We start from the raw sequence: 56,314 nt of genomic DNA on the forward strand, positions 1-56,314 counted from the left end.
CTTTGCTTACTTTCTTTGCAGCAGCAAAGAAAGTGAGTGCCGCCCCGCACAGGGGCAGTGCTAATAGACCGACACGATCACGGGATCCGGCGAAAAAAAAGAAAAAACCCTAATTTACGCACAGCAAGCCAACACACCAAACTCCGCAGAACCCGATCAAAACTCCGGAAAGAAGGAAAAAACCCGCATATGACCCAAACCGCATTGAACAAAGCGCTCGCCGGCAAGACGGCATTGGTCACCGGCTCGACGAGCGGCATCGGCCTCGGCATCGCGACGGCACTCGCACAGGCAGGCGCGAATCTCGTGCTCAACGGTTTCGGCGATATCGAAGGCGCGCTGAAGCAGATCGAAGCCACCGGCGTGAAAGCGGTCCACCATCCCGCCGACATGACGAAGCCCGAAGAAATCGAAGCGATGATCGCCTTCGCAAACGAGCAATTCGGCGCCGTCGATGTCCTCGTCAACAACGCCGGCATCCAGCACGTCGCGACCATCGACGAATTCCCGGTCGATCGCTGGGACGCGATCATCGCGATTAACCTCAGCTCGGCGTTCCACACGATGCGCGTCGCGCTGCCGCAAATGCGCGCGCGCAACTGGGGCCGCGTCATCAATATCGCGTCGGTGCACGGGCTCGTCGGCTCGGCGGGCAAATCGGCGTACGTCGCCGCGAAACACGGCATTCTCGGCCTGACCAAAGTCGCCGCGCTCGAAAACGCCCGCACCGGCGTGACCGTCAACGCAATCTGCCCAGGCTTCGTGCTCACGCCGCTCGTGCAGAAACAGATCGACGATCTCGCCGCCCGCGACTCGCTCACGCCGGACGCGGCCCGCGCCAAGCTGCTCGGCGACAAACAGCCGTCCGCGCAATTCGTGACGGCGCAGCAGATCGGCGATATGGCCGTGTTCCTCTGCTCCGATGCCGCCAGCGAAATGCGCGGCTCGGCGCTGCAAATCGACGGCGGATGGAGCGCGCAGTAACTAACGCGCCCCTATCGGCGACAAATCGCCACACTTGAGCGTTTCAGTCGGATTCCCCTAAAGATTGTGGGGCCAATCGCCGTTATGTCCTTGTAATAAGACGCGCGCCGCCTTCGAAAAGCGGCGCGCGACGCGAAGAAGAATCAAGGACACCATGCGCAATAATCAGCCCGTAACCCAGCAAGAGTTCGAATTCCCCGCCTCGGCGATGCTCGTCTCCGCCACCGACCTTTCCGGCAACATCCAGTACTGCAATCCGGCTTTCGTGTCGGTGTCGGGCTTCTCGCGCGACGAGCTGATCGGCCAGCCGCACAACCTCATCCGCCATCCCGACATGCCGCGCGAAGCGTTCGCCGATCTCTGGTCGACCGTGCGCGCCGGCCGCTCGTGGACCGCGCTCGTCAAGAATCGCCGCAAGAACGGCGATCACTACTGGGTGCGCGCGAACGTCACGCCGGTGATGGACCACGGCAAGGTCGTCGGCTATCTCTCCGTGCGCGTGAAGCCGACGCGCGATGAAGTCCGCGACGCCACCGCGCTCTACGCGCAGATCAAGGCCGGCAACGCGTCGCGACGCCTCGTGCGCGGCGCGCTCGTGAAGAACGGCATCGCGGGCAAGCTCGCGGCGCTCGCGAACCTGCCGGTGAGTTCGCGTCTCGCCACGGCTTTCGCCGCCGTGCCCGTCAGCATGCTGGTCGCGGCGCTGGCAGGATGGCGCGGCGCGCCGCCGCTGCCCTTCTGGATCGCGCTCGGCGTGAGTTCCGTTGCGAGCTTCGTGGGCTGGCTCGCGCTTTCGCGTCAGGTCGATGCGCCCGTCCGCACGATGTCCGGTTTCGCGGCGCGCATGGCCGCGGGCGATCTGACCGCCGACATGCCCGATGCGCGTCACGACGATCTCGGCGACGTGCAGCGCGCGCTCGGGCAGTTGAAGGCGAATCTCGCGGCGATCGTCTTCGACGTGCGCGGCCAGATCGGCGGCATGCTCGAGGCCGCCAACGAGATTTCGAGCGGCAACACGGACTTGTCGCGCCGCACGGAGATGCAGGCGGCATCGCTCGAACAGACGGCCGCGACGATGGATCAGCTCACGACGACCGTGCAAGGCAACGCCGACGCCACCGTGCGCGCGCTGGAAGTCGTCAAGGAAGCGCAGGCCGCGGCGGACGACGGCGGGCGCATCGCGAGCCAGGTCGAGCAGACGATGGCAGGCATCACGGCGGCGTCGCGGCGCATCGCGGACATCACCGATGTCATCGACGGCATCGCGTTCCAGACCAACATCCTCGCGCTCAACGCGGCCGTCGAGGCGGCGCGCGCGGGCGAAGCGGGCCGCTCGTTCGCGGTCGTCGCGACCGAAGTGCGCAATCTGGCGCAGCGCTGCGCGGCATCGGCGAAGGAAATCGAAGGCGTCGTCGCGACGAGCGTCGCGCAGATCGCGGAAGGCACGAGCCTCGTCGCGCGCACGACGAGCCAGATGCGCGCCATCGACGAAGCGGTGAACCGCGTATCGGCGATCATCATGGAAGTCGCGAAGGCGAGCGGCGAGCAGGCCGAGGGCATCGCGCAGGTGAATCAGGCGGTCGCGCATCTCGACGATTCGACCCAGCAGAACGCCGCGCTCGTCGAGCAGGCGGCGGCCACCGCGCAGCGCCTCGCGGAACGCGCGGTCGTGCTCGACGAAGCCGTGCGCCTCTTTACCGTGGCGAAGGCTTAGGATCGCTTGGTACTATCGGACATTGCCCACGAGGAGTGTCTCCGATGACCGCTGAGAACAATCGCACGGAAGAAGCGCGAGCGATGGAACGTATCGTCAACGCGACGCGCCAGGTTCAGTCCGCTTTCCTGGCGCTGCAAAAGCAGTTTCCGCCCGAAGGCGACGGCCGGCCTTCGCAGATGGCGCTGCAGACCTTCGACGCCGCGCTTCAGGAACTCGAAGACGCGCAAGCCGCCTTCGACACCATGCTCAACGATCTGTTCGACGGCAACCGCTAAATCGCCACGTTCTCGCGCGGGCCGTTCAGCGCGGTTTCATCGCCGGCGTCGTTGAGGCCCGCCCACGGCACGCCGTCGGCGGACTGGCGGCGCGCGGCGGCCACGCACGCTTCGACCAGCTCCCTGAACGACACCGCCGCCGAACTCGTACGCACGAGCACTTCGCCTTGCAGCGAACTTTCGGGGAAGATCAAGCCGACGATCAGTTCCGCCGACGGCGCGCGCTGATGCAGACGCCGCAGCAGGTTGCGCAGATACGGCGGCGACTCGGCGGCATCGAACGACACGACGCAGATGATCGTCACGCCGGCGAGATCGACCTCGCCGAAGCGTCCGCGCGAAAAGCGCTCGTAGCCCGCGAGGTCCGCGTACAGGCCGTGCTTGCGAAACAGCTGCACGGCGATGGTCGCCGCGAGATCGTCGAGCTCGTTTCTCCCCGCGATGCAGAGCACCGACGCCGTGTGGCCTTCCTTCTGCGCATCGAAGCGCGCGGGCGGCGTCTCGGGCGCGATGCGCGGCCCGTCGTCGGGCGATTCGAAACTCGCGGGCAAGTCCTCTTTCGGCGCGACGGTGACGGCCGTGTCCTCCGCATCCTCCAGCCCTTCGATGATGTCGAGCGCCGACTCGTTGATGCGCCGCAACTGATCCGCCGTGACGACGCCGCGCAGCACGTCGTTATGCGCGTAGCGCAAGCCTTCGAGCGCGACATCGTCGTAATACGCGATCAGAGAGCGTTCCTTGAGCAACGTCTCGGCCTGCACGAGCGCCTCGTCGGGATCGTTCGCGAGCAGGCGCTGATAGAAGTTCTCGGCGGGCGTGAGCGCGGGCCGGTCGCCGAACAGCACGTCGAGAAATTCGAGGCGATCGACATGGCGGCCGAGAATCACGAGGCAGAGCGTGAGCGGCGTCGAGAGCACGAGGCCGATCGGCCCCCAGATCCAGCTCCAGAAAATCGCCGCGACGATCACCGCGAACGGCGACAGGCCCGTGCTATGCCCGTACAGCAGCGGCTCGACGACTTGACCCGCGACGATGTCCGTCACGCCGAAGAGCACGATGGTCCACACGAGCATCGCCCAGCCGGGACCGACGGCCGCCGCGAACACGACCGCGACGATCGCCGCGATCCACGTTCCGACATACGGCACGAAGCGCAGAAGCGCGGTCATCACGCCGAAGAGCAGCGCGCCCGGCACGCCGATGATCGCGAGCCCGATCGAAATGACGATGCCCACGCCCACGTTGATGCCGAGCTGCGCGAGGAAGTAGCGCGACAGGCGCCGCGCGGCTTCGTCCATCGCGGTGGTCGCCCGATGCAGGTCGCGCGAGCCGAAAAGCCGTATCAGCCGGTCGCGCAGATCTTCGCGCTGAAGCAGGATGAACACCGCGACCACGAGCACGATGCCGGTGGTTTCCAGCGGACTGATGATCGGCGACAGAAAGCGCTGCGCGAGTTCCAGCGGCGTCGGCGTGGGCTCGTGCACTTCGACGGGCATCGGCTGGTCGATCGGCGAAGCGGCCGGATTGTCCTCGTTCTTCGGCTCCTGCTCGCGCGCGGGCGAAATCCGCTTCAGCGCGCGCGATGCGCGGCCGAGAAACTCATCGGCGCGGCCGACAGTCATCTTCTGCACGGAATCGATTTTGCGCTCGACGGCGACCTGATACTTCGGCAGGTCGCCCGCGAGCTGCGCGACCTGAGCGCCGATCAGCGCGCCGACCGCCGTCAGCACCGACAGCGCGACCACTACGGCGACGATCACGGAAGGCACTTGCCCGAAGCGCAGCCGCCGCAGGAAATCGACGAACGGCGCGAGCAGAAAGCTCAGCAGAATCGCGAGGATGATCGGGATCATCACCGCGCGGCCGAAGTACAGCGCGCAAATGACGATGACGCCTGTCACGAGCGACGCCAGCGCGCGCACGCCGGGCGCTTCCGGCGGCAGGATCTTCGCGGGTGGCCGGCGCGGCCCGGGTGCTTGCGGCATGGAAACGGCTCGCTTTTAGTGTGTGGTCGGCGTGGAACGGCCAGTGCGCAGGCCGGAGCAACGTTGCATTATGCAAGACGCGTGCCGTCGATAAGCCGTTCGCCGCGAATAAGGTGAGCGCCTCCGGGATTCAAATTCGGCTGCGATCGGTTCAATGGTGAGGCAATACGGGAGCGAGCGCGCCGGAACAAACGCTGGTCTGGTTGTAAGAAGGGTGATCGGCCAATGCACCGGCGCGCGGACTACACTGAATCACGCTCTGCATTGGAGTCCGCCATGAACGCGATCCGCGCTTCAGTCGTAGTCATATCGGCATTCGCCGTCACATCGGCGTTCGCGCAGCTTCATCCGAGCGCCGAAACCGACATGTACGCGCCGCAAAACAGCACCAAGCTCATGCCGAACGCGCCGCTCGGCAGTCAATACCCGACGCACGGCAACGCGCAGGCCGGCGAGCTCAATCTCAATCCGAGCGATCCGCGCGCGCAGCTCGTCAACGGCCTGCCGAACAACGCCAACAGCGGCGGATACGGTTCGCCGCTCGCCGGCAACAAGGCGAACGTGCCGCGCGGCGAATAAATGACGTGGGTCCGCGCACCGAAAGCGCGCTCACCATTCTCGTTTCGAGAATGGTGATTTGAAAATCGACGGGATTCTCCTCATCGCGGCAAGAACCGATACTCGATTCACAGGACGGGACGTCTCCCGGCCATCAACCGAATCAGGGAATCTGCCGTGAAGATCTATCACCATCCGCTGTCCGGGCACTCGCACCGCGCGCGTCTCTTCCTGAATCTGCTGGGCGTCGAACACGAAGAAGCGTTCGTCGATCTCGCCGCCGCCGCGCACAAGACGCCCGACTATCTGAAGCTGAACCGCTTCGGCCAGATTCCCGTGCTCGTCGATGGCGACACGGTCATCGCCGATTCGAACGCGATCCTCGTCTATCTCGCGAAAAAAGCCGGCAACACGAAGTGGCTGCCCGAAACGCCCGCCGAAGCCGCCGCCGTGCAGCGCTGGCTCTCCGTCGCGGCCGGGCAGATCGCGTTCGGTCCCGCCGCCGCGCGTCTCATCACCGTGTTCGGCGCGAAGTTCGACGCGAACGAAGTCATCGCCCGCGCGTACAACGTCCTCAAGGTGCTCGACGCGGAACTGGCGAATCGCGACTGGATCGCCGATATCGACGAGACCGCCGCCGCGCACCCGACCATCGCGGATGTCGCGCTCTACAGCTATATCTCGAGCGCGCCCGAAGGCAACGTCGACCTTTCCGCCTACGCGAACGTGAACGCGTGGCTGAAGCGCGTCGAAGCGCTGAAGGGTTTCGTTCCGTTCCAAAAGACGGCCGCGGGTCTCGCGGCGTAAAGGGAGCGCGGCGGCCGGCTCGCGCCGTGCCGCCGCGCCCGAATCGAAGAGGCATACGATCATGTCCGCTTCCGCGCTTGGCAATGTCAAACAGGTCGCCACGCCCTCGCCGTGGCATCGCGGCGAACTCGCCATTCAGAAGGCTTTCGGCGTCGACGAGCGCATGGACGGCGTCGGCCGGCGCGTCGTGCGCGATTACATGCCGGATCAGCATCGCCAGTTCTTCGGGCAACTGCCGTTCATCGTGGCCGGTTCCGTCGATGAACGCGGCGATCCGTGGGCGACGCTGCTCGCCGGGCATCCCGGCTTCATGCACGCGACCGATGCCAAAACGCTGTCGATGAGCCCCGCCCGCGATCCGCTCGATCCCGCCGACGCCGGCATGCACGATGGCGCGTCGATCGGCCTGCTTGGCATCGAAATGCACACGCGCCGCCGCAATCGGATGAACGGCGTGATTCATCGCGATGGCGCGAACCTCGCGTTCGACGTGGCCGTCGAACAGAGCTTCGGCAATTGCCCGCAGTACATCCAGTTGCGCGATTTCGAGTTCGTGCGCGATCCTTCCTTGCCGTCGCCGGTCGAGCCGCTCGAATCCGACGCCCTTTCGCCGCGCGCAAAAGCGATGATCGCGGGCGCGGATACGTTCTTCGTCGCGTCGTATTTCGATCGCGAGGACGGGCATCGGCAAGTGGACGTGTCGCATCGCGGCGGCAAACCGGGTTTCGTGCGTCTGTCGGACGACGGCTCGCTCACGATTCCCGATTTCGCCGGCAATCTCTTCTTCAACACGCTCGGCAACATTCTCGTGAACGCTCGCGCGGGACTCGTGTTCGCGGACTTCGAAACCGGCGACATGCTGCAGCTCGCGGGCGACGCGGAAGTGCTGCTCGACTCGCCCGAAACCGCCGCATTTCAGGGCGCGGAACGGCTGTGGCGCTTCACGCCGCGCCGCATCGTGTATCGCGCCGAGGCGCTGCCCTTGCGATGGAAAGCGCGCAGCGACGGCGCATCGCCCAATTCGCTGATGACCGGCGACTGGACGCAAGTGGCCGAGCGCCTGAAGGCGTCCACGCTCGCGAACGTGTGGCGCGCGTTTCGCGTGAGCAGAATCGTCGATGAAAGCGATGCGATCCGCTCGTTCCATCTCGAACCCGCCGATGGCGCGGGCATCGTTCCGCACAAGGCCGGTCAGCATCTGCCGATGCGCGTGACGCTGCCGGGCGAGGCGAAACCGCAGATTCGCACGTACACGCTGTCGGTCGCGCCGTCGGACGGCGTGTATCGCATCAGCGTGAAGCGCGACGGGCGCGTGTCGGCACATCTGCACGACACGCTGAAAGCGGGCGACGTCATCGAGGCGCGCGCGCCCGCCGGAGACTTCACGATCGATCCGTTCGAGCAGCGTCCCGCCGTGCTGATGGCGGCGGGCGTCGGCATCACGCCGATGCTCGCGATGTTGCGGCACATCGTCTACGAAGGCTTGAGGAAGCGCCGCGTGCGGCCGGTGTGGATGATCGTGTCGGCGCATTCGCTCGCGAGCCGCGCGTTCTCGCGCGAAATCGATGCGCTCGCGCAGAGCGCGGGCGGCGCGGTGACCGTGATCCGCGTGCTCAGCGACACGAACGGCGCGCAAATGGACCGCGATTACGACGTGTCCGGGCGCATCGACATCGATCTGCTGACGAGCCGTCTGCCCTTCAACGACTACGACTTCTATCTGTGCGGGCCGGGCGCGTTCATGCAGTCGATCTACGATGGCCTGCGCGCGCTCAATGTCGCCGATGCGCGCGTGCATGCGGAAGCGTTCGGTCCATCGGCGCTAAAGCGCACGGCGGATCGCGGCGCCGACGTCAAGCCGATGCGTCCCGCCGCGACCGAGCCCGTGAAGATCGAATTCCTGAAGTCGGGCGCGAGCGCGCAATGGCAGCCGGGCAGCGGCACCTTGCTGGAACTCGCCGAAGCGAGCGGTCTGTCGCCCGAGTTCAACTGCCGCGGCGGCACTTGCGGCACATGCCGGACGCGCATCGCGAAAGGCGCGGTGTCGTATGAAAGCGAGCCGGCGTTTCATGTCGGCGATGACGAAGCGCTGATCTGCTGCGCGATGCCCGCCGCCGATGGAGACACGCTCGAACTCGATCTGTAACGATTGTGCCCCGCGCGCATATCCGTGAGAATGCACGGCATCTCAAGCCTGCATGTCTCGTGCTTTCCCATGGACCGTTTACAGGCAATGACGACCTTCGTCACGGTGGTCGAAACCGGCGGCTTCGCATCGGCGGCGCGCAAGCTCGACGTGTCGCCGTCGGTCGTGAGCCGCGTCGTGACGGAACTCGAAGAACATCTCGGCGTGCGCCTGCTCACGCGCACCACACGCGTCGTGCGTCTCACCGACGCCGGCAGCGGCTATTTCGAGGACTGCCGCCGCATTCTCGGCGAAATCGATAACGCCGAACTTTCCGCGACCGGCACGCATTCCTCGCCGCGCGGACTGCTTTCGATCACCGCGCCGGTGATGTTCGGCCGCCTGCACGTCACGCCGATCGTCCTCGATTATCTGGGCCGTTATCCCGAAGCGGACGCAAGCTGCTGGTTCGTCGATCGCGTGGTGAATCTCGTCGATGAAGGCATCGACGTGGCGGTGCGGATCGCGCAATTGCCGGACTCGTCGTTGCAGGCGATCAACGTCGGGCGCGTGCGGCGCGTGCTGTGCGCCTCGCCCGCTTATCTCGCGAAGCACGGCACGCCACGTCATCCGGACGATCTCGCGGAGCATGTCGTGATTGCGTCGACGGGTTCGTCGACGCCCCCGGAATGGCGTCTCTCCGACGGCGAGCGGCAGTTTCTCGTGCGCTCGCATCCTCGCCTGACGACGACCACCAACGACTCGGCCATCGCCGCCGCGCTCGCGGATTTCGGCATCGCGCGGCTCCTGTCGTATCAGATCGCGCAACACGTTGCCGACGGGCGTCTCGCAATCGTGCTGCCGGAGTTCGAGACGCCGCCCCTGCCGATCCATCTCGTGCATCGCGAAGGGCGTCACGTCACGCAGAAGGTCCGCGCATTTCTCGACCTCGCCGTGACGACGCTGCGCGCGAACGAATCGTTGCGCTGAGCGCGTTAAACAAACACGTCTTCGGTGACAAATCGTCCATCGCTCGCCGAATCGAACGGCCGTTAGCACGACTGCCGTGCAAAATGCCGGCAAAACATGCAACATAGCTGTCTCGAACGATCGCTTCGATCGCCGCGCTTTCGGCTTATCTGAACCCTTACCGGCTCACGCACCATGACGAATCCAACTTCTCCCGTGAATGAACGCCCGCTCGACATGATCATCTTCGGCGGCGGCGGAGACCTGGCGGCGCGCAAGCTGCTGCCGGCGCTCTACATGGCGCACACGCACTGCAACCTGCCCGCGGACACGCGCATTCTCGCCATCGGCCGCAAGGACTGGACGCGCGAGGATTACCTCAAGAATTTCATGGAAGAGCAGGCGCGCCCTTTCATCGATTCCAAGGTTTTCGATGCCCAGTCGTGGGACAAATTTCTCGCGCTCTTCGATTACGTGCGCATCGACGTCGAGAATCCCGGCGATTTCGAGCGTCTCGCACAGGCCGTGCGTCCTGGCTCGCAGCGCGTGCTGTATCTGTCGACGTCGCCGGAACTGTTCGTGACGATCTGCACCAACCTCGATAACGCCGGCATTCTCGACGAAAACGCCCGCGTCGTGCTTGAAAAGCCGCTCGGCCACGATCTCGCATCGGCGCGCGCCATCAACGATGCGGTCGGCAAGCACTTCAAGGAAGAGCAGATCTATCGCATCGACCATTATCTCGGCAAGGAAACCGTGCAGAACCTGATGGTGCTGCGCTTCGGCAACGCGATCTTCGGCCCGCTGTGGCAGGCGCCGTACATCAAGAGCGTGCAGATCACGGTGTCGGAGACGGTGGGCGTCGGCAGCCGCGCGGGCTTCTACGATCACACCGGCGCATTGCGCGACATGGTGCAGAACCACTTGCTGCAACTGCTTTGCATTGTCGCGATGGAGCCGCCCGTCTCGCTCGATCCGGACGCCGTGCGCGACGAAAAGCTGAAGGTGCTGAAGTCGCTGCGGCCGATGACCGTCGCCGATATCGCACGCGACACCGTGCGCGGCCAGTACACGGCGGGCGCGGTCGGCGGCGAGGCGGTGAAGGGCTATCTCGAAGAGCAGAACGTGCCCGCCGACAGCCGCGCGGAAACCTTCGTGGCGCTGCGCGCGCATATCAACAACTGGCGCTGGGCCAACGTGCCGTTCTTCCTGCGCACGGGCAAGCGCATGCAGAATCGCCGCTCGGAGATCGTCATCGACTTCGCGGACCTGCCGTTCTCGATCATCCCCGAAGGCCCGCGCCATTACGGCAACCGCCTGACGATCACGCTGCAGCCGGAAGAATCGATCCAACTCCAGATGATGGCGAAGGAACCCGGCAGCGGCATGCACATGCAGCCCGTCACGCTCAATCTCGACCTGCAGCAGGCCATGACGCAGCGGCGCGCGGAAGCGTACGAGCGCTTGCTCATCGACGTGATTCGCGGCCGCCTCACGCACTTCATGCGGCGCGACGAACTGGAAGCGGCATGGACGTGGGTGGAGCCGATTCTCAACGGCTGGAAGGAACTCGGCGACCGTCCGCGCGGTTATACGGCGGGAACGTTCGGCCCGGCCGCTTCGAGCGCGTTGATGGCGCGCGAGAATCTCGCCTGGGCGGAAGAAGCCTGATTCACCGCATCGCGGCGTGCGGCCCCCGTTTCGAGGCCCACGCCGCGCCCGCGGCCATCACCGCGGACAACACCACGATGCCCGCGAGAATGCCTTCGAGCCGCATCAGCGCGGGCATCGGGTCCGACGACCAATGGTGGTCCTGCACGAACACCATGATGAACGCGATGCTGAACTGCCGTCCGACATAGCTCGCGCCCTGCGTGCCCGTCTGCACATGACAGCCGATCCACACGCCCACGCATAGCGCGATCATGCAGGCGAACGCGTTGTCGCCGAGTAGCGGCAACAGCGCGAGACTCGCCGCGCCCGCCAGCAGACAGCCGATGAAACGCTGAATCATGCGCTCGGCGATCGGCTTTCGCGTCGGCTTGCCGAGCGCCGATGTCGGCAAGATCAGCACGGCAACCGCCGTCACCATCGCCTGCGCGAAGCCCGGCAGATTCCACGCATACGCGATCGCCGCGAGGATCATCACCGACCATGCGCCTTGCCACGCGAGCCGCTTGCGCATCGCGAGCGCGGTCTGCTCGGCGCGCGCGAGGTGCGTCGCGTCGAGCGCCTGCACGGCGCGGGCGGCATCGGAAGGAATGACGGTGACGGTTTGCGCGTTGACGCCATCGACGCGATCCACGGTGGATGCCGCCTGCGCGCGCGGCACCGGCGGCGCGCCGCGCGACTTGCGATAGTGCTGCACGCCCGCATGCACAAGCGCCGACACGGCCACGCACGCGGCCGTCCCGACCATCACTTCGGCGACGCGCAAGAGCGCAAACGACGCCGTCGCCGCCGCGGATTCGAGCCGATGCGCCTCGAACGTGACCATGAGCGAGGTCACGCCGCCGAGCACCCACGCGTAGCCCGCATCGGAAACGAGCGCCCGATACACCGACATCCCGACGATCGCCCCGAGCAGCGGCACGAAGAGCCACGGCACGTCGCCGATGATCGGCCCGGCGACCGCGCCGATCAGCGCGCCGGCGATCGTCCCGACCACGCGATGCACGCCGCGTTGCGCGCACGCCGAGAATTTCGACTGCATCACCGCGAAGCCGCTGATCGCGGCCCACCAGATGTTGCTCAAATGGAAAGCGTAGGCGAGCGCGACGGCAAGTCCGACGGAAAGCATCGCCTGCGTGGCGAAGAGCGCACGGGCGGGCGTCGGCCTGATCGCGACGAGTTCGCGCCCGAGCGCGGCGAAGGCGTCGCGGACGATGTGGACGAACGCGGCTGCGGCGGTTTCGTGCGGGATCGGGCGGGCGCTTCGGGAAGAATCGTCGGTCGGCATCGTTCTCGCGATTGTTCGGACGTCTGGCTTGAGCGTAGCCGCCGATCGTCCGGATGCAAAGCCGAACCGCGAAAGTGCGGCAAATCCGCTACACGCGCGAAGTGAGCAGACGCAGGCCCGCCGCGCCGAACACGAGCGCGAGACATGCATCGAGGCCGCGCTGGATGCGTTTGTACATGCGCCGCGCGGAGGCCATCGAGAAGAGCGCGGCATAGCCGCCGAACACGCATACGCCGATGCAGAGGCACCCCGCGACGACGACGAGCATGTGTCCCGGCCCTTCCCCCGCCGACGATCCGAGCGCCGCCACGGACATCCACACGAGAATCGCTTTCGGATTCGTGAGATGCAGAAGTGCGCCGCGCGCGTAGAGCCTGCGCGCGCTCTGCCCTTGCGCATCCGCCGACGAAGCGCGCAGCGGCGGCTTCAACGCCGCGCGTCCCGACTTGAACGCGAGCCACAACAGATACAGCCCGCCGCAGATCTTCACGCCGACGAGAAAGCCCGAGTACGCCGTCAGCGCGGCGGAGAGGCCGAGCGCGGCGAGCATCGCCCAGAAGAAGGAGCCGGACATCACGCCCGCCGCGAACGCGAAGGCCGCGCGCCGCCCGGACGTGCTCGCGATCGACATGATCGCGAGATTGCTCGGCCCGGGACTCGCGGTGCCGACGAAATACGCCGAATAAGCGATGAGCAGATTCGCGCTGAGCAAGGCGTGGCCGTTCATGGCGTGTGCGTCTCCGGTTCGGGTTTCGGGCAGTGTCGTCGAAGGCAGACGCGCGCGTCCATGAACGCTTCGCATTTTTGCGGGCAGGCCAGTTCCTTGCGCACGCACTCGCCGGTGCTATCTTTGAATGCGCACAAGCCCCTCTCACAAGGACACATCATGGCGAAAGTACTGGTTCTCTATTATTCGATGTACGGCCACGTGGAAACGATGGCGCAAGCGATAGCCGAAGGCGCGCGCGGCGTCGCGGGCACGGAAGTCACGCTCAAACGCGTGCCCGAAACGATTCCCGCCGATCAGGCCGCGAAGATCGGCGTGAAGCTCGATCAGCAGGCGCCGGTCGCGACCGTCGACGAACTCGCCGACTACGACGCGATCATCTTCGGCACGCCGACGCGCTTCGGCAACATGGCCGGCCAGATGCGCACGTTTCTCGATCAGACGGGCGGGCTCTGGGTGAAAGGCGCGCTCGTCGGAAAGATCGGCAGCGTGTTTTCATCGACGGCTTCGCAACACGGCGGACAGGAAACCACGATCACATCGTTCCATACGACGCTGCTGCATCACGGCATGGTGATCGTCGGCGTGCCGTATGCGTGCGCGGGACTCACGAACATGAGCGAGGTGTCCGGCGGCACGCCCTACGGCGCGACGACGCTCGCTTCGTCCGACGGCAGCCGTCAGCCATCGCAGAACGAACTCGATATCGCGCGTTATCAGGGCAAGCACGTCGCCGAGCTGGCCGCGAAGCTCGCCGCTTAAGCGACGCTCACGCCTCGACGTCGAGCTTCACTTCGTACAGCGACTTGCCGTTGAGGTCGTGCAGCGAGACCGTCAGCGCGCGGCTCGCGGGATCGATCTTCGCGCGGCCATAGAACTGCTGCATGGCCGCCGGCGAACGGTTCTGCGGATTGTCCTTCGGCACGCTGACATAGCGCAGTTCGGGACCGAACGTCATGTCGAGATCGTTCGGGCCGAACGTGCCCGCGTTGATCGGCCCGCCGACGAATTCCCAGAACGGCTTGAACTCCGTGAACTTCGCACGCGACGGATCGTAGTGCGTCGCCTGCGCGTAGTGCACGTCCGCCGTAATCCACACGACGTTCTTGATGTCTTCCTGCTTGATGAAGCGCAGGATGTCGGCAAGCTCCAGTTCGCGGCCGGACGGCGCGCCGTTGTCCGCGTTGGCCCATGCCTCGAAGGTGCCTTTGGGCACATCGGGGTTCGCATCGGGCACGACGAGCGAGATCGGCATGTCGCTCGCAATCACCTTCCACGTCGCGCGCGATGCCTTGAGCGATGCCTTCAGCCACGCGGTCTGCTGCGAGCCGAGAAATGCCGAATCCGCGTCGAGACGCGTTTGCGTGTTCGGCGAGTTCGCGCCGCGATACGAACGCTCGTCGAGCATGAACACATCGAGCAGCGGCCCGAACTGAAAGCCGCGATACACCTGTTCCGGATCGAGCTGATTGATGCGATACGGGTTGTACTCGAACATCGCCTGCTTCGCGCGCGCTTCGAGCAGGTTGATCGAACGCGTCTGATAACGCTTCTCCGCTTCGCCGATCAGTTGTCCCGGATACCAGTTGTTGCGCACTTCGTGATCGTCCCATTGCACGAGGAACGGCACTTCGGCTGCGAAGCGGCGCTTGTTTTTATCGAGCTGGTTATAGGCGAACGCCGCGCGATAGTCGTCGAGCGTCTGCGCGACATGCGACTTCCCTTCGGTCACGATGTTCGTCCACATCGTGCCGTCGGGCAACTTCACTTCCGGTTCGATCACGCTGTCCGCATAGATCTGATCGCCCTGATGGATGAAGAAATCCGGCGCTTCGCGACGCATCGCTTCATAGATGCGATAGCCGCCGAAGCGCTCGTTGATGCCCCAGCCCTGCCCCGCTTCATCGCCGGAAAATACGAAGCAGATCGGCTTCTCCGCTTCGATCGATGCCGTGCGCAGACGTCCAGTCACCGGCTCGCTGTAGGCTTTGCCATCGACGAGATCGGCGAAGCGCACGCGATAGAACACATCGGCGCCGGGCGGCAGGCCGGTCAGATCGACGCGCGCCGTGAAACCGCTGCTTTCGAGCGCGGCCGGTCCGATGCGCCGTTGAATCGTCCTGAAGCTTTCGCTCGCCGCATACTCGACGATCATGCGCGCGGGCCGGTCCGTGCGGCTCCAGACGATGCCGCTCGTCGCGGTGACGTCGCCGCTCATCACGCCGCTGGGTAGTTGCGGACGCAACTTGTCGGCGGTGACGACGGCGGGCGCGACGCCTTGCGCGAGGGCATCGGCGAGACCCGCGCCTGTCAGGGCGAGGCCCGTGCCGGAAACGAGGCCCTTCAGCAAGGTGCGTCGGGACGGTTTGATGATGCGATCCGGCATGGCGAGCTTCCTCTCGAACTGAATGATGGGGTTGTGCGCTGCGTCGAATCGACGATGGTAAAGCGTAACGGTGTCGCTTTTGTTTCAACGCTCGCTTCATTACCCGCGCGGTTCGATGCGATCAGCACGCGGCGATTGCTGTGGCGGCTCACGGCATCGGCCACGCGTTCTTCCCAGAAACGCCAGTGCGTGGCTTTCGTGCGGCCTATCACGATGAGATCCGCGTCGAACTCGCGCGCCGCCTGCGCGATCGTGCGCGCGAGCGTCGTGCCGCCCGGCAGGTCCATCGTCACGCACATGCCGTTGATGCTCGATGCGCGTATCGCCTGAAGCGTGCGCTTCTCGACTTCGCGCGCGAGGTCGTCGACCTGCGCGAGCGCCACGCCGAAGTCGTATTGCGCGGACGATATCGCCCAGAACGGCGCGCGGTCCACGACATGAAGCGCCGTGAGGCGCGCGTTGCATTCGCGGGCCCGCGCGATGCCGAGCGCAAGCGCTGCATGGCTGCCATCCGGTCCCACTGCGACGAGAACGTGTTGTTGCATGATGTCGTCTCCGGTTGAGTTTCGCGCGGTTCAGTGCATGCGCCACGCGCGCTTCACGGCATCGATCACGGCGGCTTCCGTGCAACTCATGACGCCATCCGCGACCACCGCCGATTCGCACAGCGTGAGCACATCGCGTCGCACGCGCTCGTCGGATACGTCCTGCGCGAGCTGATGCACGACATGCGGGTCGACGCGGCACACGTCGTCCCATGTCAGATACGAGCATCGCGTGAGATCCTCGCAAACCTCGCGCACGACGTCGTGCAACTCGCCCGCATGAAGCCCGAGCCGCGCATAGAAGCCGCGCCGTTCGAGCGCTTCGATTTCCGCACTGCCGATATGCCCGTCCGCGATCAGCGACATCACGACGATGCGCGCGGCCGCGCGAGGACTGTCCGATGGATAGTGGCGCATGGCATTACTCCTTCGATGAAACGTCGTCAATGAAAGGCAGTGCGATGGTTTCGATCAGGACCGCGCCGCCCGGATGCCTTGCATCGTAGGCGCGGACAATGAGCGTCGAATGAGCGTGCGATGTCTGCGCGAGCCGCACAGCGGCGCCGAAAAAGCGTTGGCCTTGGCACGACAGTTCGCATCTCCGCGCGCCTGCTACTCCCGTTCTGTGCGCCTTGCCACACAAGGCTTTCGCGCGCGCGATGCACCGACTGGCATGGCGGATGCATAAGGCCTGCCGTCGCGTCATGACTGCCTGCCACTGTTTGACGCGACCGGGCCGACGCCTCGCGCGCCGGCCCGTTTCTTCCGGCGCCGCGACGATGGTTCCGGCGGCACGCGCAGGCGCCAAGGAGATCGACATGAACAGCTTCGACGACGCCTTCGAAGCGCTGATCGGCAGCGAAGGCGGCTACTCATTCCATCCGGCGGACCCGGGCGGCGAAACGATGTGGGGCGTGACGGCGCGCGTCGCACTCGGCTATGGCTATGCGGGCGCGATGAAGGACTTGCCGCTCGATCTCGCGAAGCGCATCGCGAAGCAGAAGTACTGGGACCCGCTGCATCTCGACGAATTCGATCCGCGCGTCGCGTTCCAGATCTTCGATGCCAACTACAACGGCGGGCTCGTCGTGCTGTGGATGCAGAAGGCATCGGGCGCAAAGGAAGACGGCAAGTTCGGCCCCGATACCGTCGATGCCGTGAAAGCCGCCGATCCGATGCGCTTCGTCCTGCGCTTCATTGCGTATCGATTGCGCTATCTGAAGGGCCTGCACGCATGGCCGACGTTCAGCCGCGGCTGGACCGAGCGCATGGCGACGAATCTTCTTTTGGGAGCAGCATGATGGACTGGTCGAAAGTGGCGGCAACCATCGGCGCGAAGGCGCCTCTTCTCGCGGGTCTCATCGGCGGGCCCGTCGGGCTTGGCGTCAGCACGGCGGCCGCGATCATCTCCCATGCGCTCGGGACGCCTAACGATCCGGATATCGTCGCGACCGCGCTCAACGATCCCGCCGCGCTCGACAAGATCAGCCAGGCCGAAAACGCGAACTCGTTGCAGTTGCAACAACTCGTGGTGGCGGCGGCGCAGGCGCGTCTGTCGTTCGAAGCGGACATGGCGCGCATCTCGGCGGGCGACCGCGCCGATGCGCGCGCAATGGGCATCGCGAACAGGGACTGGGTGCCCAAGTTCCTCGCGATGGCCGTGACCGGCGGCTTCTTCGGCATTCTGCTGCTGATGGCGTTGCGCGCGTTGCCCGAGGCGAATCGCGATCTCGTGAACGTCGTGGTCGGCGCGCTCGGGACCGCGTGGATCAGCATCATCGGGTATTACTTCGGGACGTCGGCGGGCTCGATGCGCAAGACCGAACTGCTCGCGCAACCGAGCGTGCCGATCACGCCCGAAACGGCGGTGACGTTGCGCGATCCGGCGCCCGCGTCGGGCGCGAACGGCGATAGCGCGCATCGCGCATTCGTGCCGGGCGGGCAAGGCCCGATCTTCACGGGCGCGTCGTGAGCGTCATCGTGTCAGAGCTCAGTTGGTCGTGCAACGCGCATGTTGATCGGCGATGTCTGCGCATAAACCGGCGCTGAGCCGACTCCGAGTGAAAGCGCGGTGGCGACCGTTGCTGCCGACAGACTGAGAAGCCGTTTCGCGTCGAACTGAGTCATGTCGATTCCCCTTTCCTTGTGTCGATATCCGCTTGGCGTTGCGAACGCTGGTCGCTGCAACCGTGGGGGGAATGTGGAGCTGGGGAATTAGGTAAAAGTGAGGATGATGCGGTCTGATCCCGAAAACGCTCACCTTTGCGTCATAGGCGATTCAGAAATTACCTTTAAACAAGGGCTGCGAGCGCCATTCGACACGCATTCCCGAAAACCCTCACCTTTGCGCGATCTCGCCGCGGTCAGATCACGTTCAACATCGACAACGCCGTCTCCTGCAACGGCGGCAGCACGCGGGCAAGCGCTGCCTCGGCGGTTTCCTTTCCGATCGGCATGTTCGCCGACAACGCCGCGACCACTTCGCCGTGCCGGTTCTTCATCGGCACCGCGATGCCGCGCACGCCCATCTGCAATTGCTGCTCGATCGCGACGTAGCCATCCACGCGCGCCTGCCTGATCTTCTCGTATAGCTTTTCCTTGTTCGTGATCGTGAGCGGCGTGAAGGGCTTGAACTCGGTCGCTTCGAGCCAGCCGCGCACCGATGCCTCGTCCATATACGCGAGCATTGCGATGCCGCCCGACATCAGCGCGGCCGGCACGCGCGCGCCGAGCACGAAGCCGGTCGTCATCACGCGCGTCGAACCATTGCGCGCGATGATCACGAGGTCCCAGTCATCGAGCACGCTGACATACACCGACTCGTGAATCAGCGCGCTCAATTGCTGCAGATAAGGCTGCACAATCCGCGGCAGCCGCGCCGACTCGAAATACGACCAGCCCATGCGCAGCACGCGCGGCGTGAGATTGAAGAGCTTGCCGTCGGTCTGCACGTAACCGAGATGCGCAAGCGTCAGCAGATAACGCCGCGCCGCCGTGCGCGTGAGGCCGGTGCGCGCCGCGGCTTGCGTCGGCGTCATGCGCGCGTGCTGATCGTCGAAGGCTTCGAGAATCGCCAGTCCCTTCTCCAGTCCGGCGATCCAGTCGCGCTTGTCGAGTTCCGGTTTAGTCATGCTTGCATGCTTGTTTAGTTATGGATGGGCCGATGTTTCGGCGCTCCATCAAAGTCAATTGCTAGTGCTAACCCCCAAAGTGATCGATTATCGGACACGCGCGTGCGATAATCGCGCAAAATTTATCATAAATCGTTGATCGAAAGGGGTTGCGCTTTTATTCTCCAATCACTTTCAGAGCGCGCGTATTGCGACAAACCAAAACGCTCCGCCGCTCGGCCAGATTCCAGGCTCAACTCCATAAACCCATTGTTCGGAGACATCTCTATGGCTAGCCCTAAGGAAGACGCGCACGGCGGCCGCCAGGCGAAAAAAGCGACCGCGAGCGGCTGGATCGGCTCGGCGCTGGAGTATTACGACTTCTTCATTTACGCCCAGGCTGCTGCACTCATTTTCCCGCAGTTGTTCTTCCCGTCGGGCAATCCGAAGGTGGCGATCATCGCGTCGCTCGCGACCTACGGCGTCGGCTACGTGGCGCGTCCCATCGGCGCATTCGTGCTCGGTCATCTGGGCGATACGCACGGCCGCAAGAACGTGCTGCTCGTCTGCATGTTCCTGATGGGTATCTCGACGATGGCTGTCGGCCTGCTGCCGACGTATCACCAGATCGGCATGGCCGCGCCCGCGCTGCTCGTCGTGTTGCGCCTGCTTCAAGGCTTCGCGGTGGCCGGTGAAATCTCCGGTGCAAGCTCGATGATTCTCGAGCACGCGCCGTTCGGCCGACGCGGCTACTACGCGAGCTTCACGCTGCAAGGCGTGCAGGCCGGCCAGATTCTCGCGGCCGCCGTTTTCCTGCCGCTCGCCACGTTCATGCCGGAAGACATGTTCAACTCGTGGGGCTGGCGTGTGCCGTTCCTGCTGTCGGCCTTCGTGCTGGTCGCGGGCTACATCATCCGTAAGGAAGTGCATGAAACGCCCGCGTTCACGTCCGAGGAATCGCATGGCGGTGTGCCGAAGTCGCCGATCAAGGAAGCGTTCGCCAACAGCACGCCCGACATGATCCGCGTCGTCTGCATGGCGCTGATGAACGTGATTCCCGTGGTCGCGACGATCTTCGGTGCGGCGTATGCGGTGCAGTCTTCCTACGGCATCGGCTTCCACAAGAGCGTGTATCTGTGGATTCCGGTCGTCGGCAACATCGTCGCGGTGCTGGTGATTCCGTTCGTCGGCAATCTGTCGGACAAGATCGGCCGTCGCCCGATGATGATCGGCGGCTCGCTCATCTCCGGTCTGCTGGCCTTCGCGTATCTCTACGCGATCAGCATCCATAGCGTGCCGCTCGCGTTCCTGATGTCGCTGCTGATGTGGGGTGTCGTGTATCAAGGCTATAACGCGATCTTCCCGAGCTTCTATCCGGAACTCTTCCCGACCCGTTCGCGCGTTTCGGCGATGGCGATCTCGCAGAACATCGGCACGACGATCACCGCGCTGTTGCCCGCACTCTTCGCGGCCGTTGCGCCGCCGGGGTCGGACAACATTCCGCTGACGGTCGGCGCCATTGCCTTCGGCGTGACGATCATCGCGGCGATCGCGGCTTACTCGGCGCGTGAGACGTATCGCATCCGCCTGAGCGATCTCGGCAAGAAGGACGCCGTGCCGATGAGCCAGCAAGAATACGAGCGCCTGCGCGCCGATTCGATCTCCGTGGACAAGGTCGCGAAAGCGCACCACGCATGAGTTGACCGTGTTGGAGTGATCTTCCGGGCCCTTCGGGGCCCGTTTTTTTGCGTGACGCGATAACATGAATGCCTTCTCATCCATGACGCGGAGGCATGAATGGCCGGCTTCAACGAACGCATCCTCAACGGCATCAGCGTGTTCGCGGCGATCGTCGATGCAGGCACGTTCGCCGCGGCGAGCGATCGGCTCGGCATGTCGCAGCCCGGCGTGAGCCGCGCGATCGCGCGCCTCGAAGCGCGTCTGAAGATTCGTCTTTTCGATCGCACGACGCGCAGCGTTTCGCTCACCGACGATGGCCGGCGCTTCTTCGAGCACGTCATGCCGCATCTCGCGGGACTGGAGGAAGCGGCGGCCACGGCATCCGAAGGCGCGACGGCGGTGCGCGGCCGCTTGCGCGTGAACGTCGATCCGATCTTCTCGCGGCTTCTGCTCGGCCCGAAGCTCGACGCGTTTCTGAAGGCGCATCCCGATCTGCAACTCGAACTCATCACGAGCGACCGTCTCGGCGACATGATCGCGGATGGTTTCGATCTCGCCGTGCGCTTCGGCGAGCCGCGCGATTCGAGTCTCGTCGCGCGCAAGCTGCTCGATACGCCGGTGCGGACCGTCGCCGCGCCGTCGTATATCAAGCGATGCGGCACGCCCGCTACCCCGCAGGCGCTCGCAGACGGCACGCATACGTGCATCGAGTTTCGCGATCCCGAAACGGGACGGCCGTTCGCGTGGGAGTTTCATCGCAAGAAGAAGCGCATCACGGTGGAAACGCACGGCCGTCTCACGCTCAACGATCCCGGCACGATGCTGAGCACGCTGCTCTCAGGCTATGGCGTCGCGCAGATTCTGCTGCTGGGTCACGAACATCTGATCGCCGATGCCAAGCTCATCGACCTCTTCCCCGACTGGCCCGACGAGCGCTTTCCGCTGTATGCGTTTTATCCGTCGCGGCATCATCCGCCGGCGAAGACGCGCGCGTTTCTCGATCTCGTCATCGCGCTGACGGGAGGCGTCAACGCAAACTCTTCTCGAACCAGTGATGCGCGTAAGCCTCGTCGCTGAACGGCGCGACCTCGACATAGCCGGATCGCCGATACAGGCCGATCGCTTCCCCGAGCGCCTTGTTCGTCTCCAGACGCACGGCTTTCGCTCCGTTCTTCGACGCGAGCCGTTCGGCCTCTTCGAGCAGCCGACGTCCGACGCCGAGTCCGCGCGCGCCGGCGCTCACCCACATGCGCTTCAACTCGGCCGGCGACGCGCCGTGGAACTTGAGCGCGACGCAGCCTATCGCCGCGCCGCGCAGCCTCGCAACGATCAGCGCGCCCTGCGGCGCCGTCAATTCGCGCGCATCGGCGGACAGGCTGACGGACGGATCGAAGCCCGCTTCGAAGCGCGCGTTCAACTCCGCGAAGTATTGGTCGATGCACCATTGCGCATCCTCGCTCGTCGGGTCTTCGATCGCGAAGCGCATCAGCGAAGGTTGCAGCAAGCGCTCGACTTCGGCCATCGCCGCGATCAGCCGCTTGCGCTGCGCATCGTTCAACGGCGCGAGCATGCCCCCCGCGACCGCGTCCGATAACCTTTCGAGTTCTTCACGTTCGGCGCAGCCCGCATCGGTGAGGCTCGCGCGGCGCACGCGGCGGTCGTCGGGACGAGACTCGACCGCGACGAGACCTTGTCGCTGCAGCGCGGCGAGCGTGCGGCTCACGTAACCCGAATCGAGACCGAGACGCTCGCGCAACACGCGAAGATCGACGCCCTGCGCACCGATTTCCCAGATGAGCCGTGATTCGCCCATCGGACGGCCGCGCCCGAGAAAATGCTCGTTGAGCGCACCGATGCCCTCGGCAACGGTGCGATTGAAGCTGCGAATCTGGCTGATGTCGGTCGGGTTCATATCTCTGACTCTAGTCAGAGAATCGCCCGGCGTCAATCAATGTGCTTGGGTCTCGGCTTCCACGCGCGTTTTCTCCCGGCGCCACGTCGCGGGCGGCTTGCCGACGAGGCGCTTGAACGCACGAATGAACGCCGCTTCGGATGCATAGCCGACGTCCTGCGCGACCGCTGCGATCGTCGCGTTCGTGTTGCGCAGCAGTCCGGCCGCGACCTGCATGCGCCAGTTGACGAGGTACTGCATCGGCGGCAAGCCGATGATCTCGCTGAAGCGCTCGTGCAACGCCGAACGCGAGAGGCCCACGCGCTCGCCCAGTTCTTCGACGGTCCACTCGTGCGCGGGCGCATCGTGCATGACGGCGAGCGCGCGCCCGACGAATCGGTCGCGCAGGCCCGCGAGCCAGCCGCGGCTTTCATCGGGCAGTACATCGACGTAACGGCGCACGGCATCGACGAACATCATCTCGCTCATGCGTTCGAGCATCGCTTCGCCGCCCGGCCGCTTGTGACGCGATTCGACGACGGCCTGCTGCATGAAGTGATTAATCCAGCCCTGCGCGCCCGATTCCTTCAGATGCAAGAGGCGCGGCAACGTCGCGATCAGCGGATTGAACGGACGCAGATCGCAGCCGAGAAAGCCGCATACGAGCATCGTTTCATACGCGTCGTCGGGGCGTCGATTGTTGCGCGCCTCGACCGCGTCGTAGGTCAGCGTGAAGGGCAGCTGATCGATCTTCATCGAGAACGGATCGATATCCGCTTCGGCGCGAATGCCCGGCGCGCTCGAAATCACATGCGCGTCGCCGTGCGGAAACACGATGATGTCGCCGCTCGCAAGACGCACCGGCGCTTCGCCGACGAGCGCGCCCCAGCAGTTGCCGTGCGTCACGACGTGATACTCCATCACATGCTCGCAATCCGGCATGACGATGCTCGCGATGTCGCGCGCGGGCGGCGCCTCGGCCGCCCAGCTTCGATTGCCGCTCACGTGAAAGAACAGCGCGCCGCGCAAGCGCACGGTGCGCAGCACGTCGGACAGGATGTCGAGACTCATGGCGTCTCCCGGTGATCGTAAGCATCGCAAAGCGGACGAACGGACAATTCGCGGCGACTTGCGGACAGGCGTCGAAGCGATGGTAACGGGATACTGCATCTGCCCGCTATCAGGGCGACGCTCGACACATCATCCGGAACTGGAGAACGAACCATGCATGCGTTGAATACATCCGCGGTCTGCGACGAGCCGGCCAAATCACAGCAACCCGATTTCGCCGCGATCAAGGCCCGCCAGCAAGCCACCTGGGCGAGTGGCGACTTCGCGGTGATCGGCACGACATTGCAGATCGTCGGCGAGATGCTTGCCGAATCGATCGATGTGCGCGCCGGCGAGCGCGTGCTCGATATGGCCGCCGGCAACGGCAATGCGACGCTCGCCGCCGCGCGACGTTTTGCCCGCGTGACATCGACCGATTACGTTCCGGCGCTGCTCGAAAAAGGCCGTGCGCGCGCGCAAGCCGAAGGACTCGCGATCGACTTCGAGGTCGCCGATGCCGAGAACCTGCCCTTCGACGACGGCAGCTTCGATGTGGTGCTGTCGACATTCGGCGCGATGTTCACGCCGGATCACAGGCGCTCGGCGAGCGAAATGCTGCGCGTGGCGAAGAGCGGCGGACGCATCGGCATGGCGAACTGGACGCCCGAAGGTTTCATCGGCCAGTTGTTCAAGATCATCGGCGCTTACGCGCCGCCGCCCGCGGGGCTGCAATCGCCCGCGCTTTGGGGCACCGAGCCGCATCTCGTCGCGCTCTTCGGCGCCGAGGCAGCTGATATTCGTTGCGTACGCAAGTACTTCAACATGCGCTATGAATCGCCGGCGCACTGGATACAGGTGTTCCGCGATTTCTACGGGCCCGTGCATCGCGCGTTCGCGGCGCTCGATGCAGCGAAGCAGGCCGATCTCGAACGCGAGATCGGCGGCCTGCTCGAACGCTGCAATGTTGCGGGACCGTCTTCGCTCGTCGTGCCGAGCGAATACATGGAAGTGGTGATCGTCAGGCGTTGACGAGATGCGCTCGCGCGCGAATCACAGCGTGACGGGCTTGCCGCTGCGCGCGCTTGCGATGATCGCGGCGAGCGTCGCGGCATTGTCGAGACTCACTTGCGCGTAGTACTCGATGGCGGCGGCATCGTGCGTTGCGACCATGCGCGCGAAGCTTTCCGCCGCGAAGAAGAAGCCGCTTCCGGTGTCCGACTCGACCGTCTCGAACGGCACCGAATTCGGAATGCCGCGACGCACGCGCATTTGGCTCGGCAGATAGCCGTATTGATCGCCCGCCGTCTGCGCGCTCGTGTGATTCAGATATTCGGTGTCGATCGTGCCCTGCGTGCCGATGATCGTCGCGTGCCGATGATTCGCCGCATCCATCGAGCACGAGACTTGCGCGCGGCGGCCATCGGCGTAGATGAGCGTCGCCATGAGGCTGATGTCGACGTTGCTGTCGGCCCATGTCGCGATTGCATCGACGCGTTGCGGCGCGCTGCCCATCACGAGACGAATGAGGCTCAGCGGATAACTCCCCGCATCGAGCAGCGCGCCGCCGCCGAGCTCGGGCTTCATGCGGATGTTTGCGCCGGGATTGCCGACGGTGAAGCCGAAGTTCGCCTGAATCGCGCGCACGTCGCCGATCGCGCCTTCGCCGATTAGCGCCATCATCGTCGCGGTCTGCGGCTGGAAATAGTATGGGAACGCTTCGAGCAGCAGCACGCCGTTGCGATCGGCGGCCTCGAACATGCGCGCGGCTTCGTCGCGATCGAGCGCGAGCGGCTTCTCGCACAGGATGTGCTTGCCGTGATCCGCGGCCTTGATCGCCCATTCGGCATGCAGGCTGTTCGGCAGCGGAATGTAAACCGCGTCGATGTCCGGGCTCGCAAGCAGCGCGTCGTAGCTGCCGAACCATTTTTCGATGCCGTTTGCTTGCGCGAAGGCTTGCGCATTCTCGTCGCTGCGGCTCGCGACCGCGACGACGCGCACGCGCTCGCTCGGTCTCACGTCACGCGTGAATTGTCTGGCGATGTTCGCGCCACCGAGAATGCCGAGGCGCAGGACGGACGATGCTTGAGTGGATGACAAGGCGGGCTCCTGAATTTGTACCAAATGGTTCACCACGTCAAAGGTAACACAATCGCGTGCTTCAAGGCATGCACTTGTCGGGACGAACTTTCGTGCCGCGCCGGTCCGCCGGGACGTGGCAATTGTCCACGCGTTGATCGTCGCTGGCCTTGTCGCCGAGACGTTCCTTCAAGGTCTTCGGTTCCGGTGCGGCGGACGAAGCCGCAACGGGCGCTTCCGCTGCGTCCGTTGCAAGCGCGGCGCCGGTCCACGCGAGACAAGCGCATAGAAGAACGAGTGTCTTCATGACAGACCGCCATGAAAGATGAAACGAGCAGCTTCGCCGCGCGGCGAGCGCACGACGCCCCGCTTCTTGCGGTTTCATTCAGGCATGCATTCCGCTGACGACATCCTTCGCGCGCGCCGCCGACGCAACCGGACACAAGCCGCGCACCGCGACGATCAGACCGCTCGCGTCATCGCGGTTCCTGACGTCGAGCGTCGCGTGATGCCGTTGCGCGACGCGCAGCGCGATTGCGAGACCGAGCCCGCTGCCGTGTCCCGACGTCCCGACGCAACGATAAAAGCGGTCGCATACGCGATCGATCTCGTCCGGCGGAATGCCGGGACCGGAGTCCAGCACGGTGAGCGCGATGCCATCCGCTTGGCGCCGCAAGGTCACGTCGACGCGCCCACCGTGCGGCGTGTGACGGATCGCGTTATCGAGCAGGTTGTTCACGAGGACGGCGAGCGCGTGCGTGTCGCCCATGATCGTGAACGGATCGTGATCGTCCAGCGCATGTTCGAGTTCCAGGCCGAGGTCGATCGATCGTGCTTCGGCCAGCAACGAGAAATCGCTCACGCGGAGTTCGCAGAGCGTGCGCAGGCTCATCGGCGCGATGGCCGCTTCGCGCGCGGCGTCTTCGCGCGCCATGCTGAGTAGCTGCTGCGCGAGATGGATGAGGCGATTCAACCGGCCGTCGATCTTCGCGAGCGTCGCGGCATCGACCTGAAGCGAGCCATCGCCGATTGCGCCCTGGATTTGCAGCTTGAGCGCGGTGAGCGGCGTGCGCAGTTCGTGCGCGGCATCGGCGACGAACGTGCGCTGCGCCTGCGATGCCTCCGAGAGACGCGCGAGCAGGCCATTCAACGCATCGACGAGAGGACGCAGCTCGTCGGGCATCGGCTTGTGGAAGACGACGGGCTCGAGCGATTCCGGCGAGCGCGCGACGAGCGATTGCGACAGCCAGCGCACCGGCGAAAGCCCGCGCGCGACGACGAGAAGCACGATCACGACGATCACCGGAATCAGCAATGCGAGCGGCCAGATCGTGCGCAATGCGAGCGCCATGGCGAGATCGTCGCGGATGAAATAAGGCTGCGCGACCTGCACGAAGCGATCCGGCTGCGCGACGCCGAACGCGCGCCAGCGATACCCTTCCCGCTCCGCCGATTCGAAACCGTCGCCGAAACGCGGCAAGGCGGGCTCGCGCGGCGAGTGATAGATGAGGCGGCCCGTCCGATCCCAGATGTCGATGACGAGCCGGTCGTCCGCGATGCCGTGCAGTTCGGGATTGCGGCCCTCTGCAACGTCGTCGGCGGTGATGTTATGCGGCAGCGAGAGCGCGACGGTGCGCAGTTCGTAGTCGAAGAGTTCGCCGGCTTCGAGGCGCGCGGCGTCGAATATGCCGACGCCCGCAATCAGGCACGCGATGCCAAGGCTGCAGATGAGCCAGCCGAGCAGCCATCGGCGGATCGTTGTCATCCGATCCTCTTCAATCGATAACCGACGCCGCGCACCGTCACGATCTCATCCGCGCCGATCTTGCGCCGCAAGCTGTGAACGTGGACTTCGATCGCGTTGCTGCCCACTTCCTCGCCCCAGCCGTACAGTTTTTCTTCGAGCTCGGGGCGGCGAAATACGCGCGACGGCTCTTCGATCAGCGCCTGCAGCAGCGCGAACTCGCGCGGCACGAGATTGAGCGCGACGCCGCCCTTGGTCGCCTCGTGCGCGGCCGGATTGAGCGTCAGCTCGCCGTGCGAGTACACCGGATGCTTGTGCCCGGTGCGGCGTCTCAACAATGCGCGGACGCGAGCCGCGAGCTCGTCGAGATCGAAGGGCTTCATCAGATAGTCGTCCGCGCCGGCGTCGAGGCCGCGGATGCGGTCATCAACGGCATCGCGCGCCGTCAGGATCATCACGGGCGCGTCGCCGCCGTTCTTGCGATACGTGGCGAGCACGTCGAGGCCGTCGCGCTTGGGCAGGTTCAGGTCCAGCAGCACGAGGTCGTACACGCCGTTGCCGAGCGACAGCTCCGCGGCCCGTCCGTCCTGCGCCCAATCCACCGTGTAACCGGCGCGGCGCAACGCGGCGAGCACGGTCTCCGCGATCATCTCGTCGTCCTCCACCAATAACAGGCGCATGCGCTTTCTCCAGGCTCAACAGGTCGCCGCCGATTGTCCGGCTTGCATGCTTAAGCGCCACTTAAGCTTTGCGCGCAGCCGCACATTATGTCCCCGATAACGCCTTGCGGCGCCGGCGGCTTAAGCATCGCATAAGGTTTGTCCACGCACTATACGTCGAGCGCGCCGATTCGCGGCCGTGCGGCCCCGGAAATGCCGATGCGAGCGTCCACTGTCGTTTCCCTGCGTGCGAACGCCGTGCTGATCGCATTGTGCGTCGCGGCATCGGATGCGGCGTGGCTCGCGGTCTGCGGTTGCACGGGCCATGTGCATGCGCTCGAAACCACGACGATGCGTCTCGCGACGCTCGGGAGCGCGGCAGGCATCGTCTTCATCGTGCGACGCATCGCCAAGCTCGAATTCGATGCGGCCAGAGCCGCAAGGCGCATCGCCTGGACCACCGACAGATTCGTCATCGACGGAACCTGTCCCGGCGCCTGGCTCGTGCAGCTCCATGTGGAGCTTCATCCCGACGGCTCACGGTCGAGCGCCGCGCACGCGTGTCCCCACGCAGCGGCGTCCAGCAGAGTGCCACGCGGTCGGGCGTGACCTCGGAATCGCGCCCGACCTCCTTCGACCCGGCTCATGAGCCGGGTTTTTTTTGTCCGCGAATATTTACCGCGTCTCGCACTACACATTGCTTTCGCTCGCATTTCAATGTCCATTCGTTCGCTTACCTAAGCATCCCCGGCTGTTTCGTGCGCGGCGCGTGTGCGAGTTCGCGTGGGGCGGCATCGCAATCGTGTTGCTGCGCGTGGCGGAACCGCGGCGCGCGAGCGAATTGGCGCGCCATCGCGGCTAAAGGTGAGGCTTTTCGGGAGCGCGATTTTTCTTGCGAAAGTTGCAGATCGCAACTAAATTAGAGGCATTTGGTTGCGCCTCGCAACCGATGGAGAGGACATGGACTTCATCGACACACCCGTTCAATCGCGCGACAAAACCATTCTCGAACTGCGCGAATTCTCGCGCAAGCTCGTGCGCGAACTGGGCTTCATGCGCAACACGCTGGCCGACAGCGGACTCGCGCCTTCGGCGGTTCACGCGATCATCGAGATCGGGGCGACGCCCGGCATTCAGGCGCGCGACATCGCGCAAATTCTGCGGCTCGACAAATCCAACGCCAGCCGGCAGATCGCGCGGCTCGAAGCGGCGGGGCTCGTCACGCGGCAGACATCGAGCGAAGACGCGCGTTCGTCCGAGCTGTATCTCACGGCGAACGGACAGAAGCTGCGCAGAAAGATCGACAAGTTCGCGACGGATCAGGTTTCCGACGCGCTGCGCCGCATGGTGCCCGAAGATCAGCAGACGCTCGTGCGCTCGCTCGCGCTCTACGCCGATGCGCTCGCCCACGGTCACGAACACAAGATCCATCACAGGACGCCGCATGCCGCGCATACGGAAAGCGCGCGCATCGTCGAGGGATACCGGCCCGGCTGCATCGGCGATGTGGCGAGCCTGCACGCGCGTTTCTACGCGCATCACGCGGGCTTCGGCGTGTTCTTCGAGCGCAGGGTCGCGACGGAATTGGCCGCATTCGCGGAAAGTCTGCCGGTCGAAGGCCGCGCGTTGTGGCTCGTGATGGAAGGCGAGCGCACGCTCGGCTCGCTCGCGATCGATGGCGATCTCACCACGCGCGTCGCGCATCTGCGCTGGTTCATCGTCGACGATTCGTTGCGGGGCAGCGGCATAGGCAGGCAATTGATGGCGCGCGCGATGAGCTTCGTCGACGCGCACTACGACGAAACGTATCTCTGGACCTTCAAGAGCCTGGACGCCGCGCGGCACTTGTACGAATCGTTCGGATTCACGTTGAGCGATGAAGCCGAAGGCACGCAATGGGGCACATCCGTGATCGAGCAGCGCTTCACGCGGCACGCGGCGCGCTGATTCATCGGCGCAAGACGCGCGATGTCGGCCCTAGTCGTTGCGCGAAACGGCGCGCGCATTCGATGCCGAACGGCGTCGGACGCGCGCCGCGATCGTGCTGCACGTCGAAGCCCATGCGCCACGCCGCGATGCGCTTGCCGTAACAGGTGAGCGTTTCCAGGGACTGCATCACGAAGACGATTTCCGGCAGCGTCTCCGCATACAGCGATTCGGCATCGTCCTCGCGGCCTTCGGCGAACGCGTCGTAAATGGCGGCCTGACGATCGAACGCGTCGGGCGCGACGATCAGGCCATCGCAGCCCGCACGCAAGTTGTCCACGAGTTCCTGGCCACCGCGCCCGTTGAACACCGCGAGCGTCTGTTCGAGCGCGCGCAATCGTTCGATGGTCGCGCGGATCGTCACGGCCGGGCCCTCGCCCTTCAGCAAACGGAAGTTCGGCCGCTCGGCAGCGAGCGCGGCAATCGATTCCGCCGACAAACCCACGCCCAGATATTCCGGCGCGTTCTGAATGCCCGCATTCGCGCCGGTCCGTTCGAGCACCGACGCGAAGAAGTCGTAGTAGAACGCTTCCGGCTCGCCGCGTTTGGACGGCGGTTGAAGGATCAACCACGACGCGCCGCGTTCGAGCGCATGGCTTGCGAGCGCGACTTGTGCATCGACGCTGTCGCCGGTGATCGTGACCGCGAGCGGCACGCGACCGGCGATATGCGCGGCGCATACGTCGATCATCGTGCGCTTCTCGTCTTCCGACAGGCGATGCACTTCCGTCGCGAGACCGAGCGTGACGATCGCCGGCGCGCCCGCCGCGAGGGTCGCGTCGATCTGCTTGCGCGTGGCGTCGTGGTCGAGGCGGTTCAGCGCATCGAAATAGGCGTACAGCACCGGCCACATGCCGGGCGGCGGCGTTTGCAGGTTCGTCATCGATTGCCTCCGCTCAATGCGAATCGCGCGGCACGGGCGCGCCGCTCGAACCGACGAGAAAGTCCAGGTCCGCGCCCTGATCCGCCTGCAAGACATGCTCGACATACAAGCGGTAATAACCGCGCTTCGGCAATTCGGGCGCCTGCCATGCGGCGCGGCGCTTCGCCAGTTCTTCGTCCGATACTTCGAGATGCAGACGCCGCGCTTCGACGTCCAGTTCGATCATGTCGCCGGTCTGCACGAGCGCGAGCGGACCGCCCGCCGCCGCTTCCGGCGACACATGCAGCACGACCGCGCCGTAGGCGGTGCCGCTCATGCGGCCATCGGAGATGCGGACCATATCGGTGATGCCTTTTTGCAGCACCTTTTTCGGCAGCGGCATGTTGCCGACTTCCGCGAAGCCGGGATAACCCTTCGGCCCCGCGCCCTTCAGGACCATGATGCAGTGCTCGTCGATATCGAGCGAATCGTCGTCGACCTTCGCGTGCAACTCTTCGACGTTTTCGAATACGACCGCGCGCCCGCGATGCTTCAGCAACGATTGCGTCGCCGCCGATGGCTTGATGACCGCGCCGTTCGGTGCGAGATTACCCTTCAGCACCGCGATGCCCGCGTGCGGCTTGAACGGCTTCTCGAACCGCGTGATGACCTTCTCGTCGTAGTTCTGCGCGTCGCTGACGTTGTCCCAGATCGTGCGGCCGTTCACCGTGAGCGCATCGCGATGCAGCAAGCCTTGCTCGCCGAGCTGACGCAACACCGCGGGCAAGCCGCCCGCGTAATAGAAGTCTTCCATCAGATACTCGCCCGATGGCTGCAGATTCACGAGGCAAGGCACCTTGCTGCCGAGTTCCCAGTCTTCGAGCGTGAGCTCCACGCCGATACGCTTCGCCAGCGCGATCAGATGCACGACCGCATTCGTCGATCCGCCGATCGCCGCGTTCGTGCGGATCGCGTTCTCGAAGGCTTCGCGCGTGAGGATCTTGTCCATCGTGAGATCGTCCTTGACCATATCGACGATGCGTCGTCCGGCCATGTGCGCGAGCACCTGACGGCGCGCATCGACGGCGGGAATCGCGGCATTGTGCGGCAAGCCCATGCCGAGCGATTCGACCATCGAGGCCATCGTGGATGCGGTGCCCATCGTCATGCAATGGCCGCGCGACCGGTTCATGCACGATTCGGCTTCGACGAATTCTTCCTGCGTCATCGTGCCCGCGCGCACTTCCTCCGACATCTGCCAGACGCCCGTGCCCGAGCCGATGGTGCCGCCGCGAAAGCGGCCGTTCAACATCGGTCCGCCCGACACCGCGAGCGCGGGCAGATTGCACGACGCCGCGCCCATCAGCAAGGCGGGCGTGGTCTTGTCGCAGCCGACGAGCAGAATGACGCCATCGATCGGATTGCCGCGTATGGATTCTTCGACGTCCATCGACGCGAGATTGCGGAACAACATGGCTGTTGGCCGCAGATTCGATTCGCCGAGCGACATCACCGGAAACTCCAGCGGAAAGCCGCCCGCCTCGCGCACGCCGCGCTTCACGTATTCCGCGAGCTCGCGAAAATGCGCGTTGCACGGCGTGAGTTCCGACCATGTATTGCAGATGCCGATGACCGGCCGGCCATCGAACTGATCGTGAGGTATGCCCTGGTTCTTCATCCACGAACGATGGATGAACGCGTCTTTATCGTTGCCGCCGAACCAGCTTTGCGAGCGTAGCTTCTTGCGCATGGAAGTCCCCTTTATCGCGCTTTCTTCATAGTGTGGGATCCAGTAAAAAAGGCCGCGCGGGCGGCCTTTTCAGAAACCCGGACACGTCGAGTTATACACCTCGCATACGCATCCGGCGCGCGTGCAGCGCAAGATTTGACGATCAGTCGAGCATTTCCTGCGACCTTTCGCGCATGCACGCCACCGCGATCACGGAGAGCACGCCGCAACCGATCACGTACCACGCGGGCGCCATCACGCTCTTCGTAATGACGATGAGCGACGTCACGAAGAACTGCGCGAAGCCGCCGAAGATCGCCACGCCGATGCTGTAGACGATGGCCGCGCCCGTCGCGCGCACCGAACGCGGGAACAGCTCGCCGAGCATCGCGCCGGTCGGACCGACGTTGAGCGAATGCACGATAGAGAGCACGGTGACGACCGCGAGCAGCGTCGTCGCGTTCGGCGATTTGTTCAGCAGCGCGAAGGCCGGCCAGATCGCGAGCATCAGCAGGATGCGCGTCGTCTGCGCGAGCTTGTTGCGGCCGATGCGGTCCGACAGATAGCCACCTATCGGCGCGACGATAAAGAGAATCGCGCCCGACACGCAGCCCGAAAGCATCGACGTCCAGCTCGGCAGGCCGAGCGTCTTCACGCCGTAGATCGACAGATAGAACACGATGATGAAGTGCGCCGACGTGCCGCCGATCGTGAGGCCGAGTCCGTTGAGCACCGCGCGGCCATGTTCGCGCAGCACGGTGACAAGCGGAATCTTCGGTGCCTTGGGCGCGGCGGCGACGTTTTGCGGCGGCGCTTCTTCCATCGTGCGACGCAGCCACCAGCCGACGGGCACGATCGCCGTGCCGATGAAGAACGGCACGCGCCAGCCCCAGCTTTCGAGTTGCGCGGTCGTGAGCGTCGCCGTGAGCGCGACGCCGGTCAACGCGCCGGCGAGCGCCGAGAGTCCCTGGCTCGAGAACTGCCACGATGCATAGAAGCCGCGCCGGTTCGCGGGCGCCTGTTCGAGCAACAGCGTCGTCGATGCGCCGACTTCGCCGCCCGCCGAGAAGCCTTGAATCAGCCGTGCGATCACGAGAATGATCGGCGCGGCGATGCCCGCTTGCGCGTAAGTCGGCGCGACGGCGATCATCGCGGTGCCGAGCGCCATCAGCCCGAGCGTGAGGAGCATCGCCTTCTTGCGGCCGGCGCGATCGGCGTACATGCCGATCAGCAAGCCGCCGATCGGCCGCGTGAAGAACCCGACGCCGAAGCTCGCCACCGCAAGCAGCAACTGGCCGACCGGATCGTCCACCGGAAAGAACAGCTTGCCGATGGTCAGCGCGAAGAACGCATAGACGATGAAGTCGTAGAACTCGAGCGCGTTGCCGACCGCCGCCGCCAGGACGAGCCGCGTGCGCGCCGCGCGGCGGGTTTGCATCGAAGGATTCGCCGGCGCGCTGGCAAAGGTAGGTGCGTTCATGATGGATTCCGAAGGATCAGTCGGCGAGCCAGGCTTCGGCCAGGCGCACCCAGTAGCTCGCGCCGATCGCGAGGATGTCGTCGTTGAAATCGTAGCCGGGGTTGTGCACCATGCAGCCGCCCTTCGAGCCGATGCCGTTGCCGATCCACGCATACGTGCCGGGGCACGCTTCGAGCATGAAGGCGAAATCTTCGCTGCCCATCAGCGGACGCGCGGCCGGATCGACGCGTTGCGCGCCGAGCATTTTTGTCGCGACATCGGTGGCGAAGGCGGTCGGTTCCGCGTGATTCACGAGCACCGGATAGCCGAGTTCGTAGTCGATGTCGGCCGTGCAGCCGAACGCCAATGCCTGCGCGTTCACGAGCGCGGTGATGCGCTCCTGAAGCTGCTTGCGCACGCCCGCGTCGAGCGCGCGCACGGAGAGCTTCAGCAGCGCGGTCTCGGGGATCACGTTGCACGCCTCGCCCGCCTGCACGCTGCCGACGGTGACGACCGCGGATTTCTGCGCATCCACTTCGCGCGCGACGATGCTGTTGAGACCGAGCATGATCGATGCGACCGCGGGCATCGGATCGCATGCGACGTGCGGCATCGCGCCATGTCCGCCGACGCCGCGCACGGTGATGTTCACGCGATCCGACGACGCCATGCCCGGACCCGGCGTGAAGAACATGTCGCCCGCGGGCAGGCCGGGCATGTTGTGCAGGCCGAACACGGCGTCGCACGGGAATTTTTCGAAGAGACCGTCTTCGATCATCGCGCGCGCGCCCGCCTCGCCTTCCTCGGCGGGCTGGAAAATCACGATCAGCGTGCCCGAGAACTGGCGGCTTTCGGCGAGATGGCGCGCGGCGCACAGAAGCATCGCGGTGTGGCCGTCGTGGCCGCATGCGTGCATCGTGCGCGCGTGTTTGCTGGAATACGGCAGGCCGGTGGCTTCCTCGATCGGCAACGCGTCCATGTCGGCGCGCAGTGCGATGCGCTTGCCGCCCTCGCCTTCCGTCAACACGCCGACGACGCCCGTCTTGCCCAGCCCGCGATGCACTTCGTAGCCCCATTGCGCGAGCAATCCCGCGACGAGATCGCTGGTTTGCGTTTCCTCATACGCAAGTTCCGGATGCGCGTGAATGCGCCGGCGCACATCGACGAATTCCGATGCGATGGCGGCAATGCCGGGGATGACGGGCTCGACTGACAACATGTGACGCTCCTTGCTCGATGCGATTCGATGTGTGCCAAGCATATAAAGCCGATAAGCAAACCAAAAGACGGTAAATTTATTGCGTGATGACTATTGGTTGTCGGCGATAACCCTAGGATGTCGGCCATGAGCATGAAATATCATCAGTTGCGCGCTTTCCTGACGACCGCCGAGCAAGGCAGCATTCGCGCGGCGGCGCGCAGCCTTCATTTGTCGCAAGCGGCGCTGACTAAGGCGATCAAGGAACTGGAACAGGATCTGGGCGTACCGCTCGTGTTGCGCACAGCGCGCGGCGTGCAACTGACGGCGTTCGGGCAGCAGTTGCGCGTGCGGGCGCATCTGATCGTCAGCGAAATGCGCCGCGCGGAAGACGACATCGCGCAGATGAAAGGCGCCGGCGCGGGCAGCGTGAGCGCGGCCGTCACGCCGACTGCCGCGCTATCGATATTGCCGCAGGCGTATCGGGCGTTTCGCAAGCAGATGCCGGACGCGCGCGTGAGTTTCATCGAAGGCTTTCCGGGCGTCGCGATGCCGCGTCTGCGCGATGGTTCGCTGGACTTCGTCGTGGCGGTCGTCGTGCCCGAACATCTCGCGCCGGAGTTTGATCACATCGAGCTGTACGAGAGCCGCTCGGCGATCGTCGGGCGCGCGGATCATCCGTTGCGGCACTGCACGTCGCTCGCGGAGTTGTCGGATGCGGAGTGGCTGCTGAATCCGTCGCCGGAAAGTTCGACGCAGGCGCTGCTCGATTCGTACGCCGAGCGCGGTCTGATGGTGCCCAAACGCGTGATCGAATGTCCGAGCTTCATCATCGCGCACGGGTTGTTGCGTGGCTCGGATGCGCTCGCCGCGATGCCCGCCGCGTTGCTGGAACATCCATGGGTCGGCGAAGGGCTCGCGATCTTTCCTATCGTTGATCCGTTGCCTGCCGTGTCGGTGCGAATCGTGACGCGCAGGGACAGTCCGCTGACGCCCGCTGCAACGTTGATGCTGGAGTGCTTGCGGCACGCGGCGCGGGGACAGTGAGGCAGGTGCGCTTCAAGAAGATTCCGGATTCGTGGAATAGACAGCGAGAATCGGGGCTGTGAGGAGGAATGCACTCACTTTTTCTGGACGATCATTGCATCAGTCGATGCCTATCCGAATTAGCGACTAAACTTCAAAGAGGCGTCGGTGCATGCGTCCAACGTCTGCGCCCAACCAGTCACGATCCAGGCGTGCAAGCGAAGGAGGCAGACCCATGCCGAAAACCGTTCGAACCCCTGAGCAGATTCGCGACGAACTGCAAAGCCGCATGGCCAAAATCTCCGCTGACGCGCCGGGAGCCTTGCGCGTGCGCATACCGCTGCCAGAGCGGCATCCGCCCGACGCATCCGGCCGCAACTGGAACATCGCGCCGCTCAACGACCTCGGTGCGGACTATGTACATCACGTCGAGAAGGTGATCGAAGACATGCGTACCGAGTTCGTGCTGCCAGATTGACGCTGAAAGCATCGGCAGCACGCCAACAGAATATCAATCGCGCTTTTCGCGATCCCGCGCGGCGCGCTCTGCAATCGCCGCATCGACGGGATCGTCGCGTTGCCGCATTAGCCAGTAGACGCTGCCGAGCGCGATCAGCGCGGCCGCCAGTGCGGCAATGCGGCCCGGGTCCGTGGCTGGATCAAGGATGATGAACTTGCGCGCTATCGCGAGCATCGCCACGAGAAGCACTGTCTTGACCTGCACGATGTGATCGCGTCTTAACATGACGCGAGTGATCGAATGCTTGAATTCCATCGCGATCAACAACGTCATCACCATGCCGAAAACCGCCTGAAAGATCGCATGATCCAGCGGATCGAGCGCCCCCGACAGCGTCAGCGCTATGACCGCCCGAATCAACTGCCACAGCGATACGACGATGATCACCGAGATCACGACGCTCAGGATGTGGGCGATGATCTGCTCGAAGCGCTCGTAGAAGGTCAGCACGCGCCATTGCAGCCGATATTCGTCGAGCTTCATGCGAATCTGGGTTGGCTTGCTCATGGATAGGGTCGCAGAGAGACTCGGGCACGGAGTGACGCCGACATCGCGTAGCGAGCCAAAGCCGGGCCTATGACGTTGAGCCATGCGTGCGGCGTTTTCTTTCGTCCACGTGCTGATTCTTTTCTCTTGTCTGCTGTGCACGATGCGTCACATCGCACCCCTCAGCAATCGTTGGGCCGCCAACGCTGGTGTAATGAACGCATGCGCGGCGCGCCTGACAGCGTCGCCGGTTTGCCTCGGCCGCGAAGGCGTTAGCTGGATTCTCGTTCAGTCGTCTGGAGCTTGGGAGTACGTCACAAACCACAAACCCCGCACGATGTTCAGAATCGCAGTCTGAGCATGAACCCAAGCGTGAATGGAAGATCGCTCGAAGGGATCGGCGGAATCAGGATGATGTTCGCGCCGACGCGCTTGTATTCCAGCATGATGAGCGGCGCGGCAACCGGACCGACCGTATGGTTATGGCCGAGGCCGTAGCTGCCGTAGTCGTAGCCGGAGATGAGCCCGGCCATGACTGCGAGCCTGATGTAATTCCAGTGAAGGAAGTCCGGTCCCCACACGCCGCCGCCGTAGAACGACGGCTTCGACAGCGAATTGCGAAAGTAGCCGCCTGTCACCGCCCATTGCGGCGTGACCCAGCATTCCACGCCGATGCCCGGATTGAATTGCTCGAAGTCCTTGTCCGGGTGAAAGTGATGCGAAGCGACCATCGCGTCGAGCCAGAGACCGTCGCCGCACCAGCTTGCGTGCGCGGCGGGCGTCCAGCCCAGCGCGACGAGCGCGGCAACCGCCGACAAGTGCGCGCGAAACGTTCGGAATCGGGACAGCCATGTGCACATGTTTTATCCGCCAACGCGCGTACGGTGGCGCCGCTTTTTTGAGATGTAGGTCGAGGCGAACTCTACCCGATCGCGACATTTTCGTGTGTGCTGACGAAAAGTCCGTGACGGCTTGCGCGCGTTCGGATGATCTCGGCGAAACTTGTCGACGTTCTATTTTTGTTTTCGAGGCAATGCGCGATGAAGGCTTATAAGCGTCTCGTTCTTTTTCTCGCGGCGATCGCATTGACGGCGTGCACGCCGCTTCAGGTCGTGACGCATCACGTTTCGTCGAGTGAATCGAGCGTGCCGGCAGGACGTTATCAGCTCGATCCGCATCACTGGAACGTGAGTTTCGACGTCGATCATTTCCACTACTCGCGCTTCGTCATCCGATTCGATAAGACCACGGCGCAACTCGACTGGAACGCGGACGGAATGTCCGGAAGCTCGGTACGCGCGCGAATCGACGCGTCCAGCGTCAACACCAATGTGCCGCTGCTCGATCGCATGCTGAAAGGGCCGGACATGTTCGATGGCGCGCGTTATCCGGACATCGTTTTCGTCAGCACGGCGTTTCAACGCACCGGCGAAGACAAGGGCATATTGACGGGCGATCTGACGATACGCGGCACGACGAAGCCGGTCACGCTCAACGTGACGTTCAACGGTCACGCGGTCAATCCGCTCACGAAGCAGGAAACGCTGGGCTTCTCCGCCGACGGACATTTCAGCCGCGCTCAGTTCGGACTGACGACGTGGTATCCGGCCGTCGGCGACGATGTGCACGTCGCCATTCAGGCCGAATTTTCGAAGGCGTCTGCGGACAACGCGCCGTGATGCGTGCCGCTCAGGCCGCGACGGCGGTCCAGTCGAGCACGACCTTGCCGCTGTTGCCGGAGAGCATCGTGTCGAACGCGCGCTGATAGTCGTCGACGGGAAACGTGTGCGTGAGGATCGGGGAGAGATCGAGGCCGCTTTGCAGCATCGCGACCATCTTGTACCAGGTCTCGAACATCTCGCGTCCGTAGATGCCCTTGATTTCGAGTCCCTTGAAAATCACCTGATTCCAGTCGATCGCGGTCTGCGCCGGCGGAATGCCGAGCAGTGCGACCTTGCCGCCGTGATTCATCGATTCGAGCATCGCCGTGAATGCGCTCGGCACGCCGGACATTTCCAGGCCCACGTCGAATCCTTCGGTCATGCCGAGTTCGCTCATCACGTCGCGCAGGTTTTCGTTCGCCACGTTGACCGCGCGCGTCGCGCCCATCTTGCGGGCAAGTTCGAGCCGATAGTCGTTCACGTCGGTGATGACGACGTTGCGCGCGCCGACGTGCCGCGCGATCGCCGCAGCCATCACGCCGATCGGCCCGGCGCCGGTAATCAGCACATCCTCGCCGACGAGATTGAACGAGAGGGCGGTGTGCGTCGCGTTGCCGAACGGATCGAAGATCGCAGCGAGATCGTCGGAAATGTCAGGCGGAATCTTGAACGCGTTGAACGCCGGGATCACGAGAAACTCCGCAAATGCGCCTTCACGATTCACGCCGACGCCGACCGTGTTGCGGCACAGGTGACGACGGCCCGCGCGGCAGTTACGACAAAAACCGCATGTGATATGGCCTTCGCCCGACACGCGATCGCCGATGGCGAAGCCGCGTACTTCCTGTCCCATCTCCACGATCTCGCCGACGTACTCGTGACCGACATGCATCGGCACCGGAATCGTCTTCTGCGCCCATTCGTCCCATTTCCAGATGTGGATGTCGGTGCCGCAGATCGCCGTCTTGCGGATGCGGATGAGAACGTCGTTGTGACCGACTTCGGGTCGCTTCACGCGCGTCAGGGTGAGGCCGGGTGCGCGTTCGAGTTTGGCAAGGGCTTTCATTGCGTTTGATCCTGGCGTTTGGTCTTGATGATGCTGCTTCGAAGGTCGCGGGCCTTTATGCGCATAAAGTCAGCCGATGACGCCGAGGGATCGGCCGACGCGAGCGAACGCATCGACTGCACGATCGATCTGTTCCGGCGTGTGTGCCGCGCTCATCTGCGTCCGGATGCGCGCGCGTCCTTTCGGCACCACAGGGTAGGAAAAGCCAATCACATAGACGCCTTCGTCGAGCAGCGCATCAGCCATCTTGGACGCGAGTTGAGCGTCGCCGAGCATGACCGGAATGATCGGATGTTCACCGGGGACAAGATCGAAGCCGAGCGCGGACATCGCCTTGCGGAAGTGCGCCCCGTTCTCGCGGACGCGCCGGCGCAACGTCGCGCCTTCGTCGCTCGCGAGCAGTTCAAGCACTTTCAGCGATGCCGCGGCGATGTTCGGTGCCAACGTGTTCGAGAAAAGATACGGCCGGCTGCGCTGACGCAGCAAATCGATGACTTCCTTATGGGCGGCGACATAGCCGCCTGACGCGCCGCCAAGCGCCTTGCCGAGCGTGCCGGTAATGATGTCGACGCGATCGAGCACGCCGCATTGCTCCGGGGTTCCGCGCCCGTTCTCGCCGATGAAGCCGACGGCGTGGGAATCGTCGACCATGACGAGCGCACCGTAACGGTCAGCGAGATCGCAGATGCCGGAAAGGTTGGCGATGATGCCGTCCATCGAAAAAACCCCGTCGGTCGCGATCAGCTTGAAGCGTGCGCCGGCTGCATCGGCTTCCTGAAGACGCGCTTCCAGATCGGCGAGGTCGTTGTTCTTATAGCGCAGACGCCGGGCCTTCGAGAGCCGCACGCCGTCGATGATGCTGGCGTGATTCAGTTCGTCGCTGATGATCGCGTCTTCTTCGGTCAGCAGCGTTTCGAAGAGGCCGCCGTTTGCATCGAAGCAACTCGAATAAAGAATGGCGTCGTCCGTTTCGAGAAAACCCGCGATCGCCTGTTCGAGTTCCTTGTGCACGGTCTGCGTGCCGCAGATGAAACGCACGGACGCCATGCCGAAACCATCGGCGTCCAGTCCGTCCTTCGCGGCCTCGATGAGCCGGCGATCGTCCGCGAGACCCAGGTAGTTGTTCGCGCAGAAGTTAAGCACTGCCGCGCCGTTCGCGAGCCGAATGTCCGACGACTGCGGACTCGCGATGACGCGCTCCGTCTTGTAGAACCCCGCAGCGCGAATTTCGTCGAGCGTCGAACGCAAATGGGAGAGATATCGGTCTTTCATCGCAATCCTTGTTCTGGGCCTGCCAATGCAATCCGCGCCTCGTGACTCGCGCGCGCCGTCCTTAGCCCTGTTATAGTGCATCCATCGCATCGGACATGTTCGATATTTCGAACGCATTTCCGATATGCCGAACACTTTACGGGATTGGTCGATTCATGGCAAGCACGGGTTCAGAGGGAAAAGCAGCCGATCTCGCGGGCGCAGGCGCAACACCGCCGCGCGTCGGAGAGATCATTCAACGCTTGCGCAGCGAACGGAAGCTGACCCTCGACGATCTGTCGCGCGCGGCCGGCGTGTCGAAGTCGATGCTGTCGGAGATCGAGCGCGACAAGGCAAATCCGACGATCGCCGTCGCGTGGCGACTGACCAATGCGCTCGGCATCAGCCTCGACCAATTGTTCGCGCAGCAAAGGCCCGCCGAAGCGATCCGCGTTTCGGGGCTGCATGAAATACCGACCCTGAGTGGGGACAACGGCGGCTATCAGTTGCGCGTGTGGGGACCGATTGAACTCGCCGGCAAGTTCGAGTGGTACGAACTTACGCTGCAATCGGGCGCCGCGCTCACGTCGAACGCGCACGAACCGTTAACGCGCGAGCATCTCACGGTGCTGAACGGTTCCATTGAGGTCGATGCGTCGGGTGCGACGCGTCGTCTGAAGGTGGGGGAAACCGCGCGGTATGCCGCGGACGAGGCGCACGCGATCCGGAATGTCGGGCGCGCGGAGGCCAAGGCGTTGCTCGTCGTCATCCACGGCTGATGCGCTGAGCGTCCGGAACTTTTTGCGCATAAAGTCGGCGCGCCGCCGTGCGCCGCCAATAAAAACGGGACGCGCATCGAGCACGTCCCGCTCAAAGCGGCGCCGGAGTCGCGGCGCCGGTTGCCCGTCTTACGGGTTCTTTTTCACGCTGTCCTTCAGATCCTCGCGTGCATCGCCCACGCCTTTCTGGACCTTGCCGGCTGCTTGCTGCATGTCGCCCTTGGCTTCCTGCGCCTTGTCCCCAGTCATTTTGCCGACGCCCTCGTTGATCTTTCCCTTGACCTGCTTGCCAACGCCTTCGGCTTGATCCTTGTTCATGTCAGTTCTCCCGTGGTTTGCAGCGCTGTTGGCCGCGCGGTGCCGTCGAACGAACGCAGAAACTGCCTGCGCGTTCCGCTCAGGAGTTTCCCAAGCACGGTTGAACGATGCGCTTTGTCGGCAGGCGCGCATAGCCGCGCATGTCTGAAACGCACGTAGGCGGAATCGCACATACACCCGGTTCGACTAGCGCGACGCTATTTTCATTGCAACAAGTACTGTATATTTGTACAGTACAATAAGACCGGCCGGAAGGGGTGGATCATGGAGTCGAATGGTGAAAACCTGAGCAGAAGGCAGTTCGCCCGCGCGGTGCATGACCTCGAGCGCATCACGCGTCAGATCGCGGGGCGTTACATCGATAAAGGAGTGCCGCTGACCTGGCGGCTGTTGCATGCCATCGAGGCGGAGGCCGTCGCGGACCTCGGATTCGCGGGACGACACGAAGCCGCCTTGCGCGAGCTGTTCGCGCGTCCCGATGACTTTCATTTCCCCGAAACCGATGACGTCGTCGACGTTGCATCCTCGGATGCCTTGCCCGCCGTTTTCGCCTTCGCCGTAGACGCCTACGAGCGCGCATCGCGACAGGATCGGCAACGAGCAGTCAGCGCTGCGCATTGACGCATCCCCGCGGCACGCGACTGAACCCGCGTGCCCCGGTTCATGTCATCGCGCAGCGGATCGTTTCACGGCGCGAACTCCGCCGCGATGTCCGCATCCGAACGCGATTCGAGCTTGCCGTCCCGGCACGCAACGCGAAACACCTCGTAGTCCTTTTCCACCTGATCCGCGTAGGCGCGACCGTAGCGCACTAGAACGTCGGCCATTCGATCGCTGTTGCCCAGGTAGCCCGAGATTTCCGGCGCGCATCCGCCGGACTTCGCGTGCGCGCGGGCAAGCGCCCAGCCGCAAAGCACGGCGTACTCGCGAAAGACGTCGTCGCTGAAAGTATCGAGTTCTGCGGAAATTTTCATGTCGCGTAACTGGCGGATGTAGAGCGTGCGCCCGAGCGGTCCGGTCGCCCAGCCGAGAAACGGGTCCGTGGCGGCCTGCATCAGACGTTGTCCGTGAACGACGCGGTGCCCGTCGTGTTTGATATCGTCGGCGTGCTTCGCATGTTTCGTGAATCTCGCGACGACCGACGTCGATGCCTCCTTCATCTGCAGGAAAAGCGGCTTGTCGTGATGATCCGTGAGCAGCAAAACGAGGCAGCGCGTGCCGACGCTGCCCACGCCGACCACCTTGAACGCGACATCCTGCAGGCTGAATTGCGACAGCAATCTCGCGCGCTCCGGCGTAAGCGTCGCGACATAACCGCGCACGAGCGTCGCGAGCGCATCTTCACGACTGGCTTTGAGCGTCATCCAGCCGTCGTTCTTATCGATCAGCGTGCTCTTGCCGTGGATGTGAAACACGGCAGGCGGCGCATCGCGAATGCGCCACGTGTCGCCGGTTCGGTCGGCGAGTTTCGGCAGCATCGTTTCGTGCGTGCGGCGCGAAGCCCGTTCGATGCCGCGCTTGATGCGCCGCCGCGCGTCTTCGCTCTGCACGGCCTGGTACATGCGATCGAAGGTGATGCGCTCGTACCAGAGATCGAGCACGCTCATTTCAGCGTACTCGCGCAGATGCGTCTGATAACTGCGCGCGGCGACAAACGCGAACTCGTCCGCAGCCAGATCGCCGTGGCCGAGATGCCGGCCGGCGATCGTGAAGCTCGCGACCAACCGTTTCAAATCCCATTCCCACGGACCGGGCGCGGTTTCGTCGAAGTCGTTGAGATCGAAAATGAGCGCGCGCTCCGGCGTTGCGAAGCCGCCAAAGTTGGAAAGATGACAGTCGCCGCAGATCTGAATGGCGATGCCGCTGTCCGGTGTGCCGGCCAGGTCGTGCGCCTGAAGGATGGCGCTGCCGCGATAAAACGTGAACGGCGAAACGAGCATGCGGCCGTAACGCAAGGGAATCAGCGCATCGACGCGGCCTTTGCTGCTTGTCCGCAAAAGCTCGATGGGATCGCGATCGATATCGCCGATCGCCTCTTGCGCGGCCCGCGGTGTGCGTTCGCGCCTGGCGCGTCCATTCGCGCGACGTTCCTGCCAGGATTGCTGGGGCATCGCTCGCTCCTTTTTGCTCTTGTGTTCGTGGATGGAAGGAAGCCGTATAGACGACAGTAGTCGACGAAACGCACGCCCGCCAAGACAGTTATCGACACTTTGGCGGACACACGCGCTTGACGTCGCGCGCCCGAAGCCCGACCCTGTGCGCAGTGCAATACAGCGCGCAACGCGCCTTCGAACAATATGCCGAACACTTCCGATCTCTTCGACCAACAGCGCGCCGACTGGCAGGCGGACCCGCACGCCGCGTTCGATGCATGGCTCGCCCAGCAATCGTTCAGGGCGTCATCGGCCGATGTGTATCGCGCGCAATGGGGAAATTTTCTCGAGTGGCTGGCCACCAAACGCGCGACGCTGCATACGGTGCAACGTCCGGTCATCGAACAGTTCGTCGCGCAACTGGACATCCGACGCCCGCAGCGCATGCGGTATCTGCGGCTGATCGAGCGCGTGCTGGATCACGTTCGGGAAGTGGAATCGGCGGCGACGAATCCGGCGCGCTTCATCGCTCAGGACGGCGACGCGGCATGGCGCAAGGCACGCGACAACGAGCCGACGGGCTTTCTCACCCACGATGAGCGCGCGCTGCTCGTCGCGCATCTGTTTTCTCCGATCGGCGCCTTGCCGGCCGGGCAGCGCTGGCGCGAGCGGCGCGACCGGGCGTTGGTCGCCGTCTTTCTCGGCGCAGGCGTGAAAACGGGCGAAGCGGCGCAATTGACCGTCGATTGCTACGCGGCCGGCGCGCCTTACGTGACCGTCGACGCGTCGAATCCGCTGCTGATCCGGCAGGCGCGGCTCGCTCCGTTCGCGGTCGAACTGCTCGACAACTGGATCAGCGAGCGCAAGACGGCTGGCCTTGCAGGCGAATTGCTATTCCCGGCAGCACCGACGGGACGCTCCATGCATAAGGCGACGATGCTGCGCGCGATCGACGCCGTCGTGGCCGCGTCCGGGATAGCGGTATCGCGCGTCGCGCGCGCAAGTCCGCAGACCTTGCGCAACACGTACGCGGCGGAGTTGTTCGAGGATGGCACGGACCCCGATCGCGTCGGCCAGTGGCTCGGATTCCAGCAGACGATCTCGGTTCACCGACTGCATCGTGCCTGGCAAGAATGGATGGGTGAGCAAATACGGGAGCGTGACATTGCTCACGCGCGCGCCGACGGGAAACGGCACATGTCCGTCGACGATCCCGAAAACCCTCACCTTTGACGCCGGCGCTCACTCGACGCGCGATTACGAGGTGCTGACACGCGCCGACCGGATAAATTCGTCGACGGCCGCAAGCTTCGATGCCGTGGCCCCGGAGGTGCGCTCGCAGTTCGGGCAGGAAAGCTCGTATTCGTCTTCGTGGCGCTGCAGTTCCGGTTCGCCAGCCTCGCACGCCGGACAGGAAGTTGGCGCGGCGACGTGCGCGTCAATCTGCGTGCCGAGGCGGGCGATCTCGGCGGAAGTGAGGCGCCCCTGCGCCGCCAGCGACGCGATCAACGCGCCGACTTCCGCGCTCGCACCGGATTGAACCCGCCGTGCATCGCGCTCGAGAACTAGCGCATCGATTTCGTCGGACTGCGCCCGCACTTGCGACTCGAGCCGGTCGGCGCGGCTCCGGGCTGCGCTAAGCTGTTGAATGAAATCGAATTCTTTCTGACTCGCTTCGCGTGCGCTGGTCTGATAGGTGGCGGCCATGCCGCGCAGGGAGTCGAGTTCGACGAGCATCGGATGCACGCGCCGTTCGGCCTCCTTGACCGCGTCCTTGATCTGCTGAGCGTAGTGCTCGGTGCTGTGGCGCAGCTCGTTTTGAAGCTCGTCGATGCGGTCGCGCAGCCGCGCCGCAGCGTCCTGCTCCTGCTGCAGACGCGCCGAGAGCGTCTCGTTCTCCTTCTCCCATCGGGCGATGACTTCGCGCAAGCCCGCCTGAGCGTCTGTGCCTTGACTGCGCAGCGTCTTCAATTCGGCTTCCAGCGCCGCGATCTGAGCAGCGCCTGCTTCGGCGCGCGCCTCGGCACGCTGCTGAGCCCGCTCGATCGCCTCGCGACGAATATCGGCATCGCGAGCCTGGGCTTGCGCGGCCTGGATGGCCATGTCCAGACGGGCCTTTTCCTCGTTAAGGGCGGCACGCGCGACCGTTTGAGCCTCGTCATATAAAGCCGCCAGCAGTTCGCCGGCACGTTCCTGCAATGATTCCGGCATCGCCCCAGCGTCGATGCGAACGCGCAACGTCGAACGCAGACCGGCCCAGAACGCCTCGATGTCCTTGGGGATGTCGCTTGCGCTGCCGGTTTGAGTCAGTTCGCGGACAGTCGTAACCGAGGGCCGAACGCCCAGGTCGAAGAAGAGTCGCTTGCAGGCGTGTTGAGAGAGGTCTTGCCGCCGTGCGCCGGTGGCGCGCATCGCTTCGATTTCTTGGCGCAGCGTGTCGCGAGTAGATTGATCCATGGCGAAAATCTAGCAGTTCAACATGATGATCATAACGTTTTACGTGTTGATCGTTATGTTTTTCGTTCGATCATTGACACCAACGTCGATAACAGAGCATTTAGGCCGTTTTCGACAACTTGGCATGGTACACATGTCCCCCGTCGTGAAACATCCTGAAGATACCCCTGCAAGTCGATGATTTGTCGCGGATTTTAGTCCCATACGCGCCATGGGTGTCTGTTTCACGCAGCTTTTCGTTTTTCTAATTACTGCGTGCAAAACACTGCACCGCTAGAGAGTATTAGAAGTTAACACCTTTGAACCTTGTTAACATCGTTAACGCCAGCCAGAACCCTTATCGGATAAGGCTTTGCCGGACGTCAGGTGAGATTGTACGGGAACTATGGTGAAACTCTGCGGGAGCGAACGGTGACGGGCTTCGGGATGATCGGTGAGGGCTCTCGGGAAGAATCGTGAGCGGGTTCGGGGAGGCTCCAAAATGATGGGTGAGTTTATTCGGGGGCACGCGCACGCTAACGCGTTGATTTCCGAGGGCGCCCCCCTGGTCTGTCGGCTTCGTCTGGTGAGAATTTTCGGGAGCATGCGAATCGCACTATTTTGGAGTCGATTCGGGTAAAGCTTACCGATCGGTGAGGGTTTTCAGGGTAATTCCCGAGAGAAAGGTGAGCGTTTTCGGGGGCGAAGGCTACTTTTCGCTGAAATTTTCATCTGCCGACGCCTGAGGTGAGCTTTTCCGGGAGCGAAATGGAAGATGCACGTCTCGGTGCAGCCGTAGTCTCTTCTTGGATGGGCTCGCAGGGCCGGTGAGAGCGTCTAAGGTGAGCCTTTCCAGGAGTGTCTGCGCCTGCTTTTTTCAGTCCATCTTCCCTGTCATGCGCCTCGCATGGTGAGGAAATCCGGGATCACGCGCGCTGTACGAGAACTGTCGCTGCACTAGATGAGAAATCGCGCGCATGAAAAAACATATTAGAAACAAGTGGATAGACCAGGATGGTCTGTCGTTGCGTTTAGCGGAAACACGGTATGGTGAGGGAATGCGGGAGCTACGAACGTCGGTGCGGGACAGTGCCAAGAAACCGTCGGTGAGGATTTACGGGAGCCACCTTCTTCACGTTTTGTGACGAAAGCGAGATAAGTGCCTGGGAGAGCACCATTTTTGAGCGACGACGGAAAAAAGGTGAGGCTTTGCAGGACGCAGCAGGGTGAGCATTTGCGGGACAGGCGATATGAGGTGCAGCAGGTCAAAAGTGATAGTTTTCGGGGGCCATAGGCGGCGCGAAGCCCGTAGAACGGGCCTGGACGGGGGCGATCGGGTTGAAGAAAACTCGATGAGGTGAGACTTTTCGGGACCTGTCGATGCCGATCTTTTGAAGTGAGTGCGCGCCGTTATAACTTTGCACCGCACCGATGCGCGGCCGAAGCGGAGAAGGACGGACTTTCGGCTGTCTCTGCCGCGCCACACGTCGTTCAACGAGCCGAAAAATTTTTAAGGTGAGCCTATTCGGGAGACTGCTTGAGCTCCCGGAAGGCGCCGAAAAACCGTCGCAATCCGTTTACCCGCGTGGACACTACAGCTAAAAGATACCCTCGATCGGTGAGCGGTGAGTGTTTTCGGGAGCGCACCGCAGTGAGCCGTGCTGTCTGTCTGGCAATCACCCCTGTGTGGTGAGGGTGTCCCTATAGACGGGCTTCACCCCAATCGGTATCCTTGCTCGCAATATCGATCTTGACCATTTCATGGCCACCAAGCGCGCAAAGAAAACCGATGTCGTCAGCCCCAGTTCGGCGGAACTGCGCAAGGCAGTCGAGGCCATTGCGATTCAGCCGAAAAGCGGCAAGATCACGCTGCTCACCAGAAAGTTGTTCAATGTGCTGCTAGCCGTTGCTCAACAAGCCGACGACTCCGGTGACACGTATCGCGCGCTGCTGTCGGATATCGTCGCAAATTCTGCGTTCGACTCGAACGACACTGCGCTCGTGAAGGAGCATTTGCGTCGCATGGTGTCGGTGCAGGTCGAATGGAGCACCGGCACATCGAGTCAGAAGCCGGGTCGCAAGTGGGGCATCTCGACGCTGATCGCCGATGCCGAAATCCTCGAAGATCCGACGACGCGCCGCGTCTGGGTCGAATTTTCATTCGCGCCGAAAATCAAAAAGAAGCTGCTGGATCCTGTGCAGTATGCGCGCCTGAGCCTGCAATTCCAGAGTCAGTTGCGCAGCAGCGCCGGCCTCGCACTCTATGAAATTTGCGTTCGCTATCTCACGAATCCCAGCCATCTGACGATGCGCGAGACGTGGGAATGGTGGCGGCCTATTCTTTCAGGAACGCCCGATACCGAAGCCGGCGACGAAGCCAAGCGCGAATACAAATACTTCAAACGCGATTATCTGCGGCCCGCGATCGCCGAGGTGAATGCGGTGACCAATATCTTCGTCGAACTGGTGGAACACCGCGAAGGGCGCCGCGTGGCTGAGATTCAGTTCCGCGTGACCGAACAAAAGCAGCCGATGCTCGCGCTGGACGAACATCCGAACGTCTTCGACAGCACGTTGGTGGATCGGATGGTGAAGATTGGCATTCCGCTCAAGGACGCGCAGACGCTGTATGCCGACAGCGAGGAAAACCGCATCCGCGCGGCGTTGCAGATGACCGAACAGCGCATGCGCAGCACGACTTTGCCGCCGGTTCGCAGCGGCGCGGCGCTTTTCAAGGACGCGCTCAAAAAGGGCTACGCGCCACCGGTAGAAGCGCTGCCTCCGGCAACGAGCGGTACGGCCTCCCGCACGCCGGCTGCCGCCGACGATCTCAAAGCCCGCTTGTTGAGCGAATTCTCGGCGTACCGCCGCAAGGAAGCGCGCGTGCTGTACGACGAGCAAGGTGAGGAAGAACGGGAGGTCGCGCGTCAATCCTTCGAGGAAGACGTTTTGCCGGGGCTCGGTGCCCACATGCGCGACGACTGGCGCAAGCGCGGACTGGATTCGAAGCTGGCGGAAACATCCTTCTTCGACTGGCTGGCGCGAAAGACGTGGGGCGAGCCGACCGATGGCGACTTGCTGGCATTTACGCTCAGTCAATCGCGCTAAAGTCTCCGCGGGCAACCGAAAACGTCCCAATTCGAAAATGGCCGCCGGTCCATGATCTCGGCGGCCATCGTGTGCATTTACTTCTTGGTCTCGACAGGCTGAAGCATCAGTTCGATCTGATGCAGCAGCTCATCGCGCTTCTCGCGCGACAAGCCGCGCAAACGCAACTCGAGACGATCTTCGCCGTATGACTTCAGATCGCCGACTGCGACGCCGTCCAGCTTGATTTCGAGGCGCTGCGCATAGCGTTGCCGGCCAGGCGTCTTCGGCGCTTCCTGAGCGTTCGCGCGGCCCTTGACGATATCGGCGACCTGCCGCGTGCTCAGGTCATCCGACGTGATCTTGTTGATCAGCCGCAGCGTGGCGTCGGTGCCGCGCGCGGCGTGATAGCGCACGATCTGATAGGCCATGTTCGAGCCGAATCGGTCCGGCCGCGCAACCATCTCGTGCATGACGTTCTCAGGAAGCTTCGCGATCGACAAAGCGACGGCGATCGTCGATTCGTCCAGCCCGAGGTGATCCGCCAGTTCGCGCTGGCTCTGGAAATGCTGTTCGTCGAGAAAGCGTCGCCAGACCACGGCGTTGTCGAAAACAGTCTGCGAGTCGCGCTGAACGTTCAGGTCATAACCGAGCTTGTAGCTCTGAATGCCGATCGGCAGATCGACGACCACCGCCTTCACGGTTTCCTTGTTTGCCTCTTTCAGTGCTCGCACGCGCCGGCCGCCATCGCTGACGAAGAATGTTCCCGGATGCTCGTAATCGGGAATGACGTGAATCGCCTGTTGCTGGCCCTGCTTCGCCAGATTGACGGCCAATTCCGCGATTGACGTCTTCAGATAGAAATGGCGCGGGTTGAACGGGCTGGGCTTGATCGACTTGAGCGGCAACTCGATTATCTGTCCGGCCGTGTAGCGGTTTGCACGGCGCCACGCACGATATTCATCGGACTCAGGTCCGGCGTTGATGTCGCCCGGCTCGTCGGCCACGAAGGCGCTCGATCGGCCGTTCGCGGCGGCCTGCCCCACATGTTGAATGTCGACGATGCCATCGATCGCATTCAGACGATCCAGCGCAGTGCGCTTCTCGCTGCTCGTCGTGTCGGGCCGAGCCTTGAAGCCCTTGGCAAATTGGGACGGTTTCATTCAGGGTCCTTTATGCGCATAAAGTCAGGAGAGCATGTCGAGGATCTCGTCCGCGACCGAGCGGATTTCCGCCGCTGCGAGGCGCGAGCCGCGATCGCTCATTTGAAGCACGGTCTGTCCAAGCGCCATCGCCTGCTTGTAACACTCGCGCGTTGGGATCTGCGTTTTCAATAAGGGAAAGCCGAGCTCTTCGAGCGCAACCTTGAGTTCGCGCGTGAGCATGCGCTTTTCTTCGGTCTTGTTGAGCAGAAAGACGGCGCGCAGATCTTCGTTCATCACCTGCGCTTGCTGAACGAGCTTGACAAGGCCGACGCTCGACCAATAGTCCGCCGGCGATGACGAAGTCGGAATCACCGCGACGCTCGCCGCCAGCAACACGACGCCAGATACCTTCTCGGTGATCGACGGCGGGCAATCCACGACGATGATGTCGTAGTCGCTGACGAACTTTTTGATTTCCCGATGAATCTGCCCGCCGGCCTCGGAGAGATTGACGACTGGAAACGGGATGCCGCTTGCGTCATCCGATGCGGCGCTTGACCAATGGATCAGCGTGTTCTGACCATCGGCGTCGACTACGAGCACACGCTTCTTCTTTTCGTGAAAGGCCGCACCGAGATGCATCGCAATCGTGCTTTTGCCGACGCCGCCCTTTTGTTGCGTGATCGCTATGATTTCCGCCGCCACGTTCCACTCCGTATATTGAAGTCCGTTGAATTCTACATTGTCGTTGTTGTTTTTCCAGTGATATTCCGCAACAACTGACTCGCGTTAGCCGTTCGGCCGAGGTTTATGCGCATAAGGTCCCTTGTCCGGCCGGCGGCGCCGGCGTCGGAAGTGCCCGACTTTATGCGCATAAAGCCGCCGCCATCCTAGGCGAGGCGGGTCTTACAAGCACCGCCGCCTCGCCTTTATGCGCATAAAGTCGCACTCCCTCGGTCGCCTGTACGCCAGTCCTCACCTGCAAAACGAAATCGCCTATCCTAGGCGCTGACACAACTGCGCCTACGCCGGAGCCTCCATGACTGTTCGTAACCTGGACACCCTGTTCGCGCCGAAGTCGATCGCTGTCGTGGGCGCTTCCTCGCGTGCGGGCAGCATCGGCGAGATGGTCTGGGCGCGTGTGCAATGCGCTGGCTTCACAGGCTCTCTTTGGCCAGTCAATCCAAAATACGACTCGCTGACCGGCGAAACCGTGTACCGCGACGTCGACGCGTTACCGGAAGCGCCGAACGTTGCCGTGATTTGCACGCGACCGCACACTTGGCCGGACCTCATCGAGCGCCTCGGCCGACGCGGAACGAAAGCCGTCGTGATCGTCGGCGAAGCGAAGCAACGCGGAGAGTCTTCCGCAGCGGACGCCGACGAATGGACCGTTCGTACGCTCGCCGCCGCCCGGCCTTTTCTTGTGCGCGTGATCGGACCTGCCAGTCTCGGCGTCGTCACGCCGGCAATCGGCGCATGTCTCGGCGCGCCCGCATGCAGTGTCAAATCGGGCGGCGTCGCGTGGGTGTCGGGATCGAACGCGCTGACGAACGGCGTACTGGGATGGGCGCGTGCTCGCGGACTCGGCTTCTCGCGAATCGTCGCGCTCGGGGATGAAGCCGACGTCGATTCCGGCGACATCCTCGATTTCCTTGCAAGCGATGCATCGACGCGTGCGATTCTGCTCGCCATCGAAACGGTTCGGTCGGCGCGCAAATTCATGTCCGCCGCGCGCGCCGCCGCGCGAAACAAACCGGTGCTCGTGCTGCGCACGGGTCGCGACGACCCTTTCGACCGCCTCTACGGCGCGGCCTTCCGCCGTGCCGGACTCGTCCGCGTCGATTCGCTCGATGATCTGCTCGATGAGATCGAGACCTTGGGCATCGGCCGCGTCGCGACAAGCGATGTCGCAACTGTCATCACAAGCGACCGCGGCGTCGCAGCACTTGCCCAGGACGCCTTTGGCGCAGCCGGCGACGACCTCGCGCAATGGCCGATCGCCGCGCGCGACGCCGTCGCCGCCGCGCTGCCTCGCGCTCGCGCGGGCAATCCTCTTCTTCTCGGCGACGACGCCACGCCCGCGGATTTCGGCGCGGCGCTCGAAGCGCTCGCATCGCATCGCGAGACCGGCACAGTGTTCGTCGTGCATGCGCCGACGCATAGCGCGCCTGTCGCCGAAGTCGCCCGCACGTTGATTGCCGAGCGACGTCACGCATATCGCGGATTGCTCGCGTGCTTTTTCGGCTGTGTCGATGCCGCCACGCGCGACGAGTTGCACGCGAACGGCATTCCCGTGCACACGACGCCGCATCGGCTGGCGCGCGGTTTTGCCCGGCTCGTCGATTTCCGGCAGGGCCGCGAACTCTTGATGCAAACGCCCGACGGCCTCCCCGCGAATATTCCCGAAGACATCGACGCCGCGCACAACGAGATTCGCACGGCGCTCGCAAACGGCATCGCCGAATTGAATGGCGAACGTGCGGCGCGCGTATTCGCTCGTTTCGGCATCTCGGTGAAACCGGGGCCGCCCGACTCGCTTACGAGCGATGCCGTCGAAATTCAGACGCGCCTGCTCAACCATCGCGTGTTCGGTCCGGTATTCGAATTCAAGGCCGAAGGCGCGCTCGGCCTTGCCGATGCACTTCACGAGTTTGCGTTGCCGCCGCTCAATCCCGTACTTTCGCGCGATCTCGTCATGCGCTCGCCGCGTTCGCGCGAACTGCCCGCCGAGTCGCTGCTCAATGCGCTGACGGCGTTATCGCAACTCGTTTGCTATATCGAAGAAATCGTTGCGCTGCGTCTCACGTTGCGCGTGACGCGCGATTCAGTCGCCGTTCACGAACCGCAACTCACGCTCGGCGCGCATCGCAAGCCGCTGGCGATCGTGCCGTATCCACGCTGCCTCGAAGAGACGCTCGACTGGCGCGGCATGCGCGTCACCGTGAGGCCGATTCGTCCCGAAGACGAAGAAGCGCACGCGGCGTTCGTCGCGGCCAATACCGCCGAGGATTTGCGCCTGCGCTTCTTTGGCGCTGTCCGTAACTTCGATCATTCGCAACTCGCGCGCATGACGCAGATCGACTACGACCGCGAAATGGCGCTGATCGTCACGCGAGCGAACGGTGACGGCACGGGCGAGACGCTCGGTGTCGCGCGCGCGATCGCCGATCCTGACAACGAGACCGCGGAATTCGCCGTCGCCGCGCGCTCGGATATGAAGGGCAGGGGATTGGGCTCGCTGCTGCTGTCGCGCATCATCGACTACGCGAGACAGCGCGGCACCCGCTGGATGGTCGGCGAGGCGTTGCGCGAGAACGCCGGCATGATCGCGCTCGCACGCAACACCGGCTTCGAAGTGACGAAGACCGACGACCCGGGCGTCGTCGGTTTCAGGATGCGGCTGTGCGATGCGCCGTCACAGCCGCGCGGCGATTAAGCCGCGAATTTGGCGAGCGCGTCGTCGATCTGGGCGCGCGACAGCGAAAGCTCGTCGAGCAATGCTTCGGCGTACAAACTGCCCGTTTCCTTTTCGAGGCGCGCGATTGTCAACGCGCATCGCGACGTGTCCTTCAACGTCGCGATGAACGGCTTCACCGATTGCCCCGACGTGAACGCATCGAAGAGCGGCACGCGAATGTCGTCGGGCAGCGCGCGCGACGTCCACTGATACGGCTTGCCGTTGTACGTCAGTTGCGGCGGCAGCGTGCGCTCCTTCTTCGCGGCGGGAATCAGGCCGAATGTACGTGCCGCATCGCCGATCTGCTCGGCCGAAAAAAGCTCGTCGGGCGTGATGTCGAACTGCGCGATATACGTTTCGATCGCCTGCATCGCGGCCGCGCGATCGTCGCGTTTCTTTTGCGCGCGGGCGACAATCTCGCGCAGTTCGTCGGCTTCTTCGGATGTGATCGTGAAGTTCGCCTGTTTTTGCTGCAGTTCGGTGAAGCGGAGGAATTCAGAGTCGGAAAGGAGTTTCGCCATCGGGAATGCGTCGGATTGGATACGGCGGCACGCCATCGCGGCGCGCCGTCTTTTTGAGGGGGCCGCCATTCTAACGCGCGAAGCGTGCGCCATTCAGTCGTGCGTCATCGAAAGCGACGCGGCTGCATTTTTCAGCAAGGACGTGACGTCTTCGATCGACGGCGCCACGTAATCGTCGATGCGCCGCAGGTACGGGCAGGTGAGGGCGGCGATCGCCTGGCCGGACGGCCCGAGCAGCGGATACGTCACGTCCGTCACGCCGAAAGTCTGCTGGCTATCCTTTTGCGAATAGCCCAGTTCGCGAACTTGCCGGTAATCGGCGTCGAGCACGGCGCGATCGACCGCGAGTTCGCCTTTGACCTTCGTATGCTCGGCGAGCATGTGTTCGCGCTGTTCGTCGGTCTGAAACGCGAGCATGACGCGGCCGGAGCCCGTGTCGATCAACCCGACGCGCGAGCCGAGCCGCACTGAAATGCCCCACGTGCCGGGACCGTCCACTTGCGCGATGACGAGCAAATTTCCGCGATCGTAGACGACGAGATGCACGGATTGCTCGGCTGCATCTGCGAATCGCTGCATCGCCGGAAGCGCCTCGGCGATGAGCCGATTCATCGGCGGATGCCGATGCGCGAGCGCATAGAGCTTCAGGCTCAACGAATAACGATCGCCTTCGGGCGAGCGCACGACATACTGCCGCGCGACCAGCCGCTCCAGCATCCGATACATCTCACTCGCGTTGCGCCCGAGCATCTTCGTGATTTCCGCGCGCGTGAGGCCCGACTTCTGTTCCGAAAGCAATTCGAGAATATCGAGCCCTTTATCGAGCGCGGGCGCGCGATAACGATCGGCGTCGTTGTCTTCCACGTCCATGTGCTGTCTGAGTTGGTTCATGACTTCGCGCGAGTTTAAGCCTTCCGTCAGGGAGCGCGATCCCATTCGCATGCGCCGGCTAGGGAAATCACTGATCGATCCGGGTTGCGTCAT

52 protein-coding genes and 2 pseudogenes are annotated in these 56,314 nt (G+C 63.6%); 24 read left to right on the forward strand and 30 right to left on the reverse strand.

Features of this window, described 5'->3' with window-relative positions; all coding sequences use genetic code 11:
- The first annotated feature begins 189 nt into the window (after positions 1 to 189).
- The 3 genes from NCS02_RS20235 to NCS02_RS20245 all read left to right on the forward strand — a co-directional run bounded on the left by NCS02_RS20235 (position 190) and on the right by NCS02_RS20245 (position 2,976).
- Positions 190 to 984, forward strand: coding sequence for a 3-hydroxybutyrate dehydrogenase (locus NCS02_RS20235; protein WP_008354256.1), 795 nt, complete (start codon positions 190 to 192; stop codon positions 982 to 984).
- Positions 985 to 1,138: 154 nt separating this feature from the next.
- Positions 1,139 to 2,698 (forward strand): methyl-accepting chemotaxis protein, encoded by a 1,560-nt coding sequence (locus NCS02_RS20240; RefSeq protein WP_175982344.1) that lies wholly within the window; start codon positions 1,139 to 1,141, stop codon positions 2,696 to 2,698.
- A 44-nt stretch (positions 2,699 to 2,742) separates the two neighbouring features.
- Positions 2,743 to 2,976: a hypothetical protein gene (locus NCS02_RS20245; protein ID WP_008354254.1), complete on the forward strand. Its 234-nt coding sequence runs from the start codon at positions 2,743 to 2,745 to the stop codon at positions 2,974 to 2,976.
- Here the strand turns inward: NCS02_RS20245 and NCS02_RS20250 are convergent.
- Entirely contained in the window at positions 2,973 to 4,961 is a 1,989-nt protein-coding gene (locus NCS02_RS20250; protein ID WP_250503181.1) for an AI-2E family transporter, read from the reverse strand. The two genes, NCS02_RS20245 and NCS02_RS20250, sit on opposite strands and share 4 nt — an antisense overlap.
- A gap of 276 nt (positions 4,962 to 5,237) precedes the next feature.
- On the opposite strand from NCS02_RS20250, the gene NCS02_RS20255 reads away from it, so the two are divergent.
- From NCS02_RS20255 to zwf, 5 genes are all read left to right on the forward strand, one after another.
- The gene (locus NCS02_RS20255) at positions 5,238 to 5,540 is read left to right on the forward strand and encodes a hypothetical protein (RefSeq protein WP_008354251.1); all 303 of its coding nucleotides are present in this window, start codon (positions 5,238 to 5,240) and stop codon (positions 5,538 to 5,540) included.
- Between the two features lie 156 nt (positions 5,541 to 5,696).
- The gene (locus NCS02_RS20260; RefSeq protein WP_250503182.1) at positions 5,697 to 6,326 is read left to right on the forward strand and encodes a glutathione S-transferase family protein; all 630 of its coding nucleotides are present in this window, start codon (positions 5,697 to 5,699) and stop codon (positions 6,324 to 6,326) included.
- Positions 6,327 to 6,387: 61 nt separating this feature from the next.
- Positions 6,388 to 8,472 carry a 2Fe-2S iron-sulfur cluster-binding protein gene (locus tag NCS02_RS20265; RefSeq protein WP_250503183.1) on the forward strand — a complete coding sequence of 695 codons (2,085 nt, stop codon included), beginning with the start codon at positions 6,388 to 6,390 and terminating at the stop codon, positions 8,470 to 8,472.
- A 69-nt stretch (positions 8,473 to 8,541) separates the two neighbouring features.
- Complete coding sequence (locus NCS02_RS20270) at positions 8,542 to 9,441, forward strand: LysR family transcriptional regulator (RefSeq protein WP_008354248.1); 900 nt, start codon at positions 8,542 to 8,544, stop codon at positions 9,439 to 9,441.
- Between the two features lie 174 nt (positions 9,442 to 9,615).
- Entirely contained in the window at positions 9,616 to 11,091 is a 1,476-nt protein-coding gene (gene zwf, locus NCS02_RS20275) for a glucose-6-phosphate dehydrogenase (RefSeq protein WP_033535836.1), read from the forward strand.
- A gap of 1 nt (position 11,092) precedes the next feature.
- On the opposite strand, the gene NCS02_RS20280 is transcribed toward zwf, so the two are convergent.
- Positions 11,093 to 12,379 (reverse strand): FUSC family protein, encoded by a 1,287-nt coding sequence (locus NCS02_RS20280; protein WP_175982347.1) that lies wholly within the window; start codon positions 12,377 to 12,379, stop codon positions 11,093 to 11,095.
- Positions 12,380 to 12,467: 88 nt separating this feature from the next.
- The gene (locus tag NCS02_RS20285; protein ID WP_175982348.1) at positions 12,468 to 13,106 is read right to left on the reverse strand and encodes a LysE family translocator; all 639 of its coding nucleotides are present in this window, start codon (positions 13,104 to 13,106) and stop codon (positions 12,468 to 12,470) included.
- 159 nt (positions 13,107 to 13,265) lie between these two features.
- On the opposite strand from NCS02_RS20285, the gene wrbA reads away from it, so the two are divergent.
- On the forward strand, positions 13,266 to 13,868 hold the full coding sequence (wrbA, locus tag NCS02_RS20290) for an NAD(P)H:quinone oxidoreductase (RefSeq protein WP_008354244.1): 603 nt from the start codon (positions 13,266 to 13,268) through the stop codon (positions 13,866 to 13,868).
- A gap of 7 nt (positions 13,869 to 13,875) precedes the next feature.
- Here the strand turns inward: wrbA and NCS02_RS20295 are convergent, their stop codons facing one another.
- Genes NCS02_RS20295 through NCS02_RS20305 form a run of 3 tightly spaced genes read right to left on the reverse strand, consistent with a single transcriptional unit; the run spans position 13,876 to position 16,454 of the window.
- Positions 13,876 to 15,492, reverse strand: a complete 1,617-nt coding sequence (locus NCS02_RS20295; RefSeq protein ID WP_250523269.1) for an alkaline phosphatase D family protein — start codon at positions 15,490 to 15,492, stop codon at positions 13,876 to 13,878.
- The gene (locus NCS02_RS20300) at positions 15,450 to 16,037 is read right to left on the reverse strand and encodes a universal stress protein (RefSeq protein ID WP_008354242.1); all 588 of its coding nucleotides are present in this window, start codon (positions 16,035 to 16,037) and stop codon (positions 15,450 to 15,452) included. Before NCS02_RS20300 ends, NCS02_RS20295 begins: the two co-directional genes overlap by 43 nt.
- 30 nt (positions 16,038 to 16,067) lie before the next feature.
- Positions 16,068 to 16,454 (reverse strand): tellurite resistance TerB family protein, encoded by a 387-nt coding sequence (locus tag NCS02_RS20305; protein ID WP_008354241.1) that lies wholly within the window; start codon positions 16,452 to 16,454, stop codon positions 16,068 to 16,070.
- A gap of 401 nt (positions 16,455 to 16,855) precedes the next feature.
- Here NCS02_RS20305 and NCS02_RS20310 point away from each other — a divergent pair, with 401 nt between their 5' ends.
- Positions 16,856 to 17,338: a glycoside hydrolase family 108 protein gene (locus NCS02_RS20310; protein WP_250503185.1), complete on the forward strand. Its 483-nt coding sequence runs from the start codon at positions 16,856 to 16,858 to the stop codon at positions 17,336 to 17,338.
- A complete protein-coding gene (locus tag NCS02_RS20315; RefSeq protein WP_008354239.1) occupies positions 17,338 to 18,009 on the forward strand; it encodes a hypothetical protein in 672 nt (223 codons plus the stop codon). The genes NCS02_RS20310 and NCS02_RS20315 overlap by 1 nt, the downstream gene beginning before the upstream one ends.
- 11 nt (positions 18,010 to 18,020) lie before the next feature.
- Here NCS02_RS20315 and NCS02_RS20320 read toward each other — a convergent pair whose 3' ends face one another.
- Entirely contained in the window at positions 18,021 to 18,164 is a 144-nt protein-coding gene (locus tag NCS02_RS20320; protein ID WP_250503186.1) for a hypothetical protein, read from the reverse strand.
- 236 nt (positions 18,165 to 18,400) lie between these two features.
- On the reverse strand, positions 18,401 to 19,168 hold the full coding sequence (locus NCS02_RS20325; protein WP_008354238.1) for an IclR family transcriptional regulator domain-containing protein: 768 nt from the start codon (positions 19,166 to 19,168) through the stop codon (positions 18,401 to 18,403).
- A 267-nt stretch (positions 19,169 to 19,435) separates the two neighbouring features.
- On the opposite strand from NCS02_RS20325, the gene NCS02_RS20330 reads away from it, so the two are divergent.
- Positions 19,436 to 20,845 carry an MFS transporter gene (locus NCS02_RS20330; RefSeq protein WP_008354237.1) on the forward strand — a complete coding sequence of 470 codons (1,410 nt, stop codon included), beginning with the start codon at positions 19,436 to 19,438 and terminating at the stop codon, positions 20,843 to 20,845.
- Between the two features lie 99 nt (positions 20,846 to 20,944).
- Positions 20,945 to 21,904: a LysR family transcriptional regulator gene (locus tag NCS02_RS20335; protein ID WP_008354235.1), complete on the forward strand. Its 960-nt coding sequence runs from the start codon at positions 20,945 to 20,947 to the stop codon at positions 21,902 to 21,904.
- Here NCS02_RS20335 and NCS02_RS20340 read toward each other — a convergent pair.
- Entirely contained in the window at positions 21,855 to 22,739 is an 885-nt protein-coding gene (locus NCS02_RS20340; protein WP_250436290.1) for a bifunctional helix-turn-helix transcriptional regulator/GNAT family N-acetyltransferase, read from the reverse strand. The genes NCS02_RS20335 and NCS02_RS20340 overlap by 50 nt on opposite strands.
- Positions 22,740 to 22,775: 36 nt before the next feature.
- Positions 22,776 to 23,789 (reverse strand): AraC family transcriptional regulator, encoded by a 1,014-nt coding sequence (locus NCS02_RS20345; protein ID WP_250436292.1) that lies wholly within the window; start codon positions 23,787 to 23,789, stop codon positions 22,776 to 22,778.
- A gap of 153 nt (positions 23,790 to 23,942) precedes the next feature.
- Between NCS02_RS20345 and NCS02_RS20350 the strand changes: the two genes are divergently transcribed.
- On the forward strand, positions 23,943 to 24,797 hold the full coding sequence (locus NCS02_RS20350) for a class I SAM-dependent methyltransferase (RefSeq protein WP_250503187.1): 855 nt from the start codon (positions 23,943 to 23,945) through the stop codon (positions 24,795 to 24,797).
- Between the two features lie 21 nt (positions 24,798 to 24,818).
- Here NCS02_RS20350 and NCS02_RS20355 read toward each other — a convergent pair whose 3' ends face one another.
- From NCS02_RS20355 to NCS02_RS20370, 4 genes are all read right to left on the reverse strand, one after another.
- The gene (locus tag NCS02_RS20355) at positions 24,819 to 25,865 is read right to left on the reverse strand and encodes a Gfo/Idh/MocA family protein (RefSeq protein WP_175982354.1); all 1,047 of its coding nucleotides are present in this window, start codon (positions 25,863 to 25,865) and stop codon (positions 24,819 to 24,821) included.
- 61 nt (positions 25,866 to 25,926) lie between these two features.
- Positions 25,927 to 26,151 carry a hypothetical protein gene (locus NCS02_RS20360; protein WP_239295342.1) on the reverse strand — a complete coding sequence of 75 codons (225 nt, stop codon included), beginning with the start codon at positions 26,149 to 26,151 and terminating at the stop codon, positions 25,927 to 25,929.
- Between the two features lie 78 nt (positions 26,152 to 26,229).
- Entirely contained in the window at positions 26,230 to 27,609 is a 1,380-nt protein-coding gene (locus tag NCS02_RS20365) for an ATP-binding protein (protein ID WP_008354229.1), read from the reverse strand.
- A complete protein-coding gene (locus tag NCS02_RS20370) occupies positions 27,606 to 28,268 on the reverse strand; it encodes a response regulator (RefSeq protein ID WP_008354227.1) in 663 nt (220 codons plus the stop codon). The genes NCS02_RS20365 and NCS02_RS20370 overlap by 4 nt, the downstream gene beginning before the upstream one ends.
- 198 nt (positions 28,269 to 28,466) lie before the next feature.
- On the opposite strand from NCS02_RS20370, the gene NCS02_RS20375 reads away from it, so the two are divergent.
- Both NCS02_RS20375 and NCS02_RS20380 read left to right on the forward strand, forming a co-directional pair.
- On the forward strand, positions 28,467 to 28,856 hold the full coding sequence (locus tag NCS02_RS20375; RefSeq protein ID WP_175982357.1) for a hypothetical protein: 390 nt from the start codon (positions 28,467 to 28,469) through the stop codon (positions 28,854 to 28,856).
- 351 nt (positions 28,857 to 29,207) lie between these two features.
- Complete coding sequence (locus NCS02_RS20380) at positions 29,208 to 30,194, forward strand: bifunctional helix-turn-helix transcriptional regulator/GNAT family N-acetyltransferase (protein WP_250523270.1); 987 nt, start codon at positions 29,208 to 29,210, stop codon at positions 30,192 to 30,194.
- Between the two features lies 1 nt (position 30,195).
- Here NCS02_RS20380 and NCS02_RS20385 read toward each other — a convergent pair whose 3' ends face one another.
- The 4 genes from NCS02_RS20385 to NCS02_RS20400 all read right to left on the reverse strand — a co-directional run bounded on the left by NCS02_RS20385 (position 30,196) and on the right by NCS02_RS20400 (position 35,502).
- Positions 30,196 to 31,116, reverse strand: a complete 921-nt coding sequence (locus NCS02_RS20385) for a dihydrodipicolinate synthase family protein (protein ID WP_008354223.1) — start codon at positions 31,114 to 31,116, stop codon at positions 30,196 to 30,198.
- 13 nt (positions 31,117 to 31,129) lie between these two features.
- Entirely contained in the window at positions 31,130 to 32,845 is a 1,716-nt protein-coding gene (locus NCS02_RS20390; protein WP_008354222.1) for an IlvD/Edd family dehydratase, read from the reverse strand.
- Positions 32,846 to 32,987: 142 nt separating this feature from the next.
- The gene (locus tag NCS02_RS20395) at positions 32,988 to 34,304 is read right to left on the reverse strand and encodes an MFS transporter (RefSeq protein WP_250503189.1); all 1,317 of its coding nucleotides are present in this window, start codon (positions 34,302 to 34,304) and stop codon (positions 32,988 to 32,990) included.
- A 16-nt stretch (positions 34,305 to 34,320) separates the two neighbouring features.
- The gene (locus tag NCS02_RS20400; RefSeq protein WP_250503190.1) at positions 34,321 to 35,502 is read right to left on the reverse strand and encodes a M20 aminoacylase family protein; all 1,182 of its coding nucleotides are present in this window, start codon (positions 35,500 to 35,502) and stop codon (positions 34,321 to 34,323) included.
- Positions 35,503 to 35,634: 132 nt separating this feature from the next.
- Between NCS02_RS20400 and NCS02_RS20405 the strand changes: the two genes are divergently transcribed.
- On the forward strand, positions 35,635 to 36,528 hold the full coding sequence (locus NCS02_RS20405; RefSeq protein ID WP_033535848.1) for a LysR substrate-binding domain-containing protein: 894 nt from the start codon (positions 35,635 to 35,637) through the stop codon (positions 36,526 to 36,528).
- A gap of 214 nt (positions 36,529 to 36,742) precedes the next feature.
- Positions 36,743 to 36,985 carry a hypothetical protein gene (locus NCS02_RS20410; protein ID WP_250503191.1) on the forward strand — a complete coding sequence of 81 codons (243 nt, stop codon included), beginning with the start codon at positions 36,743 to 36,745 and terminating at the stop codon, positions 36,983 to 36,985.
- A gap of 33 nt (positions 36,986 to 37,018) precedes the next feature.
- On the opposite strand, the gene NCS02_RS20415 is transcribed toward NCS02_RS20410, so the two are convergent.
- Both NCS02_RS20415 and NCS02_RS20420 read right to left on the reverse strand, forming a co-directional pair.
- Positions 37,019 to 37,510 carry a phosphate-starvation-inducible PsiE family protein gene (locus NCS02_RS20415; protein ID WP_008354218.1) on the reverse strand — a complete coding sequence of 164 codons (492 nt, stop codon included), beginning with the start codon at positions 37,508 to 37,510 and terminating at the stop codon, positions 37,019 to 37,021.
- Between the two features lie 344 nt (positions 37,511 to 37,854).
- Positions 37,855 to 38,373: a hypothetical protein gene (locus tag NCS02_RS20420; RefSeq protein ID WP_250503192.1), complete on the reverse strand. Its 519-nt coding sequence runs from the start codon at positions 38,371 to 38,373 to the stop codon at positions 37,855 to 37,857.
- Between the two features lie 180 nt (positions 38,374 to 38,553).
- Between NCS02_RS20420 and NCS02_RS20425 the strand changes: the two genes are divergently transcribed.
- Positions 38,554 to 39,192 (forward strand): YceI family protein, encoded by a 639-nt coding sequence (locus NCS02_RS20425; protein WP_034472270.1) that lies wholly within the window; start codon positions 38,554 to 38,556, stop codon positions 39,190 to 39,192.
- 10 nt (positions 39,193 to 39,202) lie between these two features.
- Here NCS02_RS20425 and tdh read toward each other — a convergent pair whose 3' ends face one another.
- Entirely contained in the window at positions 39,203 to 40,240 is a 1,038-nt protein-coding gene (gene tdh / locus NCS02_RS20430; RefSeq protein WP_008354214.1) for an L-threonine 3-dehydrogenase, read from the reverse strand.
- A 69-nt stretch (positions 40,241 to 40,309) separates the two neighbouring features.
- On the reverse strand, positions 40,310 to 41,512 hold the full coding sequence (locus NCS02_RS20435; protein WP_250503193.1) for a glycine C-acetyltransferase: 1,203 nt from the start codon (positions 41,510 to 41,512) through the stop codon (positions 40,310 to 40,312).
- Positions 41,513 to 41,667: 155 nt separating this feature from the next.
- Between NCS02_RS20435 and NCS02_RS20440 the strand changes: the two genes are divergently transcribed.
- Complete coding sequence (locus tag NCS02_RS20440) at positions 41,668 to 42,270, forward strand: helix-turn-helix domain-containing protein (RefSeq protein ID WP_250503194.1); 603 nt, start codon at positions 41,668 to 41,670, stop codon at positions 42,268 to 42,270.
- A 129-nt stretch (positions 42,271 to 42,399) separates the two neighbouring features.
- Here the strand turns inward: NCS02_RS20440 and NCS02_RS20445 are convergent, their stop codons facing one another.
- A complete protein-coding gene (locus tag NCS02_RS20445; RefSeq protein ID WP_250503195.1) occupies positions 42,400 to 42,588 on the reverse strand; it encodes a CsbD family protein in 189 nt (62 codons plus the stop codon).
- A 264-nt stretch (positions 42,589 to 42,852) separates the two neighbouring features.
- Here NCS02_RS20445 and NCS02_RS20450 point away from each other — a divergent pair, with 264 nt between their 5' ends.
- On the forward strand, positions 42,853 to 43,209 hold the full coding sequence (locus NCS02_RS20450; protein WP_250503196.1) for a DUF2471 family protein: 357 nt from the start codon (positions 42,853 to 42,855) through the stop codon (positions 43,207 to 43,209).
- Positions 43,210 to 43,274: 65 nt separating this feature from the next.
- On the opposite strand, the gene NCS02_RS20455 is transcribed toward NCS02_RS20450, so the two are convergent.
- A complete protein-coding gene (locus tag NCS02_RS20455) occupies positions 43,275 to 44,699 on the reverse strand; it encodes a DUF2252 domain-containing protein (protein WP_250523271.1) in 1,425 nt (474 codons plus the stop codon).
- Positions 44,700 to 44,885: 186 nt separating this feature from the next.
- On the opposite strand from NCS02_RS20455, the gene NCS02_RS20460 reads away from it, so the two are divergent.
- Positions 44,886 to 45,914: a tyrosine-type recombinase/integrase gene (locus NCS02_RS20460; RefSeq protein ID WP_250523272.1), complete on the forward strand. Its 1,029-nt coding sequence runs from the start codon at positions 44,886 to 44,888 to the stop codon at positions 45,912 to 45,914.
- 24 nt (positions 45,915 to 45,938) lie between these two features.
- On the opposite strand, the gene NCS02_RS20465 is transcribed toward NCS02_RS20460, so the two are convergent.
- Positions 45,939 to 47,138, reverse strand: a complete 1,200-nt coding sequence (locus tag NCS02_RS20465) for a DNA-binding protein (RefSeq protein ID WP_250503199.1) — start codon at positions 47,136 to 47,138, stop codon at positions 45,939 to 45,941.
- A 1,740-nt stretch (positions 47,139 to 48,878) separates the two neighbouring features.
- Here NCS02_RS20465 and NCS02_RS20470 point away from each other — a divergent pair.
- Positions 48,879 to 50,225, forward strand: coding sequence for a replication initiation protein (locus NCS02_RS20470; protein ID WP_008354205.1), 1,347 nt, complete (start codon positions 48,879 to 48,881; stop codon positions 50,223 to 50,225).
- 77 nt (positions 50,226 to 50,302) lie between these two features.
- Here the strand turns inward: NCS02_RS20470 and NCS02_RS20475 are convergent.
- The 3 genes and pseudogenes from NCS02_RS20475 to parA form a co-directional block, all read right to left on the reverse strand.
- A pseudogene (locus NCS02_RS20475) lies at positions 50,303 to 51,184 on the reverse strand (ParB/RepB/Spo0J family partition protein); the annotation flags it as partial.
- Positions 51,185 to 51,261: 77 nt separating this feature from the next.
- Positions 51,262 to 51,367 (reverse strand): annotated as a pseudogene (locus NCS02_RS36605) (ParB/RepB/Spo0J family partition protein); the annotation flags it as partial.
- 24 nt (positions 51,368 to 51,391) lie between these two features.
- Positions 51,392 to 52,054 carry a ParA family partition ATPase gene (gene parA, locus NCS02_RS20480; RefSeq protein ID WP_250503200.1) on the reverse strand — a complete coding sequence of 221 codons (663 nt, stop codon included), beginning with the start codon at positions 52,052 to 52,054 and terminating at the stop codon, positions 51,392 to 51,394.
- Between the two features lie 334 nt (positions 52,055 to 52,388).
- Here parA and NCS02_RS20485 point away from each other — a divergent pair, with 334 nt between their 5' ends.
- Positions 52,389 to 54,788: a GNAT family N-acetyltransferase gene (locus NCS02_RS20485; protein WP_239295341.1), complete on the forward strand. Its 2,400-nt coding sequence runs from the start codon at positions 52,389 to 52,391 to the stop codon at positions 54,786 to 54,788.
- Here the strand turns inward: NCS02_RS20485 and NCS02_RS20490 are convergent.
- Together NCS02_RS20490 and NCS02_RS20495 are read right to left on the reverse strand one after the other, a co-directional pair.
- The gene (locus NCS02_RS20490) at positions 54,785 to 55,330 is read right to left on the reverse strand and encodes a hypothetical protein (RefSeq protein ID WP_008354201.1); all 546 of its coding nucleotides are present in this window, start codon (positions 55,328 to 55,330) and stop codon (positions 54,785 to 54,787) included. The two genes, NCS02_RS20485 and NCS02_RS20490, sit on opposite strands and share 4 nt — an antisense overlap.
- 93 nt (positions 55,331 to 55,423) lie before the next feature.
- Entirely contained in the window at positions 55,424 to 56,221 is a 798-nt protein-coding gene (locus tag NCS02_RS20495; protein WP_372492614.1) for an IclR family transcriptional regulator, read from the reverse strand.
- Positions 56,222 to 56,314: the final 93 nt, after the last annotated feature.

This window comes from Caballeronia sp. NCF2 (assembly GCF_023631205.1).
In the GTDB taxonomy this organism is placed as follows: Bacteria; Pseudomonadota; Gammaproteobacteria; order Burkholderiales; family Burkholderiaceae; genus Caballeronia; species Caballeronia zhejiangensis.

Coding starts and splice junctions, on each gene's coding strand:
- NCS02_RS20235 (WP_008354256.1), top strand. CDS start 190: ATGACCCAAACCGCATTGAACAAAGCGCTCGCCGGCAAGACGGCATTG.
- NCS02_RS20240 (WP_175982344.1), top strand. CDS start 1,139: ATGCGCAATAATCAGCCCGTAACCCAGCAAGAGTTCGAATTCCCCGCC.
- NCS02_RS20245 (WP_008354254.1), top strand. CDS start 2,743: ATGACCGCTGAGAACAATCGCACGGAAGAAGCGCGAGCGATGGAACGT.
- NCS02_RS20250 (WP_250503181.1), bottom strand. CDS start 4,961: ATGCCGCAAGCACCCGGGCCGCGCCGGCCACCCGCGAAGATCCTGCCG.
- NCS02_RS20255 (WP_008354251.1), top strand. CDS start 5,238: ATGAACGCGATCCGCGCTTCAGTCGTAGTCATATCGGCATTCGCCGTC.
- NCS02_RS20265 (WP_250503183.1), top strand. CDS start 6,388: ATGTCCGCTTCCGCGCTTGGCAATGTCAAACAGGTCGCCACGCCCTCG.
- NCS02_RS20270 (WP_008354248.1), top strand. CDS start 8,542: ATGGACCGTTTACAGGCAATGACGACCTTCGTCACGGTGGTCGAAACC.
- zwf (WP_033535836.1), top strand. CDS start 9,616: ATGACGAATCCAACTTCTCCCGTGAATGAACGCCCGCTCGACATGATC.
- NCS02_RS20280 (WP_175982347.1), bottom strand. CDS start 12,379: ATGCCGACCGACGATTCTTCCCGAAGCGCCCGCCCGATCCCGCACGAA.
- NCS02_RS20285 (WP_175982348.1), bottom strand. CDS start 13,106: ATGAACGGCCACGCCTTGCTCAGCGCGAATCTGCTCATCGCTTATTCG.
- wrbA (WP_008354244.1), top strand. CDS start 13,266: ATGGCGAAAGTACTGGTTCTCTATTATTCGATGTACGGCCACGTGGAA.
- NCS02_RS20295 (WP_250523269.1), bottom strand. CDS start 15,492: ATGCCGGATCGCATCATCAAACCGTCCCGACGCACCTTGCTGAAGGGC.
- NCS02_RS20300 (WP_008354242.1), bottom strand. CDS start 16,037: ATGCAACAACACGTTCTCGTCGCAGTGGGACCGGATGGCAGCCATGCA.
- NCS02_RS20305 (WP_008354241.1), bottom strand. CDS start 16,454: ATGCGCCACTATCCATCGGACAGTCCTCGCGCGGCCGCGCGCATCGTC.
- NCS02_RS20310 (WP_250503185.1), top strand. CDS start 16,856: ATGAACAGCTTCGACGACGCCTTCGAAGCGCTGATCGGCAGCGAAGGC.
- NCS02_RS20315 (WP_008354239.1), top strand. CDS start 17,338: ATGGACTGGTCGAAAGTGGCGGCAACCATCGGCGCGAAGGCGCCTCTT.
- NCS02_RS20320 (WP_250503186.1), bottom strand. CDS start 18,164: ATGACTCAGTTCGACGCGAAACGGCTTCTCAGTCTGTCGGCAGCAACG.
- NCS02_RS20325 (WP_008354238.1), bottom strand. CDS start 19,168: ATGACTAAACCGGAACTCGACAAGCGCGACTGGATCGCCGGACTGGAG.
- NCS02_RS20330 (WP_008354237.1), top strand. CDS start 19,436: ATGGCTAGCCCTAAGGAAGACGCGCACGGCGGCCGCCAGGCGAAAAAA.
- NCS02_RS20335 (WP_008354235.1), top strand. CDS start 20,945: ATGGCCGGCTTCAACGAACGCATCCTCAACGGCATCAGCGTGTTCGCG.
- NCS02_RS20340 (WP_250436290.1), bottom strand. CDS start 22,739: ATGAACCCGACCGACATCAGCCAGATTCGCAGCTTCAATCGCACCGTT.
- NCS02_RS20345 (WP_250436292.1), bottom strand. CDS start 23,789: ATGAGTCTCGACATCCTGTCCGACGTGCTGCGCACCGTGCGCTTGCGC.
- NCS02_RS20350 (WP_250503187.1), top strand. CDS start 23,943: ATGCATGCGTTGAATACATCCGCGGTCTGCGACGAGCCGGCCAAATCA.
- NCS02_RS20360 (WP_239295342.1), bottom strand. CDS start 26,151: ATGAAGACACTCGTTCTTCTATGCGCTTGTCTCGCGTGGACCGGCGCC.
- NCS02_RS20365 (WP_008354229.1), bottom strand. CDS start 27,609: ATGACAACGATCCGCCGATGGCTGCTCGGCTGGCTCATCTGCAGCCTT.
- NCS02_RS20370 (WP_008354227.1), bottom strand. CDS start 28,268: ATGCGCCTGTTATTGGTGGAGGACGACGAGATGATCGCGGAGACCGTG.
- NCS02_RS20375 (WP_175982357.1), top strand. CDS start 28,467: ATGCGAGCGTCCACTGTCGTTTCCCTGCGTGCGAACGCCGTGCTGATC.
- NCS02_RS20380 (WP_250523270.1), top strand. CDS start 29,208: ATGGACTTCATCGACACACCCGTTCAATCGCGCGACAAAACCATTCTC.
- NCS02_RS20385 (WP_008354223.1), bottom strand. CDS start 31,116: ATGACGAACCTGCAAACGCCGCCGCCCGGCATGTGGCCGGTGCTGTAC.
- NCS02_RS20390 (WP_008354222.1), bottom strand. CDS start 32,845: ATGCGCAAGAAGCTACGCTCGCAAAGCTGGTTCGGCGGCAACGATAAA.
- NCS02_RS20395 (WP_250503189.1), bottom strand. CDS start 34,304: ATGAACGCACCTACCTTTGCCAGCGCGCCGGCGAATCCTTCGATGCAA.
- NCS02_RS20400 (WP_250503190.1), bottom strand. CDS start 35,502: ATGTTGTCAGTCGAGCCCGTCATCCCCGGCATTGCCGCCATCGCATCG.
- NCS02_RS20405 (WP_033535848.1), top strand. CDS start 35,635: ATGAAATATCATCAGTTGCGCGCTTTCCTGACGACCGCCGAGCAAGGC.
- NCS02_RS20410 (WP_250503191.1), top strand. CDS start 36,743: ATGCCGAAAACCGTTCGAACCCCTGAGCAGATTCGCGACGAACTGCAA.
- NCS02_RS20415 (WP_008354218.1), bottom strand. CDS start 37,510: ATGAAGCTCGACGAATATCGGCTGCAATGGCGCGTGCTGACCTTCTAC.
- NCS02_RS20420 (WP_250503192.1), bottom strand. CDS start 38,373: ATGTGCACATGGCTGTCCCGATTCCGAACGTTTCGCGCGCACTTGTCG.
- NCS02_RS20425 (WP_034472270.1), top strand. CDS start 38,554: ATGAAGGCTTATAAGCGTCTCGTTCTTTTTCTCGCGGCGATCGCATTG.
- tdh (WP_008354214.1), bottom strand. CDS start 40,240: ATGAAAGCCCTTGCCAAACTCGAACGCGCACCCGGCCTCACCCTGACG.
- NCS02_RS20435 (WP_250503193.1), bottom strand. CDS start 41,512: ATGAAAGACCGATATCTCTCCCATTTGCGTTCGACGCTCGACGAAATT.
- NCS02_RS20440 (WP_250503194.1), top strand. CDS start 41,668: ATGGCAAGCACGGGTTCAGAGGGAAAAGCAGCCGATCTCGCGGGCGCA.
- NCS02_RS20445 (WP_250503195.1), bottom strand. CDS start 42,588: ATGAACAAGGATCAAGCCGAAGGCGTTGGCAAGCAGGTCAAGGGAAAG.
- NCS02_RS20450 (WP_250503196.1), top strand. CDS start 42,853: ATGGAGTCGAATGGTGAAAACCTGAGCAGAAGGCAGTTCGCCCGCGCG.
- NCS02_RS20455 (WP_250523271.1), bottom strand. CDS start 44,699: ATGCCCCAGCAATCCTGGCAGGAACGTCGCGCGAATGGACGCGCCAGG.
- NCS02_RS20460 (WP_250523272.1), top strand. CDS start 44,886: ATGCCGAACACTTCCGATCTCTTCGACCAACAGCGCGCCGACTGGCAG.
- NCS02_RS20465 (WP_250503199.1), bottom strand. CDS start 47,138: ATGGATCAATCTACTCGCGACACGCTGCGCCAAGAAATCGAAGCGATG.
- NCS02_RS20470 (WP_008354205.1), top strand. CDS start 48,879: ATGGCCACCAAGCGCGCAAAGAAAACCGATGTCGTCAGCCCCAGTTCG.
- NCS02_RS20485 (WP_239295341.1), top strand. CDS start 52,389: ATGACTGTTCGTAACCTGGACACCCTGTTCGCGCCGAAGTCGATCGCT.
- NCS02_RS20490 (WP_008354201.1), bottom strand. CDS start 55,330: ATGGCGAAACTCCTTTCCGACTCTGAATTCCTCCGCTTCACCGAACTG.
- NCS02_RS20495 (WP_372492614.1), bottom strand. CDS start 56,221: ATGAACCAACTCAGACAGCACATGGACGTGGAAGACAACGACGCCGAT.